The organism is Labrys sp. KB_33_2 (assembly GCF_052114505.1).
GTDB lineage: Bacteria > Pseudomonadota > Alphaproteobacteria > Rhizobiales > Labraceae > Labrys.
In genome coordinates this window covers 1-56,343 of record NZ_JBFREW010000018.1, presented here as the reverse complement: position 1 = coordinate 56,343, position 56,343 = coordinate 1, and the positions used below count along the sequence as shown (strand labels likewise).

Genomic DNA, 56,343 nt, shown 5'->3' with positions numbered 1-56,343 from the left:
TCGCGCATCCTCAAGGGCAAGGAGATCGACGGCGCCCGCTACCAGAACCTGCTGGAGCAGCGGCGTGCCGCACAGATCGAGTTCGCCGGTTATCTGGAGGGCGCGGATGCGCTGCTGACGCCCACGGCGCCGATCCTGCCGCCGCCGCTTGCCGAGATCGACGAAAGCAAGACCCCGCTCGGCACCTTTACGCGCTTCGTCAACCTGATGGACATGGCCGCCCTCAGCGTTCCGGCAGGCCTGGTCGGAACAGGCCTGCCGACCGCCCTGCAGATCGCGGTGCCGCGCTTCGAGGAAGCCCTGGCCTTGCGCATCGGCCGAGCCCTGGAAATTCGCCGGGGCGGGTTGTTCGAGCCGCCGACCGCCTATGAGATGCCTTGAGCCGCGCCGTTTCCTGGTCGTGAGGCAAACATCCCAACCCCACTTGCACGGGCACTGGGGATGGGCACCCGCCCGGAGGGGCGAGCGCCGGTAGGACTAGCTCAGCGCAGCGACCTGAAGGCGGCACGGACTTCCTGCACGAACAGCTCCGGCTGCTCCCAGGCCGCGAAGTGACCGCCATTCCCGGCCTCGCTGAAATAGACGAGGTTGTGATAGCAGCGCTCCGCCCAGCTCCGGGGCGCCCGATAGATCTCGCCCGGGAACACCGTCACCGCGACGGGCAGTTCGGCAATGTCGACGGCATTGAAATTGTTGGAGTGGTCCTCCCAATAGATGCGCGCCGCCGAAGCGCCCGTCTGGGTCAGCCAGTACAGGGAGATGTCGTCGAGCATCTCATCCTTGGTCAGCACCTTCTCCGGATCGCCGCCGCTATAGGTCCAGGTCGCGAATTTCTCATACATCCAGGCGGCCATGCCCACAGGTGAACCCACCAGGGAATAGCCGATGGTCTGCGGCCGTGTGACCATCATGGTCGCATAGCCCGAACTGTCCTTGTAGAAGAGGTCGAGGGCATCGAAGGCCCGGCGCTCGTCCGGCGTGAGACTTGCCGGCGCCGAGCCACCCGCCGTCAGGATCGCGGCGATCTCCTCGGGCACGGTCCCCGGCATGTTGACGTGGATGCCGATCAGGCCGGGCACCTTCTGCAGCGCCATGCGGTGGGAGATCACCGAGCCGCAGTCGCCGCCCTGCGACACATAACGCTCATAGCCGAGACGCCGCATCAGCGCGCCCCAGGCGCGGCCGATATGGTCGGAGCCCCAGCCCTTGGCCGTCGGCTTGCCCGAGAAGCCGAAGCCGGGGATCGAGGGCACCACCAGATGGAAGGCGTCCTCGGCCTTGCCGCCATATCTGGTGGGATCGACCAGCGGATCCATCACCTTCATGAATTCGAGGATCGAGCCCGGCCAGCCATGGGTCATGATCATCGGCATCGCCTTGGCATGTGGCGAGCGGATATGGATGAAGTGGATGTCGAGGCCGTCGATTTCGGTCACGAACATCGGCAGCGCGTTGAGCCTGGCCTCGACCTTGCGCCAATCATAGGATTCCGCCCAATAGGCGACCAGCGGCTTCAGCCTTGCCAGTGTCACCCCTTGCGAGAAGTCGGACACCGTCTCTTCGGGCCAGCGCGTGGCGCTCAAGCGCCGGCGCAGATCGACGATGTCCTCCTCGGCAATGGCAATCTTGAAGGACCTGATATCGTTGCCGGCTTCCGCCGCGTGCAAGGCGGTGGGGATCAGGCCGACGAGCGCCGCTGCGGCGGCCGATTTCAGCAAACCGCGTCGGGACGTGTTGAAATCATGCGAAGGCAAATTGCTCGAAGAAGACGAATTGTTTGAAGACATCTTGTTTGAAGACATGGGGCAACTCCATTCATTTCACGGCAGCCCTCCTGCCGGTGCCCCGTCTTTGGCGATGCCATGTTTGCCCGATATGTCTCCGCCGCCCTCGATCCGCATCCTGCCGTATCCGGCTGGCTTGCCGATACATTGCCATACAGGCAGGCCGGCGGCGGCTGTGGCCGATTGTATCACTCTGTATCGAGGCGGAAGGGGCTTACATAGCCTTTCAAATCCAGCCGATGGCGACATAAGGCCGATACAGTGTTGCGGCTTTTTACGGCCACAACTTCAGCAATCGGGATTCATGTCGATGTCGGAACAAATCGATCAATCGCGCCGCGGCCTGCTCGGCACACTGGTGTTCGGTGCCGTTCTCGCGCCGCTCGGCGCAATCGGTGCCGTCAGCGCACAGACCAAGTCCTCTTCGTCCGCATCCGGCCGCGGCACCCATACCGCCTTCGCCTCGCTCAAGCAGATCAAGGCCGGGGTGCTCGATGTCGGCTATGCCGAGGCCGGGCCAGCCGATGGCACTCCCATGCTGCTGCTGCACGGTTGGCCCTATGACATCCACAGCTATGCCGACGTTGCACCGATCCTGGCGGCAGCCGGCTACCGGGTGATCGTGCCCTATCTGCGCGGCTATGGCAGCACGCGCTTCCTCTCGGCCGAGACGCCCCGCAACGGCCAGCAGGCCGCGCTGGGCAGCGACATCATCGCCTTCATGGATGCGCTGAAGATCGAGAAGGCAGTGATCGGCGGCTATGACTGGGGCGCCCGCACGGCCGACATCGTCGCGGCCCTCTGGCCCGAGCGCTGCAAGGCGCTGGTCTCGGTGAGCGGCTATCTCATCGGCAGCCAGGAGCTGAACAAGGCGCCCCTGCCGCCCAAGGCGGAGCTGCAGTGGTGGTACCAGTATTATTTCGCCACCGACCGGGGCGAGGCCGGCTATGCGAAATACACCCATGATTTTGCCCGGCTGATCTGGGAGCTCGCCTCGCCGCAATGGAAGTTCGACGACGCGACCTTCGCACGTTCGGCACAGGCCTTCGACAATCCCGATCATGTCGCCGTCTCCATCCACAATTACCGCTGGCGGCTCGGCTTGGCGCAAGGCGAAGCCAAGTATGATGAGTTGGAAAAGAAGCTCGCCGCCCTGCCGACGATCACCGTGCCGACGATCACCATGGAAGGCGATGCCAATGGCGCGCCGCACCCGGAGCCATCAGCCTATGCCAAGCGGTTCTCCGGCCGCTACGAGCATCGCCTGATCAAGGGCGGCATTGGCCACAACCTGCCGCAGGAGGCACCGCAAGCCTTCGCCCAGGCGATGCTCGACGTCGCCCGTTTCTGAACCAGGTGAAGGACTTCCACGATGAAGACCTCAGTGACCATGCCTTTGGCCGGTGCCTGCCTCGTGGCTGTGGTCGTCGCTGCGGCCGGAGCGCTCGCCCAGGATACGGAAGCCCCGAAGAGCGCATCCAAGCCGGCCTCGCCGATCTACGGCGTCACCATTCCGAACGGCTACCGGCAATGGGAATTGGTGGCGCCGGCGCTGGAGCACGAGCCCCTCAACGAGCTGCGCACTGTCCTCGGCAACAAGACCGCGATCGACGCCTATCGTGCCGGGACCCTGCCCTTCCCCGACGGGACCATTCTGGTCAAGCTTGCCTGGAAGCATGTGCAGTCGCCGGAATTCGAATCCGCCTTGGTACCAGGGCCGGCAACGACGGTGCAGGTCATGGTCAAGGATTCCAGGAAATATGCCGCCACCGGCGGCTGGGGGTTCGGGCGCTTCATCGACGGCAAGCCTGTGGACCTAGCCCAACACGAGACCTGCTTTGCCTGCCACGAGGCGCGCGTGAAAGCGCGTGACTATGTCTTTACCAAGCTGGCGCCATAAGGCGCCCTGCTCCTGACGATCCGGGAATTCACATGCCGCCCCATCTCATCCTCTTCGCCGTCGCCGCCTTTGCCTGGCGCCTCCTTACGCTCGCGATTTCGGCGCGGCACGAAAAGGCCTTGAAGAGGGATGGCGCGCAGGAATATGGCGCGAAGAACAGCATCCTCCTCGCGGTCTTTCACGTGATCTATTACGTCTGCGCGGTCGTCGAGTCGACGGCCAGATCGCATCAGCCGAACGCCCTTGTGTCCGCGGGCGGCATCGCGATCTACATCGCATCCACTTTCGTCCTCGTTTCGGTGATTCGTTCGCTCGGCGGGCTATGGACGATCAAGATCATCATCAGCCCGCAGCATCGGCGGGTTCAGAGCGGCCTGTTCTCGTTCGTGCGGCACCCCAACTACTTTCTGAATATCCTGCCCGAACTCATTGGTTTCGCACTGGCTCTCAACGCCTATTGGACGCTGGTGATCGGCATTCCCCTCTATTTCATCCCCCTGGTGACCCGCATCCGGCAGGAAGAAGCCGCGATGCGCGAGACCTTCGCTCCCGATCTGTAAACGCCCGATTTCATCTTCCCGCCCGAGATCCGGTGCGGGTGACAACCCGAAGGAAAGTCCGATGAAGAAGTTCGTGAGAGGGCTGGCCGTCGCTGGCGCCCTGTTGCTGAGTGCGCCCGCTCTGGCCGAGACAGCCAAGCCAACCGTGGTTCTCGTGCATGGCGCCTTTGCCGACGCCTCGAGCTGGAACGGCGTGATCCAGCGCCTCGAAAAGGACGGCTACCCCGTCGTCGCCGCCGCCAATCCGCTGCGCAGCGTGCGCGGTGACGCCGACTCCGTGGCCAGCCTGATCGACAGCATCAAGACGCCCGTGGTCCTGGTCGGCCATTCCTATGGCGGCTCGGTCATCAGCGAGGCCGCCGCCGGAAAGGCCAATGTCCAAGCCCTCGTCTATGTCGCGGCCTTTGCGCCGGAAACGGGCGAGACCGCCATCGGGCTCAGCGGCAAGTTCCCCGGCTCGACGCTCGGGCCGACACTCGCCCCGCCGGTGTCGACCTCGGGCGGCGGCAAGGATCTCTATATCCAGCAGGCCAAATTCCCCGACCAGTTCGCCGCGGACGTTCCCAAGGCCGAGGCGAAGCTGATGGCCGCCACGCAGCGGCCGATCACCGAAGCCGCGCTCGGCGAGGCCTCGACCGAGCCGGCCTGGAAGACGATCCCCTCCTGGTTCGTCTATGGCGACAAGGACCGCAACATCCCGCCCCAGGCCCTGGCCTTCATGGCGGACCGCGCCCATTCCAAGCAGACCGTGGTGGTCAAGGGCGCCTCGCATGTGGTGATGGTGTCGAACCCGGCAGTTGTCGCCAAGCTGATCGAAGCCGCTGCCCAGGCTTCGCCGGCAAAATAGGCTGCCTGTGCCTGCCAGGCATATGGGCCTCGCGTGCTATCAATGTCCCGCAGCGTCCGTCGATGCCGAGAATTTCAATGAACGGAAACCGCCCGGGTTTCGGGCCTGGACGGTTTCATCCAAGTTCAGATCGATCAGTTTTCAAAGAAGGCCCAACGCGTACCATTCCACTGGAAATAATAGGAGCGGCCAGCATACATGGCATAGCTATATCTACCACCGCGCGACGATGTAAAATATATCGAAAATTGGCGGCAACCATTTACGACCGTGGAACTGCCTGTCCAGACCGAATAACTCACAGAATTGCTTTCACTGCCATCTGGATAGGCGCAGGTAACGGAGAATGGAAGCAATACGCTGCGCCCGCCACTGTTGATCGCACTGATCCGGACACCGCCGGCTTGGGCAGGTATCACGGCCAAACCCAAATTAATCGCCGCGAACGTGAGTACACAGGCTGCTTTGGCGCAAAGAAAGCGGATCATCGTTCATACCGTTCGGAAAGATACATCTTTGTGGTTGAAGCCTTGGGCCTCCGCTGCAGAAGGCTTGTCTAGTCGCCGGCCACCATGTCCGTAAAACAGGAGGCAATGGCTCTATTGGCACCGAGTTTCATTGCCCATGCGAAAATCGCAGGCGCTTCGCTCTTATCGGCGACGCCTCCCCAGACATCCTTGAATTTAGGGGCACCGGACGAGGTCTCGAAAAAGAAATAGCCCGGATCAGCCACGGGTACGTTCGCATATACCACGGTCCAGCCGGCCGCCTGCATGAATTTCGTAACGTCAACCTTGGATGGTCGAACCTTCGCGTTGAGGTTCCCTGCGATAAGCTTCGCATAGTCGGTTCGCCGCTGTTTTGTCAGATGGGTATCGACTCCGTCGCAGGGGGACGCCGCAAAGGCTGGGGCAGATATCAGATAGAACGCGCCGATAATCGAACCGAATGAAGCGACTTTTCTGAAGGTAGGCACCATAAAAATATTCTCCATACTGAGAGTTTTTATTTAAAAAATAAAGTCTTTATCGAAAAGCTATAAAATAATTACCATTAGTTTTTGTTAAATTACACAAAACATATATTATTTTTGATAATATCATTTAACTAAATTTATTATCTATTTTATCTAGACACCGATGACAATATTATCTACCAGAATGTTCTCGGTTTGTAATAAGCCGATGCGAAATTTGTCGTTGAAAGCGCAGGTAATGATCGGATCGTGATAAATCGCAAGAATGTAGTAGTTTTCTGAAAGGTTGCGTGCAGCGCATGGGGGAAGCCGAATGAAGCGTATCGGGCCGGCCTCTCCAGCATCGAAAAAGCGGCATTATGCTATCCAGGCTGGAACTTGATATTCGAGATCTTATGGGTGCCCTGAAGTCGACGCCGGTCATTCGTGACGGGAGTGTATGGGACCCGCATCAGTCAACGCTCATCGGCGATTCATATATCAAGGTGGATGAAGCCTGCGTCCTGTGCATCCTTAGTGTACATGTATTTCAGCCATTCATCAGCCGCATTATACGTGGCGACTACATAACGATCCAATATCTGCAGGTCAGCGGAAACTATTTCCACCACCATAGCGGGCAGATTCAACAGGTTCACTCAGGATCGGTCTCGCTGACTGCGGCTCCGATGTCTGTCACCGAGATCCGTCAGCTTCGCCCGTCAGCATCCACCATCGCCACGAGAGCCATCTGCATTCATATCGCACGTGACCATCTTGTCGGGTCGTTCGGACTGCGGCCCGACTTCTGGCGCGACGAATATCGCGACGCTTTCTTCAATGTGGGAGCGTCTTCGCTTTCCATCGCGACGCCCCTCACGCCCGAGATGTGGATCATCCTCGACGCCCTGATCGACTGCAAGTTCGACGAGCCGATCCGCAGCATCTACCTGAAAGCCAAGGCCGTCGAATTGCTGGCTCTGACCGTTGTGCAATTCAACAATTTCGATCTCCCAGGCGGCACCGCGCAGCTTGCTTCGGCAGCCAGAGATCAGAGACTGATCGATATCGCCGCTCTCATCTATCGTCGAGAACTCAACAATCCTCCATCGGTCGAAGAATTGAGCCGACGTGTCGGGATCAACCGCAACAAGCTCACGGCCGGTTTCCAATCGGCTTTCGGACTGACCCCCGCTGATTTTTCACGCCGGCTCCGTCTCGAATGGGCCGCGCGGCGGCTTTCCGAGGGGCTCGATATCAGGCAGGCCGCCGCGGAGGTGGGCTATGACAGCGTGCCCGCATTCGGGCGCGCCTTCCGGCAGCATCACGGCAGGGTACCGTCCGAACTTTCTCCCCCGCCGGCCGATTGACTGAAATTACCCGGATAGCTGGCTGCCTGAAGCGGCATCGCACCGCCCGATCCCCACTACCTTTTTCCTTTCGATGTCGTCGAAAGGGCCGCAGCGTCTTACCCAGCCGGGGATCGAGATTCCGCCAGAATTACCAAGAAAAGGCCAGAATGACAAAAAGGTGCAATTTTGTGAAATCCAGTGATATCAAAGGGTTAGTTATAACTTGAACCCTTGCGGGCCGAAAGGATAGCTCTCGGATGGGGGTAATATTATGAGGTCGGCGTTCGCCATGCGTAGCCCGGCTTCGATCTGTGGGGCATGGCTGCGAAGCAGCCAATCATCCGGCATTCCAGCGCGAGGAAGCTCCGTGTCGATTCTGCTTTGGAGGAGTGCTTTCCTCCAATGGCCGGCTTCGATCACCGCGCTGAGGAGACGCCTGGGATACGCATCAGATCGAGGTTCGCCAGAGCTGCGTCGGGTCACGCCGCCTCTTTGCGACAGTCAGATCGTCCTGCTGCCCCCAGGACAAGGTGTTGAACGGGCATGCTCAGAGGCGTTCCGGACGAATGGGGTCCAAAATACGAGTCCGATGGGGGGGCGATGACGCGGTCCCACACTGGTCCGAATGCGATCGGGTATACGGCGCCCGTGCATATGGCCCTGGTGCTGCTGACGCCCCAGCCAGGCAGGGAACTCGCGCTCAACAGCGATCGCAGGACCGTGGGTGTGGCCCCTGCCGGCTCGCTTGAGATCATTCCCGCCTCGGCTGAGGTATTCGCCTGCTGGAAAGTCGAAAAGCAGAGCCTGCTGGTCGCGGTCGATCCCGGCCGCCTGGCGCGGCTGGCCGGTGCGGAGTTCGACAAGGATTGCTTCGAGCTCCACCCACCACAGCTGGGAACGGTCGACCGCCACGCCCATGCCCTCGCGCAATCCATGCGATATGAACTCGAGAACGCGGCTCTGAGCTTCGAGGAAAGTCTTGATGCCCTGATCACGCTGTTCTCCACCCATCTCCTGCGCAATTACTCATCGCTAAGGCCGCACTCGTCTCCTTCCCTCAATGGGGGCCTATCTCCGGCTACCTGGCGCAAGGTAAACGACTTCATTCAGGCGCATCTGAGCGAAACCTTGTCTCTCGAAAAGCTCGCTTCGATCGCACATTTGTCGCCAAGCCATTTCGCCCGGGCCTTCGGGCAGACGGCCGGACAATCGCCCCATGGTTATGTCGTGACGTCCCGATTGGCGCGGGCTCGTGAATTGATCGTCAACACCGACTTGCCGTTGAGCCAGATCGCGTCGAGTGTCGGTTTTGCCAATCACTCCCACATGACGATGCGGATGAAACGCCTATGGGGTGCGACACCTGCCGAATATCGGCGCCAGCAACGCTGAGACAGCGAGCGTGTCGCCTGCAGCGCCACTTTCTACCCATTCACACCCAGAGGAAGCCATCATTCCAGGCAAACCGGCCCGCCATCGGAACGCCCGAAAGCGCAGTGGCCGCCAAGATGGTTACGGGAATTGCCCGTATACCCCTTGCGCCGCCCGTCCTTCAATTCTCCCGCGCAGCCTTGACGACGCGTCCGAGGAATTCGACCAGCCGTGGCTCGAAGCGTTCGCCGAGGAGGCAGAGGCAATCATGGCGGTCGTAGATGATGTGATAACCGAGTTTTTCGAGAAACTCGCCAATCGCCCGTGAGGCTTCGGCCGTAAGCGCCACATGCTCGAACAGGATCGCCGAGGGACGGTGGCGGTCAAAATCAAAGGTGCGCAAGACAATGTCGTCGCAGCCTTCGACATCGATCACCAACAGGTCAGCCGTCTCGAATCCGGTTTCCCGGCAGAGCGAGTCGAGCCTGCGTGTCGTAACCGGCACGGTCTCGATCATTCCGGGCAGATCATCATATTTGAGTTCGTGCATCATGATGGTCGGCAGCGAGAAGCTGCTCAACACGTCCTCGCCGCGGACAATGTGGAAGTCACGCGTCCCCTCCTCCGGCCAGATCGCCTCATCGCGGAAGATCAGTCCGTCACGCGTGCCGTAATGGGTACGCAGCCGCTCCATCGCCGCCGGCACCGGCTCGACCAGCAGGCCGCGCCAGCCACCCTGGATGACGTGCCGGCTGATGGGATCGCCGCGCATGCCGTCATTGGCGCCGACCTGCACGAAGGTGAGCGGCGCCGCATCGGGCTCGATCATCGCAAGCACATAGTCGACGATCTCGGCAAAGACGTACTTCGTGTTGCGCGGCTCCTTCTGGCAGAACACGGAACTCGAAAGGCCGGCAACGCCGGGATAGGCAGGTCGATTCATCGCTGCTCGTCACTTTCCTTCATCGTGGCGAAGCGGCATCCTACGCCGCAGGACATGAGCCCCTCGGGTGCGACTGTTTGCCGGACGCCAGCGGCCGGTGCGAGGCTGGACGAAGATCATGCCTCCACCGCCCATGATCGTCAGGGTGGCCCCGGACCATAGAAAACCGATGCGGAGATTACCAGGATAATGGCCATCTCCGGCCCGGGAACGAACACGGCCTCCCTCAGGACAACGGCCAGCCGACAGGATCAGAACGTCGCCGTCATGCTGACGAAGAAGTTGCGGCCGGGCTCCGGAAAGCCATAGGCAAGCTGATAGTCGGTATCGAAGATGTTGCGGATACCCGCATCGAACTGCAGGTTCTGGGAGGCCTTGTAGCTGACGTTCAAATTCGCCAGCGCAAAGCCCTCGGTCTTGAAGAAGTTGTTCTCCAGGCGGTCCGTCGACCAGCGCGAACTGTAGAGCTCGAGGCTTGGCCGCACCGTGAAATTGTCCCAGGGGAGCCATTCGACATAGAGATAGGCGATGTTGCCCGGGGTTCCGACCGGCTGTAGCCCGGGCCGCTGGGGATCCATCAGCCTGCGCTTGAGATAGGTGTAGCGGGCTCCCAGCGTCAGGTCGGAACGGGGCGCCCATTCGCCATAGAGTTCGACGCCGTAGGTGCGGCCGTCGCCGACATTCTGGTTCTGGATCTTGTTGCCGCCGATGGAGACAGACTGGATGACGTTCTTGAGATCGCTGTAGAACACCGAACCGCCCAGTTGCACGCCTTCCAGAGGCTTGCCGGCCCAGCCGATCTCGTAATTGATCGCCCGTTCTGGCTTCAGGCTCGGATTGGGCAGGGCATCGCCAAAGCGCGTGCTGAAGCGCTCGAACAGGGTCGGAAAACGGGAGCGCGACGAGACGCTGGCGTGGAACTGCGAAGCCTCGCTCTGGCGGTAGATGCTGGCGAGCTGCCAGTTGAAGGCATGGCTGCCGCCTGTCGGATAGTCGAACCGGCCGAGCGTCGTATTATAGTCCTGCGCTCTCTTGATATCGTTGAGATCGTAGCTGACGCCGGCGACGAAATCGAGCTTGTCGGTGGCGTGGAAGGTGTCCTCGACGGCAAAGGACCAGGTATCCTCGGATGTGCGCTGCCATGGCTCCATGACGTCGGAAACGCCGGGCCGGTTGTGTTGGCGCTCCTGGTGGACGTCACGGCGGAAGTGGATCGCCGCCTTCAGCGTGTTCATCGCAATGAGGTCTGTGCCACCTTCGAGGCTGAAGCCATAGGCATGGTCGCGATAATAGCTATCGAAGGAACGTGTCGTCGTCTGGGTCGTATGACTGTAGTCGTCATAGGCCTGCAGCAGGTTGTCGAACGTGTTGTAATAGGCCCGCGTCTTGATGTAGGAGGCCTCGCCGATTGCCGTCTTGGAGTTGAAGGCAAGGCTGGAGATGTTCCAGTAGGGCCATTCCCAGTCGCGCTGATAGGCCGTGCCAGGTGGTAACGGCATTGGCGTGATCCCGCGCACCGGTTCATAGATCGAATAGGGCGCGGCCTTCTCGCCGCCCTGGCGCGTATAGCTCACGACATATTCATCGGTATCGTTGGGCGTAAAGCCGAGCTTGAAATTGGCGCGCCAGTCCTTGACGTTGGTGAAGTTGCGGCGACCGCCCTTTTCGATCGGCCCACCCGCACCGATCGACACCGGATCGAAGCTGCGCGGCAGGAACCAGCCATTGCTGGTGCGGTAGGAGCCGTTGGCCATCAGGTAGAAATGATCCTGCTTGATGCCCACCGATCCGGAGGTGGTGAAGCCCGCTAGGGCACCGGTGTTGCCGGCATCGATCCCCTGCCGCAATTCGCCCTCATAGGCCTTGGTCGGCTTGCGGGTAACCAGATTGATCGCGCCGCCCATGCCGCCGGGACCGCTGAGCACGGAGACATAACCCTTCTGCACCTGGATCTCGGCGAGATCCGGCGTCAGGAAGCGGCCGAAGTCGATACGGTTGTCCGCCGGCAGATAGACGCGGACGCCGTCGATATAGAGGGGAACCTGGAAGCGGTCGAAGCCGCGGATATAGATCAGCCTCTCGTTGCGGCTGCCGCCTGTATTGGAGACTTCGACGCCCGGCGTCGTCGCCAAAGCATCATCGAGCGTATTGCGGTTGCTTTTCTGGATATCCGTAGCGGTAACGGTGCTCCGTGATATCGACTGGCCACCGATGTCGGAATTGCTGGCCTGCGACGGCAGGGTGCCGAGGACGAAGACCGGATCCAGCTCTATGGGCTGTTCGGCCTGGCCCTGGGCCGGTTTCTTTTTCTTGGTATCGGTCGCTTCCTGGGCTCCCGCCCCAGACAGCAGGACAGCATTCGACAGCAGCAATACGGCAACACTCGACAACAGTCGGCGCATCAGGATCCCCCAGCCCTTTAGACGGCTTGCTGCTCCAAAGCCTCCGGGATGGAAGCCGCCCCTTGGAACGCAAACGTTATGCTTGATGGAATACAACGAAGTGCCATGCAATCAAGTCCTCCCCTGCAATTTTGTTTCAGGAAAGGAAAAGTAGCCGTCAAAATCAACCGAAAAGAGATTAAATCACGCCCTCCCTTCATGTTCCCTCGACGATAGGAACGCGAGCCGAGAAGCGTTCCTTCATCGTGCGACGGTCACGATTCCCGGCTGCGATCTGTGGCCGCGGCAGCCAGGCGGGCCTTGACCGGGATATCCATCCAACCATAACGATTGGTGGACTTCCGCGATGGAGACGTTTCGATGCTTCGGCGCTCATTCCTGTCGGCTCTGGCGGCGATGCTGCTTGTCGTTCTGCCACAGTCCGGCATTGCCCAGACGCGGACATTCGTCGACGCGGCCGGTCGCAGCGTCGAGCTGCCGGTCGCCATTCATCGCGCCATGGCGGCAGGACCCCCTGCTTCCGTTCTGCTCTACGCCATCGCGCCCGAGAAGATGGTCGGCTGGGTTCGGGCGCCATCGGCAGAGGAAAAGGCGTTCCTTGCGATTCCCTACCGCGATCTGCCGGCCCATGGACGGCTGACCGACAAGGGCAATACGGCCAATATCGAAGCGGTCCTGGCGCTGAAACCCGATGTGATCATCGATGTGGGAACCGTCGACGGCACCTACGCCTCACTCGCCGACCGGGTGCAGCAGCAGACCGGCATTCCCTATGTCCTGATCGACGGCCGCTTCGCCAAGTCGGCCGATAGCCTGCGCAAGCTCGGCGATATTCTCGGCGAGCCCGGGCGGGCGGACGAATTGGTCCGGTTTGCCGACGAGGCAACACGCCGCCTCGATACAGCAGTGAAAGCCATCCCGGCCGGCGAGCGGCCGCATGTCTATTACGGCCGCGGCCCCGATGGTCTGGAGACCGGGCTTGCCGGCTCGATCAATACGGAGGTCCTGGAAGCGGTCGGCGCAACCAATGTCGCCGATGCCGCCGGTGCCGGCGGCCTTGCCCGAGTGTCCATGGAGCAATTGCTCGCCTGGAATCCCGACATCATCCTGACACTCGACCGGAACTTCCAGGCCAAGGTCGCGACAGATCCGGTCTGGGCCAGCATTACGGCGGTGAAGAACCACCGGGTCTACCAGGCACCGGCTCTGCCGTTCGGTTGGTTCGATGCGCCGCCCGGCATCAATCGCATCATCGGCGTGGCCTGGCTGACATCGGCGCTCTATCCCGGCCGTACGGACATCGACCTTCGGCAGGAAACAAGGACCTTCTACCACCTGTTCTATCATGTCGAACTCACCGAGCCCCAGCTCGACAGCCTGCTCGCTACCGCGACGGGAAAGCCGTAATGGCCGGGCGCAGGAGCCTGCACGAAGCCTTGCCCGGCGGACGGTCTCCGCACGCCTGGGCTTCGTTCCCGATCGCCTTCGCGCTCCTGGTGATCGTGGTACTGATCTCCCTCGGCACCGGAAAATACAGTGTTTCGCCGCCGGATATCGTCAGGGTGATCTGGTCCAGGCTGTCCGGCCTTCCCAGTGGTCTCGATGCGACGATCGACACCGTGGTCTGGCAAGTGAGGCTGCCACGCGTGATCGCCGGATTCCTGATCGGTGCATCCCTTGCGACGGCTGGGGCCGTTTACCAGGGACTGTTTCGCAACCCGCTCGTCTCGCCCGATCTTCTCGGCGTGTCGGCCGGCGCCAGCCTCGGCGCGGTCGCGGCCATCTTCCTTGGCTTATCGGTTGCCGTGATCCAGGCCATGGCCTTTGCCGGCGGGCTTGCCGCTGTCGGGCTCGTCTATATCGTGGGATCCTCGATCCGCCAGGGCGATCCGGTCCTGCTCCTGGTCCTGGCCGGCGTTGCAATCGGCGCGCTGCTCGGCTCCAGCATCTCCCTGCTCAAGGTGCTCGCCGATCCCTACAACCAGTTGCCGGCAATCACCTTCTGGCTGCTCGGAAGCCTTTCCAGCGTAACCCCAGCGGACGTCGCCTCGATCCTGCCGGCTATCATCATCGGCCTCGTCCCGATCATTCTGCTGCGCTGGCGCATGAACCCGATGGCCCTCGACGACGAGGAAGCCCGCGCACTCGGCCTGGCAACGGGCCATCTTCGGCTCATCCTGGTCGCAGCCGCGACCTTGATGACGGCGGCAGCGGTCTCGGTCTGCGGCATCATCGGCTGGATCGGCCTCCTGGTGCCGCATGTGGCACGTATGATGACCGGACCGGAGTTCTCGCGCCTGCTTCCGGCCTCCCTCATTTTGGGAGGCGGCTTTCTCATCGGCGTCGATACGCTGGCGCGCTCGATGGCGCAGATCGAAATACCGCTCGGCATCTTGACCGCCGCGATCGGCGCACCCTTCTTCCTCTTTATGCTGGCGAGGACAAGGCGAGGATGGCAATGATGCTGGAGGCGGTCGATCTGGCCTTCGGATATCGCGGCACGCTTGTGGGGAGCGGTGTAACCCTGGCGGCCCGGCAAGGCGAGGTTCTGTGCCTGCTCGGGCCCAATGGCTGCGGCAAGACCACCTTGTTCAAGACGCTGCTCGGCCTGATTCCGGCCCAGGGCGGGCGGCTGACCCTGGACGGACGCGACATCCGAGCTTTCAGCCGCGCCGAATTTGCCCGCCGCATCGGCTATGTCCCACAGGCGAACGCCGCCTATTTCCCCTTCAGCGTGATCGACGTCGTCCTGATGGGCCGGGCAAGCCGCATTCCCACATTCGCGGCCCCCTCCAGTCACGATCGCGAGATTGCCTGGGATGCGCTCGATATGCTCGGCATCCGCGAACTCGGCACGCGTTCCTACACGCAGATCAGCGGTGGCGAGCGCCAGATGGTGTTGATCGCCCGTGCCTTGGCGCAGCAACCGGCCCTGATCGTCATGGACGAGCCGACCGCCAGCCTCGATTTCGGCAATCAATCCCGCGTGCTCGAACGCATTCGTGCGATGGCAGGGTCAGGCCTTGGCGTGATCCTCTCCACCCACGATCCCGGTCACGCCTTCGCCTGCGGCGATCGCGTTGCCCTGATGCGCCAGGGGCGGCTCGATGCAGTCGGCCCACCCTCCGACGTCATGACGCCCGCCCTCCTGGAAAAGCTCTATGGCGTTGGGGTCGCCATCGAGTTCCTGGCATCGGCCGGCCGGCACATCTGCGTTCCCATCCTTGCCGCTGCGCAGCTTCCCGCCACGGCAAGCCAGACAAGAAGGACCTGAGCATGGTTCGCGAAAGCGAAATTAGACAAAACGAGGTGGCGGTTTCCCCTCCCGAGCCGACCGATGCGGGGCTGGTCTTCATTGGTCGCATCCTGACGCCATGGACGTCGAGGCTGATGGCCCCGCGGCAGGGCCGGCCGGATGGGCCGGTCTGCCGCATCGAGATCTTCAAGCCATGGCAGGCGGCGCTCGACGGGATCGAGCATTTCGAGCGCCTGGAGGTCCTCTACTGGCTGCATCTGTCGCGCCGCGATCTCGTCCTCCAGAGTCCGGCCAATGACGGCACCACCCATGGCACGTTCGCACTTCGCTCGCCGGTCCGCCCGAACCCGATCGGCACCTCGATCGTGACGCTCGTGGCTCGCGAAGGATCGACATTGCTGGTCCGCGGGCTCGATTGCCTCGACGGCACTCCCTTGCTGGATCTCAAGCCCGATCGCACCCTGTTCAAGCCGATCGCACCCGAGCAACCCGGCGATCGGGAGACGCAGGCCTGACGCCCGCCTCTCCCCAAGGCGCGCTGTTTTATGCGAAACGCTGCGAGGGGGCGGGACGCTTCTATCACGGCCACAGCTTTTCGCGCGACCATCCCACCGCTTCCCGCCGGTAGCGCAGACGCCGATGCCGACGTTCCGCATCGCCTTGCCAGAATTCCACCTCCTGCGGCGCCACGATGAAAAGGCTCCAATGCTGCGCAACCAGATCCGGTCTTTCCCACATGCGATCCTGCTGCAGTGCAAGCGCGTCCTCCAGATCCTTGGCGGATGTCAGCGGCTCACTTTGCCTGGCGGCGAACGCAATCGCCCGCGCACCCGCCGGCCGGGCGAGAAAGTCGGCATCACGCTCATGCATATCGGCCCGCTCAACCAAGCCACGAATACGCACCTGGCGTCCGAGCCGTGACCAATAAAAAGTCAGGGCCACCTGGGGGTTGTGCGCGATCTGACGTCCTTTCGGGCCCTGATCGGTGGATGCAAAATGCCAGCCGCGATGATCGAGATTCTTGAGGATGAGAACACGCGCATCGGGCGCCCCTTCCTCATCGACCGTCGAGAGTACCATGGCATGCGGTTCATCCACGCCGGCCTCGACGGCATCGCGGAACCAAGAGGCAAACAAGAGCCGCGGTTCCCCCGGCACCCCATCCATGTCGAAGGCCGGGAGGGGACCGGCGAGCGACTTCAAGGCACGTAATTCGTCCTTCATCATCCCACCTCACGGCCTCGATATGATCAGCCGCAAGGACCCTTCGAAGAAAGGCTGGCTGCGGAGTTCGCCATAGCGCCTGTCCCAGGTTCCATCCTTCAGGTCGCGGCTGAGATCGGCAACGAATCGCTCGCCGACGGCAGGGTCGACGAAACTCCACGCCGAGTTGGCAAGCCGTGCGCCGGGCTCGAGCAGACGTTCCGGCCTGCCGTAATAAGCCTCGCCGAACCCGTCGATGCAGCCCAGCGGGATGGGCACCGGCCTAACCTCGATATCGCCTGCGAGCGCATCGGCAATGGACGCCATGCTTGGATAACGCCGGGCCTCGACGGCGATCATCTCCGGGACGTAGGCCTGCAGCCAGGAACGTTCCAGCGCATCGGGATCGCAGCTGAGAACCAGGACCGGCCCACTCGTGACGCGGCGCATCTCCCTCAGACCTTGCTTGAGATCCGCCCATTGATGGACCGTAAATGTCGCCATGCTGGCATCGAAACTCCGGTCGGGGAAAGGTAGGTGTTCGGCCGTTGCATCGAGTGCCGTCGACAGATGAGCCGGCCGCTGCGCCCGCATCGAGGCAGAGGGCTCGACCGCCGTCACCTTGCGGTCGACCGGTTCGTAGGAGCCCGCGCCGGCGCCGACATTGAGTACGGTTGCCGCGTCGCCCAGGGCCTCCAGGATGAATTGGGCGATGCGGGGATCCGGCTGGCGATAGGTCCGGTAGCCGCTACCGATCACGCCATAATTCGCATCGCCGGCGCTGCCGTCTTGGTATCTGCCATGCATATCCCGTCTCCCGTGTTTGCATGGAACAAGGCGGACGGCCCACTCGCCGGCCTGTCTTCCTCCGTTCCAAAAATGGCTGGTCTCTTCTGTCGAGAGATAGAAAACACCATGATTTACATGGTGAGAATCGATATGATCGAACACCCAATGTTCGGAAAAAGCACATGGCAAGGCATATTCCCTCGCTGAACGCGTTGCGTGCCTTCGAGGCGGCGGGCCGTCATGGCCTGATGACGCGCGCAGCCGACGAACTCAACGTCACCCACAGCGCGGTCAGTCGCCAGATACGGCATCTGGAGCAGGTGCTGGGCGTGCCGCTTTTCGAAGGCCCGAAGAACAGGCTGCGCCTGACTGACGCCGGCACGACATTGCTGTCCGGCCTCGTGAAGGCTTTCGACCAGATCGACATGTCGGTTCGCTCGGTGGCCGACATCGAGCAAGGCCCGCTCGATATATCGTGCCCCGGAACGTTCACCATGCGCTGGCTCATTCCGCGGCTCTATCGCTTCCAGGCCGAATATCCCGAAATCGAGGTGCGTCTGACGGCATCGTCCCGCCCCGTCGATTTCAGCAGGGACGGTTTCGACGTCGCCATACGCGTCGGGGCAGTTCCATGGCCTGAAGGAGCCGAAATCATCGAGCTGTTTCCCGAACAGACCGGTCCCGTGCTCGCGCCGCCGCTGGCGGCGGCATCAGCCAGTGGGCTCGACGCCATCCCACAGCTCCACACCCGCACGCGCCTGCGGGCATGGGGCGACTGGCACTCGCGCTCGGGGCAATCGATCCAGGCCGGGCCGCGCGTCGAATACGAGCATTTCTATTTCATGCTGGAAGCGGCGAGAGCCGGCCTCGGTGTCTGCGTCGCACCCTGGCCCTATGTCAGCGAGGACATCCATTCCGGCCGGCTGCAAGCACCGATGGGCTTCCTCGACAGTGGCCACGACTATGTCGCCCTGCGCCGGGCGAGACGCAATCGCAAGTCCAGCCTGTTTTGTGACTGGCTTCGCGCCGAAGCCGGCGCCTTTCTGAAATCCGACCCGCCACCGTCGAACATCTGAGGGCGCCATTCAACGGCACCCTCGGCGTTGAAGATCTCGATGACAGGGCGCAGAAGCGCCCTATCATCATATCGCTGCTCCCGGCGGCTCGGGCGGCCCCGTCAGAGCCTGGCCGCCACCGCCTTGGTCTCGGTGTAGTGCTCCATGACTTCCTTGCCCATCTCGCGGCCCCAGCCGGATTGCTTGTAGCCGCCGAACGGCCAGGCCGGGTCGCCGTAATTATGGGTGTTGATGCAGATGGTGCCCGCCTTGATCTTGCGGGCCATCATATGGGCGACCTTGAGATTGCGGGTCCAGACGCTGGCCTGCAGGCCATATTCGGTGTCGTTGGCAAAGCGCGCGACCGCATCGAGATCGTCGTCGTCATAGGATTGGACGCAGACCACCGGCCCGAAGATCTCCTCGCGCACCACGCGCATGCTCCGATTGGTCTGGGCCAGCACCGTCGGCTCGACGAAGTAGCCCTGATTGCCGATGATGCTGCCACCGGTCACGACCTCCGCCCCTTCTTCCCGGCCTGATTGCAGGAAGCCGGTAACTCTCTGGTGCTGCTCCTTGGAAACCAGCGGGCCGAGATTGACGCTCGGATCCAGGCCGTGGCCGACCTTCAGCTTGCCTGCCGCTTCCGAGATGCCCGCGACCACCCGGTCATAGATCGACTTGTGGGCGAACAGACGGGACCCGGCGGTGCAGCACTGCCCCTGATTGTAGAAAATCGCATCGGCCGTGCCGGCGATAGCGAGATCGAGATCGGCGTCGGGAAAGACGATGGCGGGCGACTTGCCGCCGAGCTCGAGCGATACGCGCTTGAGGTTGCCCGCCGCCGCCCGCACGATGATCTTGCCGACCTCGGTCGAGCCCGTGAAAGCGATCTTGTCGACATCGGGATGCTCTGCAAGCGCTGCGCCGGCGGTCTCACCGAACCCGGTCACGATGTTGACGACACCGGCCGGGAATCCGGCCTCCTGGATGAGCTCGCCGAAGCGCAAGGCGGACAACGGGGTCTGCTCCGCCGGCTTGAGGACGATGGCGCAGCCCGAGGCAAGAGCCGGCGCCAGCTTCCACGCCGCCATCATCAAGGGAAAGTTCCAGGGAATGATCTGGCCGACCACGCCGACCGGCTCGCGCAGCGTGTAGGCGTGCCAGTTGCCTGCGCTCGACACCGGTATGGTCTCGCCGTTGAGCCGTGTCGCCCAACCGGCCATGTAGCGGAACATGTCGATCGAACCCTGGACGTCGCCCCGGCGCGCATTGGTCACCGGCTTGCCATTGTCGAGTGCTTCGAGCTCGGCGAACTCGTCTGCATGCTGTTCCAGCAGGTCGCCGAGCCGCCAGACGAGTCGGGACGCTCGGCGGGCGAAATCCGCGACCAGGGTCCCGTCTCGAAGGCCCGGCGCGCCGCGGCAACTGCAAGATCGATATCGGCCTTGTCTCCGGCCGGCACCTCGGCGATCTTCTCCTCGGTCGCGGGATCTTCGACGGCGAAGGTCTTGCCGCTCCGGGCATCGACCCATTCTCCATCGATCAGGAGCTTGTGCCGCTTGGCGAGAAACGCCGCCGCGGCGGAACCGAGCGACGGCTTGCGGATTGCAATATTCATAAAGTCCTCCCTTGTTCAAAGATTTATCGGCATTGATTGTATTCAATTGGATACAACGCTGGTGCCGAGCCTGTGTGACGGCACGCCAATTTCGCTAACGCTGAGCGAGCGAGGGATTGGACTCCAGCGGCGATCCACGAACACCGTAATAGTCAGACATATATAGCGATAGGCAAAATACCGCCGGATGGCAACCGCTCTTCTCCGGCGGCATCGGGCGGGCGTCGACAAGGAAAGCCTGGTTTGGTGTCTTGGCGGACGCTGTCATCGATGGCGCCTGGCCCGGCAACCCGAGGACGACCTACGCCCCTGCCAGGGCGGCCAGGAAATCGGCGTGCTTCATCGGCTTTGAAAACATCGGATAGTTCTTCTCGACAGCCAGCCTCTGCTCCTCTTCGCTGAGGGTGGCCGTACAATCCGTCAGCGTGATGACGTCGTACCCCTTCTCGTAGCCTGTCCTCATGGTCGACTCGACACAGCAATTGGTCAGGAAGCCGCCAAGCGCGATGGTCGAGATGCCACGGCTGCGCAGGATGAAATCGAGGTTGGTGGTGGCAAAGCCGCACAGCCCTCGTTTGCCCTCGACGACGATGTCTTGCGCTGCCGGCTTCAGGATCTCGACGATCTCGGCGCCCCAACTTCCCTTCCTGAACGACTTGCTGTCGACGACGCCCTTGAGGATGCCATAGGGGCTGGGGCTGAGTTCATGATAATCCTCGGTGAAGGTGATCGGCGCATAGACGATCGTCGCGCCAGCCGCTCGAGCCTGCTTCACGGTCTCCACCGTGTTGGCCAGCATGTTCGTCTGCTCCATCACGGGCTTGACCGCCGCGTGCAGGGTGCCACCCTCGGTGGTGAAATCATTCTGGTATTCGATGAGAACGACGGCAGTCGATTTCGGATCCATTGTTTCTCTCCGGATGGCAGGGATCGAGTCCGCCTGGCGACGGCAGAGCGCTAGCCGGCAGCGCTATATATCACTCAATATTGCGCTTCGCGCGAAATTCCGCCGCCCCTTGCCATTGGCATGGTCGTTTGAAGCCGGCACGCCGGTAAGCGCCTACTACCGGGGAAACCGTTCCGATCCAGTTTCAATCGATGGCGATCATCACATCCGAGGCCTTGATGGCCGCATAGGCGTCTTGGCCTTTCTGGAGTTTCAGCGCATCCACAGCCTCATTGGTGATCGAAGCGGTCACGATGGTGCCGCCGACGTCGAGCCGCACATGCGCGGTCGTCGCCCCTTTTACGATATCCACGATCTTGCCCTTGAGCGTGTTCCGTGCGCCGATCTTCATCGAACATCTCCAATGCAGAGGAAGGGCGGAAATTTGCCGGCACCGACAATCGCGCTGACAGCTTTCTACGATGCCACTATATCTTGTAACGAACCAGATAGGCGAAACACGAACGCTGGCGAAACACCGTGCCGTCCCTGAGCCTGCGCATAGATCTTGACCCTGAAGGCCGCATTGGCCCCGGAAAAATCGAGCTTCTCGAGAACATCGCTTCGCTCGGTTCGATCTCGGCGGCCGGCCGTGCCATGGGCATGTCCTATCGCCGTGCCTGGGATCTGGTAGAGGAAATCAACCAGATCTTCGGCAAGCCCGTCGCCACGCGTCAGATCGGTGGCAAGAATGGTGGCGGGGCCGTACTCACGCCTCTGGGCCTCGCCCTCATCGCTCGCTTTCGCGCCATCGAGCGGGCCGTCAGCGATGTTGCACGTGATCACATCACGGCCTTGCAGAACGAGATCGCACACCAACCAGCCCATGAGGCTCGGGCAGCGCCATCGGCGAGGATAAAGACGAAGAACTAGGCTCTTGGGTTCAGTTCAACCTGACCCGCTTCATTGAACAGAACTCGACCCGGCATTCCGCCTGCTCGATGGATGTCAACGCCTGTCGACATATCAGGGTCATGCGCTACGCGCACAGGGGCATACTCGTTGCGGCAGCATCCTACTTCGCCGCAATGCTTGTTCCTTCTTTCCCTCAACTCAATTCGGGATCTGAGTGTGAATTGATCCAGGGTTTCAGTCACCTCGCCTTCATCGCGTGCAATTGGTCATGACTGATCAAGACGTCATCCGTAATACGGGATGCATGATTGAAAAAATACACGCAATGCGTGTGCATGATCGGTGATAGACTTCGCCGTCGGTGTGCGGCTCACCACGGCCACCGGCACGGCCCTGTCGGCGCCATTCACCTAGTCCGACAGGGCCACCCTCTCTCGACCTTGCAGGAATCGAGATGAAGCACTTTGAAGATCTGCACGAATGCTCGGTCAGCCGCCGTGACGCTGGCGTGAATGACGCATCGAGGGCCATGCGCCGCCGGAGCGCCCCGCACGATGACGGCCAGCGACCACGGCTTAACTCGCTTATCCCAGGTCCGGCTTCGGAGACGCTGCAATGGCCGCCATCGATCCCCTCACCGCCGGCGCCGTCCTGCTGGCAACCGCCGCCACGGATGCGGTCTATGTCATGTTCACCGCTGCGGTGGTGGCCCGCAAGCGCGTGCCGGCCGCGACCTGGAGCAGTGTCTGGTATCTGCTGTCGTCCTATGCGGTCATCAGCTACACCGAGAACTGGGCCTATGTCGCTTTTGCAGCGCTAGGCTCGTGGCTCGGCGCCTATGCCTCGATTACCTTCCTACACCGCCCGCCTGGCGGCCCGCCCGTTGGTGCGGCACCAGACTAGACAATCGACAAGGGAGGGCCGTCATTGCCGGCCGTATCGCCTCACGAAATCCCGAGGTCCTCGGACCCTGGCACGCAAGCTCGAAGTCAACGCAGTAGATCTCGGTGTCGCGTTGCGTGTTGAGCCATCCTCCAATTCGATCCTGCGCGCCGGTCCATCATTCACTGACGGGCCAGCTCGCAATTCCCCAGAACAGGATTGTAATAAATTACTTCCGTGATCTAAGCTGATGACCGAAAGTGACCCACGCAGTCATGGAGGCAACGCTATGAAAGCGGCTCTTTCGCGCAGGGATTTCCTGAAGGCAGGCGTGGCTGCCGGCGTGGCGATCAAGATATCATTCCTGGGCCCCACCGCCGATGCGCGATTGATCGAGACGCCGCCGCGGCCAGGGCCGGATTGGCTGAACGGCCGGGGCAAGCCAAGATACCGCCTCGATGCGATCGCCAAGGTTACCGGTGAAAAGACCTTCTCGCGCGACTATCGCGCCCGCGATCTCGAAGGGTGGCCCAAGGAGCAATCGCATGCCTTCCTGCTGCATGCGACCAGAACGGACCTGGCGTTTGACGGCATCGACCTCAAGGTGCTGGGCGAGGATCTCAAGCCGGACCGGCTGGTGCTGTACCAGGATCTTGTCGCCGACGGCATCGAGATTCCGGTGCCGGGCTTCTATGGCGACGTTTTCCTTGTGCCGAAAGGGCAGACGGCACGCCTGCTCGGCCAGCCCGTGGCCCTGCTCGTCTATCACGATTTTGCCCGCTACGACGCCGCCAAGCGCTTGACGCGCTTCGATGACACTGTCGTGCGCTATGGTGGCAAGGCAGCCTCGACCACACCAGGTCCCTATGCCTCCGCGCGCTATGTGCGTATCGACGGCGGCGATCCTTTTGCGGAGGATCGCTATTCATCGCTGAAGGACACCGTGATCCGGGCAGGTTTCAAGGACGACGAGCCGCAATGGCCACCGGCCGGCAACGCTGACGCCATGGCGCGCGGCATGGCCGCAGCAGCCGAAATCGAGCGCGAGATCGCGGCCGCGGGTGATGATTCCCTGGTGCTGAAGCGTAGCTACTTCTCCCAGTCGACCGACGCCTCGGCCATGGAGGCCGACAATGGCAATGTCTGGTACGATCCGGCAAGCGGGATCCTGCATGCCATGATCGCGACGCAGTCGCCTTATGAGGTCGCAGAAGTCGCGGCCCAGATGGTGTCGAAGTCGAAACATCCTTTGAAGGAGGTCGATCTTCGGGTCGGCTACACCGTGGGCTATGGCACCAAGGATCACACAATCTTCCCCTTCTATTGCGTGCTCGCCGGGCTCTACGGCAATGGCCGCCCGGTGCGGCTGGCAAACGACCGCTACGAGCAGTTCCAGATGGGGCTGAAGCGCCACGCCTTCTGGATGGACAATGTGCTGCTGGTGGACCGAAAGACCGGGCAGTTCTGCGCCATGACCGGCCGCTACAAGAATGACGGCGGCGGGCGCGAGAATTTCTCGGCCTCGGTCGGTGCTGTCGGGGCAACCGCCGGACAATCGATCTATTACCTGCCGAAAAGTGATTTCTCGGCGGCGGCGGTTGCATCGCGTGCCGTCGACGCAGGCTCGACCCGAGGCTACGGCACGCTGCAATCGATGTCGGCGACCGAGATGATGGTCGACGAGGCGGCCGAATTGATCGGCATGGACGTCATGGATCTGCGGCTGAAGAACGTTCTGCGTTCCGGCATGAAGAACACGCAAGGCGCCATTCCCGCCGGGGCCATGCGTCATGAGGAGATCATTCTCAAGGCACGCGAACATCCCTTATGGAGCGAGCGGCAGAAGAAGAAGGCAGCGTTCGAAACCGCCAATCCGGGCAAGAAATATGGCGTTGGCTACGGCCACGTACACAAGGATTACGGCACCGGCGCCGAGGCTGCCTTCGCTGCCATCGAGTTCGATGCCAAGGGACGCCTGAGGCTCGTCCATGTCGCGCATGAGATCGGCACCGGCGTGACCACCTCCCAGGCCATCATGGTGGCCGATATGCTCGGCGTGGCACCGGACGACACCGAATATGGCAAGGTCCGCTGGCCGCAAATGCCGCTCGAGACCACCGACCAGCCCTATACCATGTCGCAGGCCGAGGAAGACCAGCGCAGGCAGAATCCGCGCTGGACCCCCTCCTTCACCTCGCCCATGAGCGCTTCCAACAGCGTCTATTATCTCGGCCATGCCACGCGCGAGGCGGCACGGGCCATTATCGACCTCGCCATCTGGCCAGCGGCGCGGGCGCTGTGGTCACGCGGCATCGGCGGCGGCCAGATGGCTCCGGAGGCGGTGCGCCGTGACGACCTCAGGCTTGCCGGCGGGAAGGTCAATGCCGCGGGCCTGCAGCCACTTTCCTTTGCCGAGGTTGCGGCCGAAGCGCATCATCAGGGGCTCGTCACCGGGGTGACGGTCCACACCTTCAATCGCTGGCAATGGGCGGAGGCGGAGTTCGACCTCGGCGTGATCGGCCAGCACCGTTTTGCCATCGACGCGCTGGCCGTGCGATATGGCGATGGTGCGCCAGCCGAACGCAAAGCGCTGATGACCTTGGATGGCTGGCAGTTCGTAGATCGCAAGGCGGTGTCCTATCCGCCTGTCCAGCGCAACAATGCGGGCGTGACCTATTATACGCCCATGGCTACCCTCGCCGAGATCGTCGTCGACACCGCCACCGGTGAGATCTCCCTGCTGTCGCATCATTCCATCATGGATTGCGGCCGGCATATCGTGCCGGAACTGGTCTCCGGCCAGATCCAGGGCGGCCTTGCCATGGGTATCGGCCACGCCCTCAAGGAATATCTGCCGCTTTACGAAGACGGCCCGGGCGACGGCACCTGGAACTGGAACCGCTACGAGCTCCCGATGGCGAGGGATGTTGCCGTGTGGTCGCAGACCGTCGAGATCCTGCCGGCGCTTTCCGAGACCGACCCGCCCAGGGGCATGGCGGAGGTGGTGATGATCGCGGTCGTCCCCGCCATTGCCAATGCCGTCGCACACGCTATCGGCAAGCGTTTCTACAACCTGCCTATCACGTCGGAAAAGATCCTGGAGGCGCTGGCATGACACTCGCGTCCAAGCAACTTTCGCTCACCATCAACGACAAGGCCGTCGGCCCCATCGACGTGCCCGAAACCATGATGATGCAGGATTTCCTCTACGAGTATCTCAACCTGACTGGCTCGCGCATGGGCTGCGGCCAGGGCATATGCCATGCCTGCACCGTGATCGTGGAAAAAGATGATGGCGTGCTCGAGGAAATGCGCACCTGCATCGTCGGCGCCCAGTGGTTCGCCGGCCGGAAGGTAAGGACCGTGGAGGGGCACGCCAAGCGCGACGCCAACGGCGCGATTACCCAGCTTTCACCTGTCCAGCTGGCCTTCATCGAACATTTTTCGTTCCAGTGCGGCTATTGCACGCCAGGCTTCGTGACGGCAGCGACCGTTCTCCTGGACCAGCTCGAACGCAAGCCGATCCCGCGTGCCGAGCTCGAGCAGACGATCACGGACACACTCGGCAGGCATATTTGTCGCTGTACGGGCTATGTACGCTATTTCGAGGCGGTGCGCGATCTTGCTCTCAATACCCCTGGCTTGGTGAAGGCGTAGCGCAGCCATGATGAGAAAACTGCTCTGGACGATCGCCGGCGGAATCGTGCTGGGGGCGGCCGTCGCAAGTGCGATCTTGCTGAGCCTGTTCGAAAAAAGCGTGGTTGCCAAGGATATTGAGCAGCCGCTTACGGCCGATGAGATGAAGACGTTCGCCAAGCGGGGCGCCTATGTCGCCGTTGCGGCCGACTGCTATGCCTGCCACACGGCCAAGGGCGGCGCGCCCTGGGCCGGCGGCCTGCCTTTCCAGACCCCGTTCGGCACGATCTATGCAACCAACATCTCGCCTGACAAGGACAATGGCATCGGTAATTGGACGCGTGCGGAATTCCATCGGGCCGTGCGCGACGGGGTAGGCAAGCAAGGCCACCTTTATCCGGCGATGCCCTATGCGTCCTACCGCAAGATGACAGCCGAGGATGTCGATGCGGTCTATGCCTTTCTGATGACGCGCGAACCGATGAAGGTCGAGAACAAGAAGAACGAGCTGAACTTCCCATTCAACATCCGCCAGACCTTGACGGTCTGGAATCTCGTCAACCTGTCCTCCGATGTCTCGACGGCAGATCCGGCACGTTCTCCCGTCTGGAATCGCGGGCGTTATCTGACCGATGCGCTTGCCCATTGCGGGGAATGCCACACGCCGCGCAATGTGCTGCAGGGCATGAGGAAGGATGCTTATCTCCAGGGTTCGGTCATCGAGGGCGCGCACGCGCCAGACATCACCAGGAATGGCCTCGAGCGCATGGGCTTTACCTCGCTAGTGCTCGCTACTTTCATGAAATCGGGCCTCTCGGCACAGGGCGCGATGACCGGCCAGATGTTCGAGGTCGTACATTTCTCCACGCAATATATGACGCCTGACGACCTCAACGCCTTGTCGGCCTATCTTTTCGATCTCGACGACGCCTCGAAAGGACAGACGCCGACACCATCGCCCGCGATCTCGGTGGCGCCCGAGGTCACGGCTTCGGCCAAGCCGACCTATCTCGCGCTCTGCTCGGGCTGCCATGGCGCCGAGGGCCAGGGTATCCCGCATGTCGTGGTGCCACTCGCCACCAATGCGACCCTGCGATTGACCAGCGCGCGCAATCTCGTGCGTGCTGTGGTCGACGGCATTCCGGCGCAGCGCTTTCCCGGGCTGGAGCGCATGCAGCCGATGCCGGGCTTCGGCCATCAGCTCGACGATCGCAGCCTGGCTGATCTGGTGAACTGGATGCGCCAGACCTGGGGCAATCAGGAGTCCAAGCTGACAGCGGAAGACGTCAAAAAGCTGCGCGAGAACCATTGAAGCGTTTCTGGCGCAGACGAACGCTCAGCGGGCAAGATCGAAATTACCGTATGGCTTGCCTTAACCATACAGATCGGCGGAATTGTCTGAAACTGTTCCTGTCCCCCTCGAATTCGCAGCTGTATGTGGTTGTCCTCAAGCCGCATGGACGCTTTGGTCGGAGATTGCGGAACGGCACCCCATCACGTCAGGAGAGGTCAAGGCATGAACACGTCGCCATCTCCGCCTGGCGTGGGGCCAGTTGACGGCTCGACCGTGCAGATCGGTGCCCTGGTTCCGCTAAGCCGGCCTGGCTGGGTCGAGGCAGGCCGGCATTTGCTTGCCGGACTCGAATTGGCCGTTGGCGAGGTCAATGCGGCCGGCGGGATCGCCGGAAGGCCGCTCGAACTGCTGGTCCGAGATACAGCGGCTGACCCGCAACGAAGCGTGGCGGCGGTCGATGAATTGGACCGCTTGGGCGTGGCTGCCCTGGTGGGGGAGTATCACAGCGTGGCCGCTCGCGCCGCGGCGGGCAGGGCCGATGCCCTCGGCCTGCCGTTTCTCTGCTCGTCTGCGGTTCTCGACGCACTCACCGAACAGCCGATACACGGGGTCGCGCGCCTCGCCCCGGCACAGTCCCACGGCTGGCAGGTCTATGCAGACTTTCTCCTCGGCGCAGGCCACAGTCGGATCGCCGTAGCAGCCCAGCCAAGTGTCTATTGGGCCTCCGGAGCCCGCATTCTGCGGGACTATCTGTCTCCACGCGGCGTCACCGCCATCGAACTCGACATGCACTCGCTTATCCCCGCTGCGATGTGCGACAAACTCGCCGACATGCGCACGACAGCCCTGCTTTTGCTGGTCGGGTATCCGGAGCCGGCCGTGTCGATCGTCAAGGCCGTTCGCCGCGATCAACGTCTCGCCACGATGATGATCGGTGCTCCGGCCGGGCAACCGGAGTTCGCCGAATGGGCGAGGTTGCTGGGTGACGAGGGCACCGCCATCCCGTTCTTGCGCTATCTGCCCGAGCGCCTCGGCCCGCTCGGCACCCGCATCGAGACGGCCCTGCGCGAACGGCTGGCCGAAGCTCCCTCCTTCGTCGCCTTCGAGGGCTACGACACGATCGCCGTTCTCGCCGCGGCGTTGCGCGGTCACGGCGTGGACCGGGCGCGCATTGCCGGATCCTGGCCGAGCGTAGCCGTTGAAGGCACCCGCGGGCGGATCCAATTCTCCCGCGCGCCGGGCATCGGCGTTTGGCAATGGACTTGGCCGCCAGTCCACGTGGTTGACCGAGATCCGGCGGCGCCAGATCGTTTTCGGATCCTTTACACCCCGTAGGAAGGCGCTGAGGTCCTGACGACGCATTTCGCGATAAACGATGGAGCGGTCGAGACCAAGCTGTTTTGCGTCCTCTGTCTATTGGGGCGTTCCCCCCGAGAGTTTTACCGCCATCGCCCTTTCTCGTATCGAGGGCGTGCGGCCCGGCCGCTTGCCCTTGGCTCGAATGGTGACAATGTCATTCTCTATGCGCTCCGAGATCCGTCACCCCGCCTGCTGCTGCTGATTCCCCGATCGACGGAAGCTTCGTCGCCAATTAAGCAATAATGATGCCTGGTACCTCCAAGCCCCTTCGCTTCGATCAGCACCGAGTCCACGCCAATGTCGTGATCTGGACCGGGATTTGTCGCTCACCGGTTCTGTTCGCCAACCCGATCACGAGCCGTCGGGCGTGAAAGGGCGGTTCGACAAGACACTTTCCCCGAGAAGCGCGCGCGAGAATTCGTCGATGAGCGCCAATTCCCGATGATGGCGAAAACCGTCGCTGTCAGCCACCGCCAGGCAAACCTCGATCACCCTCTTCCTCGTAGCCAGTGCGGCCGCTTCAAGCTCGTGTAAACTCGTTCTTGCGGCATCGGCCGATGGCCGCATGCGCCGAATCCATTGGCGAGCCCGCTCGATCTCGTCCGGATTCAAGTCGATGCCCTGGGCGGCACAGCAAGCTGTGACATAGTCGAGCATGATCATCACTTCCTCGCCCGACATTTGCAGGTCGGCCCTCGCCACCGAGACGGCGAGCAGGAGGCCGTTCTCCCGCGCGACCCTGCGGATCACGGCCCAGCGTTCCCCTCCCCGTTCATCGCCAGAGGCGGCTGGCGGCGGCTGCTGCCAAGACAGTCCGAGCACCTCCCGATAGAACGCATCCAGGGGTTCCTGGAGCACGCCATCCGCGTCGGCGATCGACACGATCCTGTCGAGGCGGAAAGAGCGCAGATCATCTCGGTCATGGCTGTAGCCGAGAAGCCGGGGAATGCCGTCCCGCCCCGGCTTGACCGACCAGAGCGTAACAGGCCGAAACTGCCGGCGACCGGCGGCATCCTGATATTCGATGACCAGGAGAAGGCCACCGACACCGGATCCCCCCGAGGACCGGTCAGCCCTTTCGGATGAAGGCGCGTTCGGCCGAGGCGGTTGCGTTCTGCGGGGCATCGATGACCTCTCGACCCGCATTGGCAGGCGATACACGATCAAACTGGCGGCCAATCCTGGATCGGAAAGGCCGGCAACGACAAGCATGACCGAGGATCATCGGAACGATTACCGTCGGTCGATGGTTGATGATGAGATGCGCACGCGTCAACCGGACGTGGCAGTAAAGGGAACAGGGATGGTTTTTCCGGTTTCCCGCCCTGACCAACGCAATGGTAGCCGAGCCCTTGTCCTGCCCGTGCGTGTCACCTGTCGCCGGAGAGGGACAGAGGTGGGACGTTGTCGCCAATGGACAGGCGCATTGTCTCGCGGGCGGCAGCGAGATGGGCGCGGCAAGTGCGCTCGATGGCATCGACATCCCGGCTGAGCAGAGCATCGATATAGTCGAGATGCTGATGGATCGCTGCAATGTTGCGGGCCTTCTCGTCCACCTTGTTCCACTGATAATGATAGTGGAAGATGATCGAGATGATCTGGTAGAACTCGACGACGAAGCGGTTCTCGGAAGCATCGTAGATCAGGCGATGCAGCGTCTCGTCTAGGGCCGAGAAGTCGTGGAACCGGGTCTCCGCCACGGCCAACAGGGCCACATGATCCTCTCGGATTGCCCTGAGTTCGGCCCAGATCGGCGCCTCGGGGGGGAGCGTCGCGACCTTGCGGGCCGAGCGCAGCTCGAACAACTCGCGGATTTCCGAAAGTTCGGCGGCAAAGTCGGTGGTGATACCGCGAAAGATCCAGGTGCTGTTGGGCCGCTGCGCGAGCAGGCCGTAATGGCGCATCTGTTGAAGATATTGGCGGATCACCGTCGTCGAGACGCCAAACTCGCGCGAGAGCTGGGCAACGTTGATCGGATTGCCCGGACGGATGTCGGCGCGCAGTATCCATTCCATGAAGGCGCGCTCGACCTGGGCGGAACGCTGCTCGGTTTCTTCTTCCGGGAAGTAGTCGACCGGTCGCGGGCGGCGCAAAACCTCGCGCTCCCCCAGGATCCTGGCATGCTGCAGGTCCCGCAGCACGGCTCGCAGCGTCGTGCGGCTGATCTGCAAATCCTGGGCGAGCCGTGCCTCGGGGCCATCCAGGCACCTGATCGCAGGATCCGACAAGCGCTGGAGCAGGTGATTATAGGCTTTCTTGTAGACGCTCTTCGACCGCAAAGCATGCACCTTGGTTTATTAGACATTTAAAACCAATTGACGCCAACCTACTGCGCGACCATCGTCGCGGTCAAGGGCATCACGCCCCTTCAAGAATGATGGGATCAGGGCACCGCGCCTTTGGGCGCTGCCAGCAGATCCATCCGGGCAGGCAACGTCAGATCAGAGGGCGCCACGCGCGCACTGCATGAGCTATCAGTTCGATTTCACAGCACTGCTGCCCTATTGGCGGGACTTCGCACAAGGGGTGTGGCTTACGCTCCAGCTTTCCGCCTGGTCGACATTGTTCGGCTTCGTGGGCGGCACGCTCTGCGCCATCGCCCGGGCTGATGGCGCACCCTGGCTGCAGCGTATCGTCGGCGGTTATGTCGAGGCGATCCGCAACACCCCGTTGCTGGTACAGATCTTCCTGATCTATTTCGGGATTGCAGTCCTCGGCATCCACCTTTCCGCCAATCTCGCCGCCGTCATCGCCCTGGTGGTGAACATCACGGCCTACACCTGCGAGATCATGCGCGCCGGCATCGAATCCGTGCACAAGGCACAGATCGAGGCCGCCGATTGCCTGGGCCTATCCCGTCGCCAGACCTATTGGCACGTCATCCTGCGTCCCGCGGTCGAACGGGTCTATCCGGCTCTGACCAGCCAATATGTGCTGCTGATGCTGGCCTCCTCCATCACCTCACAGATCTCGGCCGAAGAGCTGACTGCCGTCACCGGCCGTATCCAGTCCGACACCTTCCGCAGCTTCGAAACCTATATCGTCACCGCCCTGCTCTATTTGTTGCTTTCCTTCGTCGTGCGCGGCGCCTTCTGGGCGTTCGGCATGCTGATCTTCCCGCGCAAGCGCCGATTGGGGACATCGCTGTAACATGCCAAGTTTCGGGCTCTATCATCTCGTCTTCCTGCTGCAGGCCGCTTGGTGGACGCTGGCGCTTTCGGCGCTCGCCTTCGTCGGCGGAGGCATTCTCGGCTTCGCCGTTGCGCTGGCGCGCATTTCCGACAGCCGGATCCTGCGCGCGCTCGCCGGCCTGTATGTGCAGATCGTGCAGGGCACGCCTCTGCTGATCCTTCTCTTCCTGATCTATTTCGGACTGGCGATCTTCGGGCTGGATCAACTGCCGGCCCTCGCCGCCGCGGGTGCCGGCCTGACCATCTATGCCTCCGGCTTTCTGGGCGAGATCTGGCGCGGCTGCATCCAGTCCGTGCCGAAGACGCAGTGGGAGGCAGCCGAGTGTCTCGCACTGACGCGCTGGCAGCGCATGAGCCGTGTGATCCTGCCACAGGCGATGCGCATTGCCACGGCTCCCACCGTCGGCTTCCTGGTCCAGATCGTCAAGAACACCTCGCTCGCTTCGGTCGTCGGCCTGGTCGAGCTCAGCCAGGCGGGCAAGCTGATCAACAATTCGACCTTCCAGCCCTTCGCCGTCTTCATCTGCGTCGCGCTGTTCTATTTCATCATCTGCTATCCGCTCTCGGTCTGGAGCCGAGGACTGGAGAGGAGGCTCAATGTCGGCCGTCGTTAAGCTCGCCAACGTTCACAAGAGCTTCGGCGCCGTCGAGGTGCTGAAGGGCATTTCCTTCGAAGTCGGCCGTGGCGAAGTCGTCGCCATCATCGGGCAGTCCGGCTCGGGCAAGTCGACGGCGCTGCGCTGCATCGATGCCCTGGAGGTCATTCAATCCGGCACGATCGATGTCTGCGGCCATCAGGTCCACAGCCCGGCGCTCGACAAGCGTGCATTGCGCCGCGACGTCGGCATCGTCTTCCAAAGCTATAATCTGTTCCCCCACCTGACCGCCGAACAGAACATCATGCTCGCACCGGTCTGCGTGAAGTCCCTGTCGAAATCCGCGGCGCGCGAACTGGCACGCGACTGCCTGCGCAAGGTGGGACTGGAGGCCAAGGCCGATCACTATCCCGAGCAGCTCTCGGGCGGCCAGCAACAGCGTGTTGCCATCGCCCGCTCGCTGGCGATGCAGCCCAAGGTCATGCTGTTCGACGAGGTCACCTCGGCCCTCGATCCCCAACTCACCGGCGAAGTCCTGAAGGTGATGGAAGATCTCGCGCGCGGCGGCATGACCATGATCCTCGTCACCCATGAAATGGGCTTTGCCCGCCGCGTGGCAACCAACGTCATCTACATGCATCGAGGCCAGGTCTGGGAGCAACTGTCCGGCAGCCAGTTGGCCAATCCTGTCACGCCGGAGTTGCGCGACTTCATCGCCGGCGAGCTTTGAAAACAAGAAAGGCAAGGGAACCGACATGAAACGTAGGCAATTTTTGCTGGCGGGCGCCGCCATGCTGTTTGCACCGGCCGTGGTGCGTGCCGATACGCTCGACACCATCCGCAGTCGCAAGAAGCTGATGATCGCACTCGATCTGGGCTCCCCGCCCTATGGTACGATCGATGCAGCCATGAAGCCGTCGGGTTCCGATGTGGAGACGGCCCAATTGCTGGCCAGCGACATGGGCTTCGACCTCGACATCGTGCAGGTCACCAGCCCCAACCGCATTCCCTTCCTGCTGACGGGCAAGGCCGATATGGTCATCGCCAGCTTCAGTGTCACGGAGGAGCGCAAGAAGGTCATCGACTTCTCCGATCCCTATGGCGTGATCCAGTCGGTGATTGCGGCCAAGAAGGAGATAGCGATCAAGGACGACGCCTCGCTCTCAGGCCTGCGTGTCGGCACCACGCGAGGTAGCTCCAACGACAAGGAACTCACCTCGCGGAGCACCGGCGCCGAGATTGTGCGCTTTGAGGACGATGCCACCCTCGTCACCGCATTGGTATCGGGCCAGATCGACATCATGGCGACCTCGCCGGGCATCATGCAGACCGCCAATACCCGCGCACCCGACGCGCCTTACGAAATCAAATATGTCCTGCGCGTCTTCCCCTATGCCATCGGCCTGCGAAAGAACGACGAGGCGTTGCGCACCGCGGTGAACGAGTGGGTTCATACCAATCTGCGCAACGGCAAGCTCAACGCCATCTACAAGAAATATATCGGTGCCGATCTGCCGGCAGAAATGCTCAACTGACATGAAAGCGCTGATGATCGAAAGCGAAGGGCGCACGCGTTTCCATGACGTGGCTGCCCCGGTGGAAGGCAATGGCGAGGTGCGCATTGCCGTGCGCCATGTCGGCCTGTGCGGCAGCGACCTCAACACCTATCGCGGGCTCAATCCGCTGGTGCAGCTACCCCGGATACCCGGCCATGAAATCGGCGGCGAAATCATCGCAACGGGCGCAGGCGTGCCACCGGACTTCGCGGCCGGCAAGCGCGTTATCGTCATGCCCTACACCCATTGCGGCTACTGTGCCTCCTGCCGTAAAGGCCGCACCAATGCCTGCCGCTACAACCGCACCCTCGGAGTACAGCAGGATGGCGGGCTGGCCGAGGAGATCGTGCTACCCGCCGGCAAGCTGATCATCAACGACACGCTGGCACCGCGGCATCTGGCCCTGGTCGAGCCGCTTTCGGTGGGCTTTCACGCCGTGAGGCGGGGCCGGGTGAACGCGGGTGAACGCGTCGTCGTGCTCGGCTGCGGCATGATCGGCATGGGCGCCCTGATCGCCGCCGTCGCCCGTGGCGCCGAGGTCATCGCGGTCGACATGAGTGCGGAAAAGCTCGCCCTCGCCCGGCGTTTCGGCGCGACCCATGTCATCGATGCCAGCGCGCGGGATGTGGTTGCCGAGGTCTCGGCCCTGACCGGGGATGACGGCGCGGACATCGCCATCGAGGCTGTCGGCCTGCCCGCGACCTTCACCCAATGCATCGCCCTTGCCGGCTATTCCGGGCGCGTCGTCTATGTCGGCTATTCCAAGGCGCCGGTGACCTACGACACTCAGCTCTTCAACCTGAAGGAGCTGGACATCATGGGATCGCGCAACGCGACGATCGACGACTTCCGCGCCGTGATCGCCTGGCTCGAAGGCATCGGCGATGAAGCCGATGCGCTGATCTCGCGCATCATTCCTTTCGAGGAGGCGGAAGACGCCCTGCCCTTCTGGGACGGCAACCGGGACAGTCTGAAGGTGGTGGTGGCGCGATGAATCTGCAACAAGCTTTCGGATTGGCGGGCAAGACCGCGCTCATCACCGGCGGTGGCTCGGGCCTCGGCCTCGCCATCGCCCAGGCGATGGGTGCGGCGGGCGCCAAGGTCATCCTGGCAGGCCGGCGCGCTGATGTGCTCTCGGAGGCCGCCGCCACCGTTGACGGCGCGGCCTGCGAAGCGGTGGATCTGGCCCAGGTCGACACCCTGGCCGCTTTCGCCACCGGCGTGGAGGCGCGGCATGGGAAAATTGACATATTGGTCAACAATGCTGGCAACACCATCAAGAAGCCCTTCGAGGAGACATCCCTGGCCGAGATCGACCAAGTGCTCGACGTGCATTTGCGCGGTGCGTTGGAGCTCACCCGCACCGTGATCGCCGGCCAGGCCCGGCGCGGCACCGGCAACGTCATCTTCACCGCTTCCATGACGTCCTTCATCGGCCAGCCCTTCGTGATGGGCTACACCGTGGCCAAGTCTGCCCTGCTTGGCGCCGTGCGCGGGCTTTCGGCGGAATTTGCAGCCCGCGGGGTGCGCGTCAACGGCGTGGCGCCCGGCTGGATCGATACGCCACTCTATCGCAAGGCCACCGATAACGATCCGCAGCGCCGGGCCAAGATCCTCGGCCGCATCCAGATGAACCGGGTCGGCACGCCGGAAGAAATCGGCTGGGCCTGCGTTTTCCTGGCCTCGCCTGCCGCCAGCTACGTCACCGGGCAGACGCTCGTGGTGGACGGCGGCGCCCTGGTTGGTTTTTGATAAGGAGAAAGTCTATGCCGATCGCGACCAAGCGCAGCGACGAGGAAACCTTCGCGCTGCTCAAGGAACGGTTGTTCACGGCGGTGGTCGGCGACGTCCTCGACGTCATGGGACTGCGCAAGCAGTTCCTGCCGGCGACCATCGGCCCGCTGCAGCAGCCGATGCGCATCGCCGGGCGCGCCATGCCGGTGCTGGAGGCCGACATCTTCGCCGAGGGAACCGAGCTTTCGGCCGGCCCGCTCGCCAGCAAGCCGTTCGGCATCATGCTCGAGGCGCTCGACGATCTGAAGCCGGGCGAGGTCTACGTCGCCTCCGGCTCGTCCCTGCGCTATGCCCTCTGGGGTGGGCTGATGTCGACGCGCGCCACCCATCTCAAGGCCGCGGGAGCCGTGCTGAACGGCTATGTGCGCGATGCGGCCGACATCGAGGCGTTGGGATTTCCCACCTTCTGCCGCGGCGTCTACGCACAGGATCAGGGCGTTCGCGGCAAGGTCATCGATTTTCGCACCGCGATCGAGATCGAAGGCATCCGCGTGGCTCCCGGCGATCTCGTCTTCGGCGATCGCGAAGGCGTCCTGATCATTCCGCGCGAAGCGGAGGATGAAGCTATCGCCCGCGCGCTCGAAAAGGCCTCGACGGAGAACCAGGTGGCCGTGGCGATCCGCAAAGGCATGAGCGCCTGCGAGGCGATGGCGACCTTTGGCGTGATGTGAGGCCACAACCATGCAGTTGGACCCTCGCCTGCTCCACCTCTCGCCGCTCGACAATGTCGTCGTGGCGCGTGAAGGCCTTGAAGCCAAGGCCGTGCTGATACTGGACGGGCAGGCGTTTACGCTGGCCGAGGCGGTGCAGCGCGGCCACAAGATCGCCTGTCGCGTCATCGCGCCAGGCGAGAAGATCATGAAATACGGTGCGCCGATCGGCTCGGCCATCCGGCCCATTGCGCCGGGCGAACATGTGCATCTCCACAATATAAAGAGCGACTATACGGCGACCCACGTCATCGGCTCGCCAGCGACAGAGGCAGAGTGATGAAAGGCTATCTTCGCAGTGACGGGCGCAAAGGCATCCGCAATGTCGTCGCGGTCGCCTATCTAGTGGAATGCGCTCATCATGTGGCACGGGAAATCGTGCAGCGCTTTCCCGACCAGCCCGTTCACCTGATCGGCTTTCCGGGCTGCTTTCCCAACGCCTATGCCCAGCGCATGATGGAGCAGCTTTGCACCCATCCCAATGTCGGCGCCGTGCTGCTGCTGTCGCTGGGCTGCGAGAGCTTCAACAAATATGCGCTTGCCGAGACAATCGCGTCGAGCGGCAGGCCGGTGGAGACGCTGACCATCCAGACCAGCGGCGGCACGCGCAGCACGCTCGAGGCCGGGCGTGCCTGGGTCGCACGGCAGGTGGACATATTGGCAGGCCAACCCACCGTTCCCATGGCTCTCGACGAGTTGGTCATCGGCACGGTTTGCGGCGGCTCGGACGGCACCAGCGGCCTGACCGGCAATCCCGCGGCCGGACGCGCCTTCGATCGGCTGGTCAAGGCCGGTGCCACCTGCATCTTCGAGGAGACGGGCGAACTCATCGGCTGCGAGGAGATCATGGCCGCGCGCGCCGTGACGCCGGCCCTCGGCGATGCCTTGCGCGGGGCCGTGGCGAAGGCGGCGCAGTATTACGCCACGCTCGGCTATGGCAGTTTCGCACCGGGCAACGCGGATGGGGGCCTGTCCACCATCGAGGAAAAATCGATGGGGGCCTACGCCAAGTCGGGCTCCTCGCCCATCTCGGGCCTGATCAAGCCGGGCGATGTCCCTCCTCGTGGCGGGCTCTATCTGATGGACGTCGTGCCTGACGGACCGGTGCGGTTCGGCTTTCCCAATATTTCCGACAATGCGGAGATCGTCGAGCTGATCGCCTCGGGGTCTCACCTCGTGCTCTTCATCACAGGACGCGGCTCCGTCTCCGGCTCGGCGCTGTCACCAGTCATCAAGATTTGCGCCAATCCCGATACCTATCGACGCCTCGCCGAAGACATGGATGTCGATGCCGGCCGTATCCTGGAAGGGCGCGCCTCGCTGGACGAGGTCGGCGACGAAATCCTCGCACTGATCCAGGACGTGGCGGCGGGCGCGATGACGAAATCGGAAGCGCTCGGCCATCAGGAATTCATTCTCACCTACAAGGCCTTCGAGCCGATCGGTCCGGCTTGCCTGCCTATCCGATGAAACCTTCGACCGGTCCCGCACGGGCGGACACAGCTTACGAGCATTCCATACGACAACACCCGACCCAGGAGGTGAGCTTCCAAAGGCAGCAATTCGCCTAATCGTTAGGCATGCATAAAATTTCGCCCCATCACCGATGGGCGCCAGCCCCACCTGCCAGCCCCGAAAACCCGATCGCCACGCCCGGTGCCTTCCGAGAACGGTCTTTCGCCCGATTGGCACGCCGCTTGCAGGAGCCCCACGGGATCCAACAAGAAGCAAGGGGAAGGCGTCATGTCGAAGCTTGGAAGACTTGGTCATAGCCTGTCGGGCGGCATTGCCGCGATGTTGATCATCTGCGGTGCTGCCAGGGCCGAAGAAGGCACCATCAAGATCGGCATCCTGCATTCGCTGTCCGGCACCATGGCGATTTCCGAGACCACGCTCAAGGACGCCATGCTGATGCTGATCGAAGAGCAGAACAAGAAAGGCGGCGTGCTCGGGCACAAATTGGAAGCCGTGGTGGTCGATCCCGCCTCGAACTGGCCGCTTTTCGCCGAGAAGGCCCGGGATCTTCTCGGCAAGGACAAGGTGGCGGCGGTATTCGGCTGCTGGACCTCGGTCAGCCGCAAATCCGTCCTGCCCGTGTTCAAGGAGCTCGACGGCCTGCTGTTCTACCCAGTGCAATATGAGGGCCAGGAGAGCGAGCGCAACGTCTTCTACACCGGCGCGGCGCCGAACCAGCAGGCCATCCCGGCCGTCGACTATCTGATGCAGCAGGAAGGCGTGAAGCGCTGGGTGCTGGCGGGGACGGATTACGTCTACCCCCAGACCACCAACAAGATCCTGCAGGCCTATCTGCAGTCCAAGGGCGTGGCCAAGGACGACATCATGGTCAACTACACGCCGTTCGGCCAGTCGGACTGGCAGACCATCGTTTCCGACATCAAGAAATTCGGTTCGACCGGCAAGAAGACCGCCGTCATCTCCACCATCAACGGCGATGCCAACGTGCCCTTCTACAAGGAACTCGCCAATCAGGGCATCAAGGCCGAGGACATTCCGGTCGTGGCCTTTTCGGTGGGCGAGGAGGAACTGGCCGGCCTCGACACTGGGCCGCTGGTCGGCCACCTCACGGCCTGGAACTATTTCCAGTCGGTCGATACCCCGGCCAATGCCCAGTTCATCAAGACCTGGCGCGCCTTCACCAAGAATGACAAGCGCGTCACCAACGATCCGATGGAAGCGCATTATATCGGCTTCAACATGTGGGTGAAGGCGGTGGAGAAAGCCGGCACCACCGATCCCGACGCGGTGATCGACGCCATCGTCGGCGTATCGGTGCCCAACCTTTCGGGCAGCTATTCGACTATGATGCCCAATCATCACATCACCAAGCCGGTGCTGATCGGCGAGATCCAGGCCGACGGCCAGATGCAGACCGTCTGGCAGAGTTCGGGGCTGCTGGTGGGCGATGAATGGTCCGATTACCTGCCTGATTCCAAGGACCTGATCGCCGATTGGCGCAAGCCGCTTTCCTGCGGCAATTTCAACGTCGCCACCGGCAAGTGCGGCGGCCAGGGCACGAACTAGGCTCCGGCATGCTGTCCCGCAAACCCTCCCGTCTCCGGTTGCGCTCCGCCATGCGTGGGTGTCGTTTCCTCATCCTGGCCCTGTGGGCCTGCCTCCTCATGCCCGGCCTCGTCCATGCCGATGAAGCCGGCATACGGGCCAGCCTTGCCAAGCTGGCCGGCGCAGGAAATTTCCAGCAGGTCGAGGCGGTGGTGCGTGACCTGGCCGGGAGCGGCGATGCCCTGGCGGCCCGCCCGCTCGCGGCGCTGGCGGACGGCAATCTCTACTGGCGTCAGTCCGACAAGGCGATCCTGATCGCCTCGGGTACCGGCGATCCGCTTGCGGTCGCCGATCCGGTCACCGGTACGGGGCAGGGGACCGCAGGCAAGGGCGAACTCGTCAGGATCAAGGTCAACAACGCCATCAGGCGGGCGATAAGGGAAGCGAGCGGCTCGCTCACGCTCGCCTCCAGCGACAAGGCGGCGCGCCTCACGGCCGCCGCTACCCTGATCCAGACCCCTGATCCCAGCGCGCTCACGGCCCTCGACAACGCCATCGGCAAGGAGACCGATGCCACCGTCAAGACCCGGTTGGAGACCGCGCGCGCTGCCGCGACCTTGTTCTCCGACAGGCCCCAGGCCGACAAGAGCGCGGCCATCGGGCTCGTCGCCTCGCTCGGCACGCGTGAAGCTGCCACGCTGCTCGGCCGCTTCGAGGCCGGTGCCGACGGAACCTTGAAGGACGAGGCCACCGCCGGTATCCGCGCCATCGATGCGCGCTTGAAAATGTGGGATCTGGCGGAGAACGTCTGGTACGGCGTCTCGCTGGCCTCGGTGCTCCTGCTGGCCGCCATCGGCCTTGCCATCACCTTCGGCGTGCTCGGCGTCATCAACATGGCGCATGGCGAGATGGTGATGATCGGCGCCTACACCACCTTCGTCGTGCAGGAGGCGGTGCGCGCCTATGCGCCTGGTCTCATCGACATATCCCTGCTGATCGCCCTGCCCCTGGCTTTTCTGGTCGCCGGCGCCGTCGGCGTCGTCATCGAGCGCGGCATCATCCGCTTTCTCTACGACCGGCCGCTCGAAACCCTGCTGGCGACCTGGGGCGTTTCGCTGATCCTACAGCAGGGCGTGCGCGTGATCTTCGGGCCGACAAATCGCGAGGTCTCCAATCCCGGCTGGATGTCCGGCAGCTTCAGCGTGGGCGAACTGAACATCACCGCCAACCGGCTGTGGATCTTCGCCTTCTCGATCGCCGTGTTCATCGCCCTGCGCCTCATCCTCAATCGCACCCGCTGGGGCTTGCAGATGCGTGCCGTCACCCAGAACCGGCGCATGGCCTCCTCGATGGGCATCCGCACGCCGAAGATCGACGCACTGACCTTCGGCCTCGGCTCCGGTATCGCCGGCATCGCCGGCGTCGCCCTCAGCCAGATCGGCAATGTCTCTCCCAATCTGGGCCAAGGCTACATCATCGATTCCTTCATGGTCGTGGTGTTCGGCGGCGTCGGCAATCTGTGGGGCACGCTCGTGGGCGCACTGACGCTCGGCATCGCCAACAAATTCCTCGAACCCTATGCCGGCGCGGTCCTGGGCAAGATCATCGTGCTCGTCTTCATCATCCTCTTCATCCAGAAGCGCCCGCGTGGCCTGTTCGCGCAGAGGGGACGGGCGGTGGAAGCATGATCCTCGCAACCCTGCTCAAGAACGGGCTCGACCGTCGCCTCTCCATCCTCGTTGCCCTTCTCGTGGCGGCGGCCGTGCTGGTGCCGGTCCTTCACCTGGCGGTACCGGCAGACAGCGCCTTCCACGTTCCCGCCTATCTCGTGGCGTTGCTCGGCAAATATCTCAACTACGCCCTGCTCGCCCTCTCCCTCGACCTCGTCTGGGGCTATTGCGGCCTTCTATCGCTCGGCCACGGCGCCTTCTTCGCGCTGGGCGGGTATGCCATGGGCATGTATCTGATGCGCGGGATCGGCGATCGCGGCGTCTATGGCAATCCCGTCCTGCCCGACTTCATGGTGTTCCTGAACTGGCAGGAACTGCCCTGGTTCTGGTACGGCTTCGACCGGTTCTGGTTCGCCGCACTGATGGCGATGGCCGTACCCGGCCTGCTCGCCTTCGCTTTCGGCTGGTTCGCCTTCCGCAGCCGCGTCAACGGCGTCTATCTATCGATCATCACCCAGGCGATGACCTATGCCCTCATGCTTGCCTTCTTCCGCAACGACATGGGCTTCGGCGGCAATAACGGGCTGACGGATTTCAAGGATCTGCTCGGCTTTTCCCTGCAGGCGCCGGGCACGCGCGCGGCCCTGTTCGCCGCCAGCGCCCTGATGCTGGCCTTGTTCGTCGCGCTCACCGCTATGATCACCGCCTCCAAGCTCGGCAAGCTCATGGTCGCCGTGCGCGATGCCGAATATCGCTCCCGCTTTCTCGGCTGGCGGCCGGAGAACATCAAGCTGTTCGCCTTCACCTTCTCGGCGGTCATGGCCGGCATCGCCGGCGCGCTCTATGTCCCGCAGGTTGGCATCATCAACCCCGGCGAGTTCTCGCCGGCCAATTCGATCGAAGTGGTGATCTGGACCGCCATCGGCGGCCGCGGCACCCTGATCGGGCCGGTAATCGGCGCAGTGAGCGTTAACTGGGCCAAGAGCTGGTTCACCGCCGCCCTGCCCGATTTGTGGCTGTTCGCCCTCGGCGCCCTGTTCGTCGCCATGCCTCTCCTGCTGCCGAAGGGCCTGGTCGGCGCCTTCGCACATTGGCGTCGATCCTGGTCCGCTCGCAAGGTCCCCGCGAGCAAGGCGCTTGCGCCCGCCCAAAGCGAAGCCGCGGAGGAAGCGGCCTCATGAGCCAGCAACCGCAAAGCATTCTCTATCTCGACGGCGTCAGCGTCAGCTTTGACGGCTTCAAGGCCATCAACAATCTCTCGCTCATCCTGGAACCTGGCGAGATGCGCGCCATCATTGGTCCGAACGGGGCCGGCAAGACCACGATGATGGACATCATCACCGGCAAGACCCGTCCCGATACCGGCGAGGTCTTCTTCGACGGCGAACATGATTTGACCAAGCTCGATGAAACGGACATCGCCAATCTCGGCATCGGCCGCAAGTTTCAGAAGCCGACCGTGTTCGAGACCCATACGGTCGAGGACAATATCGCCCTCTCGCTCAAGGGCAGGCGCGGCATCTTCGCTGCCCTGTTCGACCAGCGCTCGCGATCCGAGGCGGAGCGCATCGACGAGATCCTCGCCACCGTCCGTCTCGAACAGCGGCGGGGCGACAAGGCGGCCGGGCTGTCGCACGGCCAGAAGCAATGGCTGGAGATCGGCATGCTGCTGGCCCAGAACCCCAAGCTCCTGCTCATCGACGAGCCCGTAGCCGGCATGACCGACGCCGAAACGGCGCAGACCGGTGACCTCCTCAGGCAGATCGCCCGCTCGCATTCGGTGGTCGTTGTCGAGCACGACATGCATTTCATACGCGAACTCGGGGTGAAGGTGACCTGCCTGCACGAGGGCAGCGTGTTGTCGGAGGGGCGGTTCGACCATGTCTCGGCGGATCCGCGGGTCGTCGAAGTCTATCTGGGGAGATAGAGGGTCATGATGCTGTCCGTCAGGGATCTGACCCTGCATTACGGCGCGGCCCAGGCGCTGCGCGGCGTCTCGCTGCAGGCCGAGGCCGGCAAGGTCACCTGTATTCTCGGCCGCAATGGGGTCGGCAAGACCAGCCTGATGCGCACCATCGCCGGGCAGCATCGGTCGAGCGCCGGTTCCATCAGCTTCGAGGGCAAAGTACTCGGCCGCAGCCCAGCCCATGACAGGGCCAGGCTCGGCATCGCCCTCGTGCCCCAGGGCCGCGAAATCTTTCCCCTGCTGACGGTGAAGGAGAATCTGCAGACCGGCTTTGCTCCGCTTAAACGAGCCGATCGCAGCATTCCAACCCATATATTCGACCTGTTCCCGGTGCTCGCGCAGATGCTGCAGCGCCGGGGCGGCGACCTTTCGGGTGGCCAGCAGCAGCAGCTTGCCATCGGCAGGGCGCTGGTGACCCGGCCCAAGCTTTTGCTGCTCGACGAGCCGACGGAAGGGATCCAACCCTCCGTGATCAAGGATATCGGCCGGGCCATCGCATTCCTGCGCGATAAGATGGGCATGACCATCCTTCTGGTCGAGCAATATCTCGATTTCGCCCGCGAACTCGCCGATCGTGTCGTCATCATGGATCGCGGCGAGATCGTCTTTTCCGGCGACGCCGCCGACCTGGACAAGCCCGATGTACGCCGACATCTCCTGCTCTGACCTCAGGAAGGCTCCGCTCCGTCTCGAACGGGCCGAGGGAGTCGCGCGCCTGGCCTTTCGCCGACGCGCCGGGGCCACCAGGCTCGAGACCCTCTATCAGGAAGGATGCGCCAAGGCGCGGTTGCCGCGACCGCTGCCCGGCGCGGAGCCAGAGGCGATCCTCATCAACACGGCTGGCGGCCTGACCGGCGGCGACAACCTCTCCTTCGAAATCGTGGCACGGCGGGCATGCTCGGCCACCATCACCACCCAGGCCTGCGAACGCATCTACCGCTCGACGGGCGAGGATGCGGTGGTGGTCAACCGGCTGGTCGTCGAGGCCGGCGCTCGCCTCGCCTGGCTGCCGCAGGAAACCATTCTGTTCGACGGCGGCCGTCTTGTCCGCTGCCTCGAGGCCGATCTGGCCGATGGCGCCGAACTTCTCGCCGTCGAGGCGGTGCTGTTCGGGCGCGCCGCCATGGGCGAAGTCGTCCGCAGCGGTGTCCTGCGCGATCGCTGGCGCATCCGTCGCAACGGCAGGCTGATCTTCGCGGAGGATTTCCGCATCGAGGGCGATATCGCCGGGCGCCTTGCCACTGCCGCGGCGTTGGGCGGGCAGCAGGCCATGGCCACGGTTCTCGCCGTTTGCCCGGAGCCGGAGGAACGGATCGAACAGGTGCGCGAGATCATCGGCGGCCATGGCGGTGCCAGCGCCTGGGACGGCAAGCTCGTCGTGCGCCTCCTGGCTCAGGACAGCCTGGCGCTCCGACATCGCCTCGAGCCTGTCCTTTCTTATCTGCTCGCCGACCGCCCGCTGCCGAAAGTGTGGCACCTCTAACCTCCGGAACTCGCATGAACCTCACGCCCCGCGAAAAAGACAAGCTCCTCATTGCCATGGCGGCGATAGTTGCCCGCCGGCGCCTCGAACGCGGCGTCAAGCTCAATCACCCCGAGGCGATCGCCCTCATCACCGACTTCGTGGTCGAGGGCGCGCGGGATGGCCGCTCGGTCGCCGAACTCATGGAAGCGGGCGCGCATGTGCTGACGCGCGAGCAGGTCATGCCGGGTATCGCCGAGATGATCCACGACGTGCAGGTGGAAGCGACCTTTCCGGACGGAACCAAGCTGGTCACCGTGCACGAACCCATCCGATAAGCGCTTTGCTCTAGAGGCTGCCAAGGAACGACCATGAAGAAATATCTCGTCGCATTCGCCGCCGTGCCTGGCGCCATGCTCGGCGCCACCCCGGCCCTGGCCCATCTCAACCCGGCCGAACATGCCTCCTTCTCCACCGGCTTCCTGCATCCGCTTTCAGGCGCGGACCACGTGCTGGCGATGGTCGGCGTGGGCCTTTGGGCTGCCCTGCTCGGCGGGCGCGCGTTGTGGGCCGTCCCGACAACCTTCGTCATCGTCATGATGGCCGGCTTTGCCGCAGCCCTTGGCGGCATGCCCTTGCCCTTCATCGAGCCGGCGATATCAGCCTCGGTCGTGGTGCTCGGCCTGCTGGCCATGATGGCGTTCAAGGTGCCGACGCCCATCGGCATGGTCGTGGTGGGGTTCTTTGCCCTGTTCCATGGCTTCGCCCATGGCGGCGAGTTGGGCAATGCCAGCGCCACGTCCTTCCTGGTCGGCTTTGCCCTGGCGACGGCCTTGCTGCATGCGGCCGGCATCCTGCTCGGACCGGGGATCGCCCGTATCGCGGGTGACCGGGCCGGCAAGCTTGCCACGCAATTTGCCGGGGGAGTGACTGCCCTCGCCGGTCTCGCTTTGATCGTGGGAGGCTAGACCATGATCCCGGGCGAAGTCATGCCGATGGCTGGCGATATCGTGTTGAACGCCGGCGCGGAGGCGACCGTTCTCGTCGTCGCCAATTCAGGCGACCGGCCGATCCAGGTCGGCTCCCACTATCATTTCTTCGAAGTCAATGCGGCGCTCCTGTTCGACCGCGACGCGGCGCGCGGCATGCGGCTCGACATTCCCGCCGGCACGGCTGTTCGCTTCGAGCCCGGGCAGCAGCGGCAGGTGCGGCTGATCGCGATCGGCGGCAGGCGTCAGATCTTCGGCTTTCAGGGCAAGATCATGGGAGCGCTGTGATGGCCACTTCTCTTTCACGCGCCGCCTATGCGCAGATGTATGGGCCGACCGTCGGTGATCGCGTCAGGCTTGCCGATACCGAGCTTTTCATCGAGGTCGAGAAGGACTTCACCATTCCCGGCGAGGAGGTGAAATTCGGCGGCGGCAAGGTGATCCGGGACGGCATGGGCCAGAGCCAGGCGAGCCGCGCCGCGGGCGCGGTCGATACCGTCATCACCAATGCGCTGATCATCGATCATTGGGGCATCGTCAAGGCCGATGTCGGCCTGAGGGACGGCCTGATTACCGCGATCGGCAAGGCCGGCAATCCCGACATCCAGCCCGGCATCACCATCGTCATCGGCCCCGGCACGGAGATCATTGCCGGCGAGGGCAAGATCCTCACCGCGGGCGGCGTCGACGCCCATATCCATTTCATCTGCCCGCAGCAGATCGAGGAAGCCCTGATGTCGGGCGTCACCACCATGCTGGGCGGAGGCACGGGCCCCGCCCACGGCACGCTCGCCACCACCTGCACGCCCGGGCCGTGGCACCTGGCCCGCATGATACGCTCCTTCGACGCCTTCCCGATCAATCTGGGGCTATCCGGCAAGGGCAATACCTCCCAGCCGGACGCCCTGGTCGAGATGATCGAAGGCGGTGCCTGCTCGCTCAAACTGCACGAGGACTGGGGTACGACACCGGCCGCCATCGACAACTGCCTCAGCGTGGCCGACGAATACGACGTTCAGGTGATGATCCACACCGACACGCTCAACGAGAGCGGCTTCGTGGAGGACACGGTCGCCGCCTTCAAGGGGCGTACCATCCACGCCTTTCACACCGAAGGCGCCGGCGGCGGCCATGCGCCGGACATCATCAAGGTGTGCGGCCTGCCCAATGTGCTGCCGTCCTCGACCAACCCGACCCGGCCCTATACGAAGAATACCATCGCCGAGCATCTGGACATGCTGATGGTCTGCCATCATCTTTCGCCCGCGATCGCCGAGGACATCGCCTTCGCCGAAAGCCGCATCCGCAAGGAAACCATCGCGGCTGAGGACATCCTTCACGACATTGGCGCCTTCTCCATCATTTCTTCCGACAGCCAGGCGATGGGCCGCGTCGGCGAGGTCCTGATCCGCACCTGGCAGACGGCGCATAAGATGAAGCTGCAGCGCGGCCGCCTGCCCGGCGAGAGCGGCGACAACGACAATCTCAGGGTGCGCCGCTATATCGCCAAATACACCATCAACCCCGCCATCGCGCAGGGATTGTCGGCCTATGTCGGCTCCATCGAGATCGGCAAGCGCGCGGATCTCGTCTTGTGGAATCCGGCCTTCTTCGCGGTCAAGCCGGACATGGTACTGGTCGGCGGCACGATCGCCGCGGCCCCGATGGGCGATCCCAATGCCTCGATTCCGACGCCGCAGCCGATGCATTACCGCCCGATGTTCGGCAGTTTCGGTGGTGGGCCGGCGGCCTCTTCCTTGACATTCGTCAGCAAAGCCGCGCTCGCCAGCGGCCTGAGGGAGCGGCTCGGCGTCGCCAAGCCGATGGCGGCGGTGGAGAACACGCGCAGCGGCATTTCCAAGCGCTCCATGGTCCTGAACGATGCGCTGCCGCACATGGAAGTCGATCCCGAAACCTACGAAGTCCGCGCCGATGGCGAACTCCTGACCTGTCCGCCGGCGGCAGAATTGCCAATGGCCCAACGTTATTTCCTGTTTTGACCATGCTGCACGCCACTTCCCACTGCCATCACGACAGCCGGCTCCCCGTCGGCACCATCACGCTCGATCACAGGGGCCGTCATCTGCGCCGCAAGCGCCTCGTCACCGATCAGGGCGATATCGTCATGATCGACCTGCCCGAAGCGGTGCTGCTCGCCAGCGGCGATGCCCTGGTGCTGGAAGACGGACGCACCATCACCATCCTCGCCTCCCCGGAAGCGCTCTACGAGGTCAGGCCCGGCCGGCAATGCCCGCTCGCCCATCTCGCCTGGCATCTCGGCAACCGCCATCTCGCTGCCGAAATCGGCGCCGATGTCATCCTGATCGAACGCGATCGCGTGATCCGGGCCATGTTGGAGGGCCTCGGGGCCGAAGTCCGGGAGGTGGTCGCAGCCTTCCAGCCCGTGCACGGCGCCTACCATGCGCATGGGCACGGCCACCATCACAGCCATGGGCACGGTCATGAATGATAGGACGGCGCATCTCGTCCGGCTTTTGAGCTGGCTGTCGCCGGCCTTTCCCGTCGGCGCCTTCGCCTACAGCCACGGCCTGGAACGGGCTGTCCATGACGGGCTGATCGAGGATCGCTCCACGCTGGTCGATTGGCTGACAACAATCATCCAGGCCGGTTCCGGCTGGAACGATGCCGTCCTCTTGGCGCAGGCTTGGCGCTTGACCTCCCGCGGAGAGAGTTGCGCCGATATCGCGGAGCTCGCCGAGGCTATGGCCGGCACGCGCGAGCGCCATCGCGAAACCACGCTGCAGGGCGAGGCTTTCGCGCAAGCCGTCGCGCACTGGACCGGGGAGCCCCCCGAACCGATGCCCTATGCCGTCGCCATCGGCCGGGTCGCCGCGCGCCATGGCATCGGGCTCGAAAACGCGCTGGCCGGCTTCCTTCACGCCTTTACCGCCAATCTGATCCAGGCTGCCATCCGGCTGGTCCCGCTCGGTCAGCGCGACGGGGTGCTGGCGCTCGCGGCCTTCGAGCCGGTCATCCTGGCCACCGCAAGGCGCGCCTCGCTTGCGATGCTCGATGACCTCGGTGCCTGCACCCTGATGTCCGACATCGTCTCGATGCGGCACGAAACCCAATATTCGAGGATCTTCCGCTCATGACTTCCAGCCCAGGCTCTCATGTCAGTCCAGGTCCCCATTCAAACCACGGCCCTTTGCGCGTGGGCATCGGCGGCCCGGTCGGCGCCGGCAAGACCACCCTGACCGAAATGCTGTGCAAGGCGATGCGCGAAAGCTATTCGGTCGCCGTAGTCACCAACGACATCTTCACCAAGGAAGACGAGCTCATCCTCAACCGGGTGCAGGCGCTTCCCCAGGACCGCATCATCGGGGTCGAGACTGGTGGTTGTCCCCACACCGCCATCCGCGAGGACGCTTCGATCAACCTGTCGGCGATCGCCGAAATGCGCCGGCGTTTTCCCGATCTCGACGTGGTCTTCATCGAATCCGGAGGCGACAATCTGGCGGCAACCTTTTCGCCGGACCTCGCCGATCTCACGCTCTACGTCATCGACGTCGCGGCGGGCGAGAAGATCCCGCGCAAAGGCGGCCCCGGCATCACCCGCTCCGATCTCCTGATCATCAACAAGATGGACCTCGCCCCCCATGTCGGCGCCGATCTCGACATCATGCGCGCCGATACCGAGAAGCAGCGCGGCAAGCGGCCCTTCGTGTTCACCGATATGCGCCGGCGCGTTGGGCTCGCCGACATCGTCGCCTTCATCGAACAGCAAGGCGGCCTGACGGCATAGGTCGCTCGACGTGACAGATGCCGGTTGCAAGGCCGTGCCAGGCATCCGGCCGTTTCCTACCGCGTCCTTCAGCGCTCCAATCGGGTTGCCGGCCTTTTGCCAGCTGGCGACCCTTTCCAATCTCGGACGATATCGATCAAGGGCGCAACGGCCGGATTGCGGGATTCACCCGGAACCGAGAGAACGACCCTCAATGTCGGCGCAGCCGCGAGCGATCTCGGTATGACATCCACAGCCGCCTCGTCGCATATCGACGCCGGCACCAGAGCCACGCCCAATCGTGCCGCCACGAGCCGGACGATGGTGTGCTGCAACTGGGGTTCGTAGCGAAATCGCGGGACGATGCCAGCCTTCTCGAAATAACCCGCGATGGCCTCGCGCAGCGTGGGCGCCACGGTTGCGGGCGCAGCGATCAAGTCCTCCGTTTCCAGATCGTGAGGAGTGATGCGGTCCCGCCCGGCCAAGGGATGCTCCCTCGGAACGATCAGGCACAGATGGTCCGTGATAACAGGCACGCTCCGCAACTGCGGAAATGGCCGGCCGGCAAAGGTAATGGCCGCGTCGAGTTCGCCGCCGAGAAGCCTGTGCTCGATATCGGCAGGCGTCGTCTCCAGGAGGACGATCCGAATGTCCGGTCTCAGCCCGGCGTAGCAACTGACGATCTGTGGCACGATGCGATGGGCGGCATGCATCATGAAGCCCAGGCGCAGCTCGCCCTTCTGGCCTTCCGCAACCAGCCTTGCATCGCGGCAGGCATCCTCGAACTGGGCCAGCACCATACGGGAATCCGCCAGAAATCTTTCCCCCGCCTGGGTCAGAGTGACGTGGCGCGAGTTTCGGTCGACCAACTGCACGCCGAGTTCGCGCTCCAGATTGGCGATCTGCCGGCTGAAAGGCGGCTGGGTCATATGCATTCGCGCAGCTGCCCGGCCGAAGTGAAGGGTCTCGGCGAGAGCCACGAAATACCGCATCTGCCGGGAATCCATCAATACCTCCAATGCATGGATAATAGCTTCGCATTGGATTGGATTATATCGATCGTCTCTTTTATGAAAGGCGACACCACAATCGGCGTGCCATGCTTTCCGATCTCCTCATCGTCCTGCCTGTCTTCGCGCTGATCCTCGCCGGCTGGCTTGCGCGGCGGTGCAATGCGCTTGGCCCGCATGCCACGCGCGAGGTGAACCGGCTCGTTGTCTATCTCGCGCTGCCTGCCCTGTTGTTCGACATCATGGCCAACGCAGACCCGGTCCAGATCTGGCAGCCCGGCTTCATTCTGGCTTTTGCCCTGGGCTGCGTGCTCATCTTCTCCGTTGCATTGTGGATCCGCCTGAGACAGGGCAGCCATCTGGCGGATGCGGCGATAGACGGCCTCAATGCCGGTTATGCCAATACCGGCTTCATGGGGTTCCCACTGGTCCTTGCCGTCATCGGCCAATCCGGTATGGCTCCAACCCTGGTCGCGACGATCGTGACTGTCTGCGCGCTGTTTGCCGTTGCCATCGTCCTGATCGAGGCCAGCCTTCAGGCCCAGGCGCGCCGAAGGGATATCGCGTGGAAGACGCTGCTCGCGCTGATCAAGAATCCATTGCTGGTCGCGCCGGCCCTGGGGGCGGTGGTGATGGTTGCGGGTTGGCCACTTCCTCAGACACTCGATCAATTTCTCAAATTGCTCGGCGGTGCCGCCTCGCCATGCGCACTCATTGCGCTCGGCCTTTTCCTGGCGGACAATGCCGGAAAAGGCGCCGAGGCCGGACGCAAGGTAGAGGCCTTGCTGATCGGGCTGAAGCTGGTGGCTCACCCCGTCGCAACCTGGGTGATTGCCGGGCCCATCCTCGGCCTGGAACCGGATGCGGTCCGCATCGCCGTCCTTATCGCAGCCCTTCCGACCGGCACGGGCCCCTTCATGCTGGCCGAATTCTATGGCCGCCAAGCCCTGGTCACCAGCCGTGTGGTGCTGGCAACGACGGCCTTGTCCATCGTGACGCTTTCTTTGTACCTTGCGGTATCAGGGTAAACTAAGGCCGTATCGACACCGTCACTCGGCGAACCCGCGCGCCTGTCCACCGACAGCGCCCACTCTCCCTTGACCGGAGCTCGCCAATCAGCGCTTGGCCTCTGGCAGGCTTCCCATGGACGACAATAGCGCCTGCCAGCGGCGCAGGCAGGAAACACGGTCAAATCCGCTCTCGATCAAGGCACGCGCATTGCGCCCCTTCTGCACCAAAAGCTCAGGCCGATGGCGCCATTCGCGGACGACTTTCGCAAAACCCGCGCTGTCGCCGGGCGTGATGACGGCACCACAATCGAACCGGTGGATCAGGTCGGAAATTTCGCCGTCCGGCGCCATGACTGCAATCATGGGCTTTCCGGCTGCAGCGATGCCGTAGAACTTGCTCGGCACGATCAGACCTTCCAGGCGTGGATTGAGCGATAGCCAGTGAATATCCGGCACCGTCAGGGASTGTGGCAATGTGCCGGCGTCCTGATAGGGCAGAAATCGAAACATCCGCTCCAGCCCTTGGTCGGCAACGGCCCGCTTGAGATAAGAGGTGAGATAGCCATCCCCGATGAACAGGAACGCGATCCCGGGCTCGTCTCGAAGCAGGCGCGCGGCGCCTATGAGGGTATCGACCTCATGCGCCCGGCCGAGATTGCCCGAATAGCCGATCACGAACTTGTCCTGTAGGCCCCAGTCACGGCGTAAGCGGTTGGGCTCAGGGCCAGCCGGCACGATGTGCTGGTCATCGCACCAGTTGCAAATCGCCGTGACCCTGGCGGTCGGTACGCCGAATCCGGCGATCATCGCCTTCATCCTTTCGCCAACCGCTACATTCACGGCCGCACGGCGAAGACTGACGTTGCGCAGCCAGCGCAGGATGCCCCCCAAGACCCCCTGGCCGGCCTTCACGCCAAGCTCTGCTGCGACTTCCGGATACACGTCTTGCAGCCAGTTGATCTGCCGGAGGCGCTTCACCGCAATGATGGGCAGCAGCGAAACGCTCAGCAGCGGCGGATCGGTCTTGACCACAACGATATCGCCAGCCCGTGCGCGTCGCAAAAGCTCCCAGGCCAGAGTCGCGTGAACAGCGATGGCAAGGGCAGCCCGTCTGAGGAGCGATGAGCCCGCTTCCACCACCGGACCGACACGATGGATCGAAACACCGGGCAATGCCGCATCCGGATCCAGCCTGCGGGCGGGTTCGTCATAGCGGCCAGCACCGGTAAGGGCGGTCACGTCCCAACCCTGCTCGGCAAGGAAGGCCGCCAGATCGGAGGCGATTTGGCTGGTCGCGGACGTATCGGGATGGAAATAGCGATTGACCAGGAAAACGCGGCGCTGTTTCAAAGCCATGCTGGATCGCTGCCGTCCCGGTCAGCGTCGATAGTTCGGAGGAGAGTGCTGCTCCGCCAGGCCCCGAGCCGGGGCCTTTCTGCCCCTGCGTGCGGCCATGGCGCGACTGAGCGCGGCAATTCCCCTCCTTTCGCCGCCGAACACGAACATCATGGTCATGACGGCGATTTTCAGATCCAGCCCGAGGGATGCGTTGTCGATGTAATATTCATCGAGTGCGTCCTTCTCCTCGCTGGTCACGAGATTGCCGCCATTGACTTGCGCCCAGCCACTGATGCCTGGCCGTACGGCCAGGCGGAGCCCGGGATTGGCAGGTTGGTCTGCCGGCAGAAGGGGGCGCGGGCCGATCAAGGACATCTCGCCGGCGAGGACGTTCAACAATTGCGGGATCTCGTCGAGGCGCATCTTGCGGATGAGCCGACCGATCGGCGAGAGACGCTCGGCCCCGGGAACCACGTGCCCCTTGGCATCATAGGGGGCGTGATAGGTGCGGAACTTGTAGATGAAGAAATGCCTGCCGCTACGCCCTACCCGCTGCTGCCAGAAATGCAGGGGACGCCCGACGTCGAAAAGCACGAGAGCTGCGACCAGCAGCCAGACAGGGGCCAGCAGTACCATGAGTATAACCGAAGCCACGATATCGATGACGCGCTTCGCACCGAAATAGCGTGGCAATCCGGCCGCAGGGTCCGCCGCCGCCTCGCGAGCCACGACCGTCGGCAATGCCTGTGCCCGCCGCGCGGAAGCCTTGGGCATGAGTTCGAGCGCCTGTGCGACGCTCTTGAGCGCAATGCCTCGACGATCACATTCATCCGTGATGAAGCGAAGGCTGGCCGTGTCCAGTTGCTCGGGTTCCATGGACAGCCACACCGCCTCGATGGTCACGCCATGCAGCGCATATTCGTCGACGATCCGCCCGAGATCACCGACCCGCCCGGCCACGTGCACGCCATTGAGCGACCTTCCCGTCGCCGACGGCCCCTCGTCGAGAACCGACATGATTTGCGTGGTGGCAGGCGATTGGCTCTCGATGAGCTTGATCACGAGCCACGCGAACTGGTCCGTGCCGACAAGGATGACCTTGCGAAGATCGGTGATATTGCGCTTGGCGCTGACCCTGGCCCGCTCGTGAGAGACAAGCCTCGAGAAGGCCCGCCCCCCTGCCAGGCCTGCGCCGAGAACGAGCGAGTAGATGATAGGGGTCGACCGCGGTATGCCATCGAGCCGCGTGAGCATGAAAAGAAGCAAGGCACTGGCGCTGATCGTCAACGCGATCACCGCGCAGATCGCATAGAGATCGGGGACCGAAAAGGTATTCTGGATTGCATCCCCGGCGCGAAAGATGAGCAGGGCCGGGATTGCGAATGCGATCGTAACGAAAACGAAAAGATAGGGCCCCGGTAGGTCGAACGGCATATTCGGCCAGGCGAGAAGGTCGACATCTCGCAATGCCAGAGTCAATAACGGCGCTGCAATCACCCACAATACGTCGAAAAGCGATAGACGTATTTTACGCGGACTATATGACGTCGGGATTCGGGACCGCATTCAACGCTCCTTACAGGTCCAGAATAGATATGGCCACAACAACGTCAAGCGGCCAACCCAGAAACACAACCGACAGTTGCGGGGTGATCGCGAAGAAACGTCGCGGTTCCCAGGCTACGGCCCTCAGCCATGATCCTGGACAATCGGCCCCGCTGCTCCTCATGGCGTGGCACTCAGGAAGCGTCGCCCGGCTTCTTCCAACACGACTGCGGTGAGGCGGGAAGTAGCAAAGGCGCCGGTATCGACATTGATCCGATTGGCGTGCGTTTCCGGCTGGGAGACGGGTGAATGGCCGTGCACCACGATCTTGCCGAAGCTGCCCTCGAACTTCAAAAACTCGTCCCGGATCCATAGGAGGTCTCCGCCTGCCTGGCGATCAAGGGCAACATGTGGCTTCACGCCGGCATGGCAGAAGAAATAATCCCCGCATGCATGGCTTAGAACGGTGTCTTGCAGGAATCGCCGATGGGCGGGGGGCAGTTTTCGTTCGAATTGTTCGCGTGCCTGGCGGTAGCCGCGTCCGCGCAAGGCCTCACTGACGTCGACCCCATAGGAGTGCAGCGTTTCCAAGCCACCGAGGCCACGCCAGCTATCGAGAACCGAGGGATCATCGAGAAAGGACAACAGCAGATCCTCGTGATTGCCACGCAAGGCCTTGATGGGGACGCCGAACCGGCACGAGGACAAGTGCTCGATCACACCGGCAGATTCAGGGCCTCTGTCGACATAATCTCCCAGAAAAATCACGAGAGGTTCGGTGATACCGCCCTCGAGGTCAGCCAAAATCCGTTGGTCCATCCGCAACAGCAGATCCCGGCGGCCGTGAATGTCGCCAACGGCGTAAATTCTCGTTCCAGGCGGGATAGTCGACACACCTTCCCCCTCTGGCAACGCCATCATCAACATTACGAGTTATAACCAAACAGCGTTAAGATTACCCTTGATGCTTGAGCTATCAACACCCTTCTTCATCAGCCAGATGAATTTGTTCATTAACGAAACGAAATAATGCACGAGGAAAACCGGAGAAATTATTGGACAAAAAAACACACTTACGCCTATCGTTACGGCGTCTACGTATCCGATCTCAGGCGCGAGGGGTTGTGGGTGTCGCGTATGGGTATTCAATCGAGGCAGTGTTCGGCGCTCGTCCTGGTTTTCTGCCTACTGCTTGCATCATGCGCGAACGACACCGTTGGCGTCGCCTCGAAAGCCGACCAGGAAGCTCTTATCCAGAAAACGGCGGTCGCAGCCCCGAATATCCAGGCCGGCGACAAGATCAGGGTCACGGTCTTCGGCGAGGACCGTCTTACGGGGGAATACCAGGTCGATCCAGCCGGCTTTGTGTCCCTGCCACTCGCCGGTACCGTGAAGGCAGCGGGCCTGAGCAAGCAGCAGATGGAAAAGACGCTCGCCACCAAATTCAGCGGCGAGTATCTGCGCGACCCGAAGGTCACCGTGGACCTGGCCAGCTTCAGGCCCTTTTACATTCTGGGGGAAGTCAACAAACCCGGGGAGTACGATTACAAGAGCGGCCTGAATATCATGAGCGCCCTGGCTGTAGCCGGCGGAACCACCTACAGGGCAAGTACGTCCACCATCGACATTCAGCATGTGGGTGAAAGCGGATTCAAGAAATACCCGATTTCGTCGAACATTCCCGTTCTGCCGGGCGATCTCATCCGCGTTCCCATGCGCTACTTCTAGAG

Annotated in this window: 57 protein-coding genes and 1 pseudogene (1 of these 58 only partly in view); 42 read left to right on the top strand and 16 right to left on the bottom strand. The window is 62.8% G+C overall.

The genetic code is table 11. The features are described from left to right. Positions 1-381, top strand: partial view of an amidase gene (locus AB4037_RS27625; protein WP_441773659.1) — the 3' end only. It extends 1,032 nt beyond the left edge of the window; only the last 381 of its 1,413 coding nucleotides appear in the window; its start codon lies off the left edge, out of view; it ends in the stop codon at positions 379-381. Positions 382-482: 101 nt separating this feature from the next. Here the strand turns inward: AB4037_RS27625 and AB4037_RS27620 are convergent, their stop codons facing one another. After that, positions 483-1,787 (bottom strand): epoxide hydrolase family protein, encoded by a 1,305-nt coding sequence (locus tag AB4037_RS27620; RefSeq protein WP_441773722.1) that lies wholly within the window; start codon positions 1,785-1,787, stop codon positions 483-485. Between the two features lie 307 nt (positions 1,788-2,094). On the opposite strand from AB4037_RS27620, the gene AB4037_RS27615 reads away from it, so the two are divergent. From AB4037_RS27615 to AB4037_RS27600, 4 genes are all read left to right on the top strand, one after another. Continuing rightward, positions 2,095-3,135 (top strand): alpha/beta fold hydrolase, encoded by a 1,041-nt coding sequence (locus tag AB4037_RS27615; RefSeq protein ID WP_434960987.1) that lies wholly within the window; start codon positions 2,095-2,097, stop codon positions 3,133-3,135. Positions 3,136-3,156: 21 nt separating this feature from the next. Then, positions 3,157-3,684, top strand: a complete 528-nt coding sequence (locus AB4037_RS27610; protein WP_441773658.1) for a cytochrome P460 family protein — start codon at positions 3,157-3,159, stop codon at positions 3,682-3,684. Positions 3,685-3,716: 32 nt separating this feature from the next. Next, on the top strand, positions 3,717-4,244 hold the full coding sequence (locus tag AB4037_RS27605; protein WP_441773657.1) for an isoprenylcysteine carboxyl methyltransferase family protein: 528 nt from the start codon (positions 3,717-3,719) through the stop codon (positions 4,242-4,244). Positions 4,245-4,305: 61 nt separating this feature from the next. Next, positions 4,306-5,091, top strand: coding sequence for an alpha/beta fold hydrolase (locus AB4037_RS27600; RefSeq protein ID WP_441773656.1), 786 nt, complete (start codon positions 4,306-4,308; stop codon positions 5,089-5,091). A 134-nt stretch (positions 5,092-5,225) separates the two neighbouring features. Here AB4037_RS27600 and AB4037_RS27595 read toward each other — a convergent pair whose 3' ends face one another. Next, positions 5,226-5,579: a hypothetical protein gene (locus AB4037_RS27595; protein WP_434960991.1), complete on the bottom strand. Its 354-nt coding sequence runs from the start codon at positions 5,577-5,579 to the stop codon at positions 5,226-5,228. Positions 5,580-5,647: 68 nt separating this feature from the next. Then, positions 5,648-6,070, bottom strand: coding sequence for a hypothetical protein (locus tag AB4037_RS27590; RefSeq protein WP_441773655.1), 423 nt, complete (start codon positions 6,068-6,070; stop codon positions 5,648-5,650). A gap of 392 nt (positions 6,071-6,462) precedes the next feature. Between AB4037_RS27590 and AB4037_RS27585 the strand changes: the two genes are divergently transcribed. Together AB4037_RS27585 and AB4037_RS27580 are read left to right on the top strand one after the other, a co-directional pair. After that, on the top strand, positions 6,463-7,416 hold the full coding sequence (locus AB4037_RS27585; protein WP_441773654.1) for a helix-turn-helix domain-containing protein: 954 nt from the start codon (positions 6,463-6,465) through the stop codon (positions 7,414-7,416). A gap of 582 nt (positions 7,417-7,998) precedes the next feature. Then, on the top strand, positions 7,999-8,790 hold the full coding sequence (locus AB4037_RS27580) for a helix-turn-helix domain-containing protein (RefSeq protein WP_441773653.1): 792 nt from the start codon (positions 7,999-8,001) through the stop codon (positions 8,788-8,790). A gap of 160 nt (positions 8,791-8,950) precedes the next feature. Here AB4037_RS27580 and AB4037_RS27575 read toward each other — a convergent pair whose 3' ends face one another. Next, entirely contained in the window at positions 8,951-9,712 is a 762-nt protein-coding gene (locus tag AB4037_RS27575) for an FkbM family methyltransferase (protein ID WP_434960995.1), read from the bottom strand. 251 nt (positions 9,713-9,963) lie between these two features. After that, a complete protein-coding gene (locus AB4037_RS27570) occupies positions 9,964-12,114 on the bottom strand; it encodes a TonB-dependent receptor plug domain-containing protein (RefSeq protein WP_441773652.1) in 2,151 nt (716 codons plus the stop codon). Between the two features lie 360 nt (positions 12,115-12,474). On the opposite strand from AB4037_RS27570, the gene AB4037_RS27565 reads away from it, so the two are divergent. Genes AB4037_RS27565 through tsaA form a run of 4 tightly spaced genes read left to right on the top strand, consistent with a single transcriptional unit; the run spans position 12,475 to position 15,885 of the window. Beyond that, entirely contained in the window at positions 12,475-13,521 is a 1,047-nt protein-coding gene (locus AB4037_RS27565) for an iron ABC transporter substrate-binding protein (RefSeq protein WP_441773651.1), read from the top strand. Further along, positions 13,521-14,576, top strand: a complete 1,056-nt coding sequence (locus tag AB4037_RS27560) for a FecCD family ABC transporter permease (RefSeq protein WP_441773650.1) — start codon at positions 13,521-13,523, stop codon at positions 14,574-14,576. Before AB4037_RS27565 ends, AB4037_RS27560 begins: the two co-directional genes overlap by 1 nt. Further along, positions 14,573-15,388 (top strand): ABC transporter ATP-binding protein, encoded by an 816-nt coding sequence (locus tag AB4037_RS27555; protein WP_434961365.1) that lies wholly within the window; start codon positions 14,573-14,575, stop codon positions 15,386-15,388. The genes AB4037_RS27560 and AB4037_RS27555 overlap by 4 nt, the downstream gene beginning before the upstream one ends. Before the next feature lie 2 nt (positions 15,389-15,390). Next, the gene (gene tsaA / locus AB4037_RS27550; protein ID WP_441773649.1) at positions 15,391-15,885 is read left to right on the top strand and encodes a tRNA (N6-threonylcarbamoyladenosine(37)-N6)-methyltransferase TrmO; all 495 of its coding nucleotides are present in this window, start codon (positions 15,391-15,393) and stop codon (positions 15,883-15,885) included. Positions 15,886-15,949: 64 nt separating this feature from the next. Here tsaA and AB4037_RS27545 read toward each other — a convergent pair whose 3' ends face one another. Together AB4037_RS27545 and AB4037_RS27540 are read right to left on the bottom strand one after the other, a co-directional pair. Then, positions 15,950-16,597, bottom strand: coding sequence for a pyridoxine/pyridoxamine 5'-phosphate oxidase (locus tag AB4037_RS27545; protein ID WP_441773648.1), 648 nt, complete (start codon positions 16,595-16,597; stop codon positions 15,950-15,952). A gap of 6 nt (positions 16,598-16,603) precedes the next feature. Continuing rightward, positions 16,604-17,380, bottom strand: a complete 777-nt coding sequence (locus AB4037_RS27540; RefSeq protein ID WP_441773647.1) for a class I SAM-dependent methyltransferase — start codon at positions 17,378-17,380, stop codon at positions 16,604-16,606. 164 nt (positions 17,381-17,544) lie between these two features. On the opposite strand from AB4037_RS27540, the gene AB4037_RS27535 reads away from it, so the two are divergent. Further along, on the top strand, positions 17,545-18,438 hold the full coding sequence (locus tag AB4037_RS27535) for a LysR family transcriptional regulator (protein WP_441773646.1): 894 nt from the start codon (positions 17,545-17,547) through the stop codon (positions 18,436-18,438). 101 nt (positions 18,439-18,539) lie between these two features. Here AB4037_RS27535 and AB4037_RS27530 read toward each other — a convergent pair. The 3 genes and pseudogenes from AB4037_RS27530 to AB4037_RS27520 all read right to left on the bottom strand — a co-directional run bounded on the left by AB4037_RS27530 (position 18,540) and on the right by AB4037_RS27520 (position 21,336). Then, positions 18,540-20,038, bottom strand: a pseudogene (locus AB4037_RS27530) (aldehyde dehydrogenase family protein). A gap of 301 nt (positions 20,039-20,339) precedes the next feature. Beyond that, positions 20,340-20,945 (bottom strand): cysteine hydrolase, encoded by a 606-nt coding sequence (locus tag AB4037_RS27525; protein WP_441773645.1) that lies wholly within the window; start codon positions 20,943-20,945, stop codon positions 20,340-20,342. Between the two features lie 184 nt (positions 20,946-21,129). Beyond that, the gene (locus AB4037_RS27520; RefSeq protein WP_441773644.1) at positions 21,130-21,336 is read right to left on the bottom strand and encodes a TOBE domain-containing protein; all 207 of its coding nucleotides are present in this window, start codon (positions 21,334-21,336) and stop codon (positions 21,130-21,132) included. 128 nt (positions 21,337-21,464) lie between these two features. Here AB4037_RS27520 and AB4037_RS27515 point away from each other — a divergent pair, with 128 nt between their 5' ends. The 6 genes from AB4037_RS27515 to AB4037_RS27490 all read left to right on the top strand — a co-directional run bounded on the left by AB4037_RS27515 (position 21,465) and on the right by AB4037_RS27490 (position 28,986). Beyond that, the gene (locus AB4037_RS27515; protein WP_441773643.1) at positions 21,465-21,857 is read left to right on the top strand and encodes a winged helix-turn-helix domain-containing protein; all 393 of its coding nucleotides are present in this window, start codon (positions 21,465-21,467) and stop codon (positions 21,855-21,857) included. A gap of 597 nt (positions 21,858-22,454) precedes the next feature. Further along, positions 22,455-22,742 (top strand): hypothetical protein, encoded by a 288-nt coding sequence (locus AB4037_RS27510; protein ID WP_434961007.1) that lies wholly within the window; start codon positions 22,455-22,457, stop codon positions 22,740-22,742. A gap of 268 nt (positions 22,743-23,010) precedes the next feature. After that, complete coding sequence (locus tag AB4037_RS27505; protein WP_441773642.1) at positions 23,011-25,836, top strand: xanthine dehydrogenase family protein molybdopterin-binding subunit; 2,826 nt, start codon at positions 23,011-23,013, stop codon at positions 25,834-25,836. Beyond that, entirely contained in the window at positions 25,833-26,378 is a 546-nt protein-coding gene (locus tag AB4037_RS27500; RefSeq protein WP_441773641.1) for a (2Fe-2S)-binding protein, read from the top strand. The genes AB4037_RS27505 and AB4037_RS27500 overlap by 4 nt, the downstream gene beginning before the upstream one ends. 7 nt (positions 26,379-26,385) lie before the next feature. Further along, positions 26,386-27,669, top strand: a complete 1,284-nt coding sequence (locus tag AB4037_RS27495; RefSeq protein ID WP_441773640.1) for a cytochrome c — start codon at positions 26,386-26,388, stop codon at positions 27,667-27,669. Positions 27,670-27,873: 204 nt separating this feature from the next. Further along, positions 27,874-28,986 carry an ABC transporter substrate-binding protein gene (locus tag AB4037_RS27490; RefSeq protein WP_441773639.1) on the top strand — a complete coding sequence of 371 codons (1,113 nt, stop codon included), beginning with the start codon at positions 27,874-27,876 and terminating at the stop codon, positions 28,984-28,986. Between the two features lie 375 nt (positions 28,987-29,361). On the opposite strand, the gene AB4037_RS27485 is transcribed toward AB4037_RS27490, so the two are convergent. Together AB4037_RS27485 and AB4037_RS27480 are read right to left on the bottom strand one after the other, a co-directional pair. After that, positions 29,362-30,135: a TerB family tellurite resistance protein gene (locus AB4037_RS27485; RefSeq protein WP_441773638.1), complete on the bottom strand. Its 774-nt coding sequence runs from the start codon at positions 30,133-30,135 to the stop codon at positions 29,362-29,364. 245 nt (positions 30,136-30,380) lie between these two features. Continuing rightward, positions 30,381-31,289, bottom strand: a complete 909-nt coding sequence (locus tag AB4037_RS27480; RefSeq protein WP_441773637.1) for a GntR family transcriptional regulator — start codon at positions 31,287-31,289, stop codon at positions 30,381-30,383. A gap of 187 nt (positions 31,290-31,476) precedes the next feature. On the opposite strand from AB4037_RS27480, the gene AB4037_RS27475 reads away from it, so the two are divergent. The 22 genes from AB4037_RS27475 (at position 31,477) to ureG (ending at position 49,731) form a co-directional block, all read left to right on the top strand. Further along, positions 31,477-32,160: an amino acid ABC transporter permease gene (locus AB4037_RS27475; RefSeq protein ID WP_434961014.1), complete on the top strand. Its 684-nt coding sequence runs from the start codon at positions 31,477-31,479 to the stop codon at positions 32,158-32,160. Between the two features lies 1 nt (position 32,161). Then, positions 32,162-32,815 (top strand): amino acid ABC transporter permease, encoded by a 654-nt coding sequence (locus AB4037_RS27470; protein WP_441773636.1) that lies wholly within the window; start codon positions 32,162-32,164, stop codon positions 32,813-32,815. Continuing rightward, positions 32,799-33,527 carry an amino acid ABC transporter ATP-binding protein gene (locus AB4037_RS27465; RefSeq protein WP_434961016.1) on the top strand — a complete coding sequence of 243 codons (729 nt, stop codon included), beginning with the start codon at positions 32,799-32,801 and terminating at the stop codon, positions 33,525-33,527. The genes AB4037_RS27470 and AB4037_RS27465 overlap by 17 nt, the downstream gene beginning before the upstream one ends. Before the next feature lie 25 nt (positions 33,528-33,552). Further along, entirely contained in the window at positions 33,553-34,332 is a 780-nt protein-coding gene (locus AB4037_RS27460) for a transporter substrate-binding domain-containing protein (protein ID WP_441773635.1), read from the top strand. A 13-nt stretch (positions 34,333-34,345) separates the two neighbouring features. After that, a complete protein-coding gene (locus tag AB4037_RS27455; protein ID WP_441773634.1) occupies positions 34,346-35,347 on the top strand; it encodes a zinc-binding alcohol dehydrogenase family protein in 1,002 nt (333 codons plus the stop codon). Continuing rightward, positions 35,344-36,105 carry an SDR family NAD(P)-dependent oxidoreductase gene (locus AB4037_RS27450; RefSeq protein ID WP_441773633.1) on the top strand — a complete coding sequence of 254 codons (762 nt, stop codon included), beginning with the start codon at positions 35,344-35,346 and terminating at the stop codon, positions 36,103-36,105. The genes AB4037_RS27455 and AB4037_RS27450 overlap by 4 nt, the downstream gene beginning before the upstream one ends. 14 nt (positions 36,106-36,119) lie before the next feature. Continuing rightward, the gene (locus tag AB4037_RS27445; RefSeq protein ID WP_441773632.1) at positions 36,120-36,818 is read left to right on the top strand and encodes an RraA family protein; all 699 of its coding nucleotides are present in this window, start codon (positions 36,120-36,122) and stop codon (positions 36,816-36,818) included. Between the two features lie 10 nt (positions 36,819-36,828). Next, positions 36,829-37,137: a UxaA family hydrolase gene (locus tag AB4037_RS27440; protein WP_441773631.1), complete on the top strand. Its 309-nt coding sequence runs from the start codon at positions 36,829-36,831 to the stop codon at positions 37,135-37,137. Beyond that, positions 37,137-38,327 (top strand): UxaA family hydrolase, encoded by a 1,191-nt coding sequence (locus AB4037_RS27435; protein ID WP_441773630.1) that lies wholly within the window; start codon positions 37,137-37,139, stop codon positions 38,325-38,327. The genes AB4037_RS27440 and AB4037_RS27435 overlap by 1 nt, the downstream gene beginning before the upstream one ends. A 324-nt stretch (positions 38,328-38,651) precedes the next feature. Beyond that, positions 38,652-39,899 carry an urea ABC transporter substrate-binding protein gene (gene urtA, locus AB4037_RS27430; RefSeq protein WP_441773721.1) on the top strand — a complete coding sequence of 416 codons (1,248 nt, stop codon included), beginning with the start codon at positions 38,652-38,654 and terminating at the stop codon, positions 39,897-39,899. A gap of 50 nt (positions 39,900-39,949) precedes the next feature. Then, positions 39,950-41,566, top strand: coding sequence for an urea ABC transporter permease subunit UrtB (gene urtB, locus AB4037_RS27425; RefSeq protein WP_441773629.1), 1,617 nt, complete (start codon positions 39,950-39,952; stop codon positions 41,564-41,566). Next, the gene (urtC, locus tag AB4037_RS27420) at positions 41,566-42,729 is read left to right on the top strand and encodes an urea ABC transporter permease subunit UrtC (RefSeq protein WP_441773720.1); all 1,164 of its coding nucleotides are present in this window, start codon (positions 41,566-41,568) and stop codon (positions 42,727-42,729) included. Before urtB ends, urtC begins: the two co-directional genes overlap by 1 nt. Then, entirely contained in the window at positions 42,726-43,475 is a 750-nt protein-coding gene (gene urtD / locus AB4037_RS27415) for an urea ABC transporter ATP-binding protein UrtD (protein ID WP_434961024.1), read from the top strand. Before urtC ends, urtD begins: the two co-directional genes overlap by 4 nt. Before the next feature lie 9 nt (positions 43,476-43,484). After that, entirely contained in the window at positions 43,485-44,180 is a 696-nt protein-coding gene (gene urtE / locus AB4037_RS27410) for an urea ABC transporter ATP-binding subunit UrtE (RefSeq protein ID WP_441773719.1), read from the top strand. After that, a complete protein-coding gene (locus AB4037_RS27405; RefSeq protein ID WP_441773628.1) occupies positions 44,155-44,997 on the top strand; it encodes an urease accessory protein UreD in 843 nt (280 codons plus the stop codon). Before urtE ends, AB4037_RS27405 begins: the two co-directional genes overlap by 26 nt. A gap of 14 nt (positions 44,998-45,011) precedes the next feature. After that, positions 45,012-45,314, top strand: coding sequence for an urease subunit gamma (locus tag AB4037_RS27400; RefSeq protein ID WP_434961026.1), 303 nt, complete (start codon positions 45,012-45,014; stop codon positions 45,312-45,314). Positions 45,315-45,347: 33 nt separating this feature from the next. After that, a complete protein-coding gene (locus AB4037_RS27395) occupies positions 45,348-45,944 on the top strand; it encodes a HupE/UreJ family protein (RefSeq protein WP_441773627.1) in 597 nt (198 codons plus the stop codon). 3 nt (positions 45,945-45,947) lie between these two features. After that, entirely contained in the window at positions 45,948-46,253 is a 306-nt protein-coding gene (locus AB4037_RS27390) for an urease subunit beta (RefSeq protein WP_441773626.1), read from the top strand. After that, a complete protein-coding gene (ureC, locus tag AB4037_RS27385; protein ID WP_441773625.1) occupies positions 46,253-47,965 on the top strand; it encodes an urease subunit alpha in 1,713 nt (570 codons plus the stop codon). The genes AB4037_RS27390 and ureC overlap by 1 nt, the downstream gene beginning before the upstream one ends. Before the next feature lie 2 nt (positions 47,966-47,967). Further along, positions 47,968-48,435, top strand: coding sequence for an urease accessory protein UreE (locus AB4037_RS27380; protein WP_441773624.1), 468 nt, complete (start codon positions 47,968-47,970; stop codon positions 48,433-48,435). Then, positions 48,392-49,081 carry an urease accessory protein UreF gene (locus AB4037_RS27375; RefSeq protein WP_441773718.1) on the top strand — a complete coding sequence of 230 codons (690 nt, stop codon included), beginning with the start codon at positions 48,392-48,394 and terminating at the stop codon, positions 49,079-49,081. Before AB4037_RS27380 ends, AB4037_RS27375 begins: the two co-directional genes overlap by 44 nt. Continuing rightward, positions 49,078-49,731 carry an urease accessory protein UreG gene (gene ureG / locus AB4037_RS27370; protein ID WP_434961031.1) on the top strand — a complete coding sequence of 218 codons (654 nt, stop codon included), beginning with the start codon at positions 49,078-49,080 and terminating at the stop codon, positions 49,729-49,731. The genes AB4037_RS27375 and ureG overlap by 4 nt, the downstream gene beginning before the upstream one ends. A gap of 68 nt (positions 49,732-49,799) precedes the next feature. Here ureG and AB4037_RS27365 read toward each other — a convergent pair whose 3' ends face one another. Beyond that, a complete protein-coding gene (locus tag AB4037_RS27365) occupies positions 49,800-50,717 on the bottom strand; it encodes a LysR family transcriptional regulator (RefSeq protein ID WP_441773623.1) in 918 nt (305 codons plus the stop codon). A 92-nt stretch (positions 50,718-50,809) separates the two neighbouring features. Between AB4037_RS27365 and AB4037_RS27360 the strand changes: the two genes are divergently transcribed. After that, the gene (locus AB4037_RS27360; RefSeq protein ID WP_441773622.1) at positions 50,810-51,748 is read left to right on the top strand and encodes an AEC family transporter; all 939 of its coding nucleotides are present in this window, start codon (positions 50,810-50,812) and stop codon (positions 51,746-51,748) included. Positions 51,749-51,835: 87 nt separating this feature from the next. On the opposite strand, the gene AB4037_RS27355 is transcribed toward AB4037_RS27360, so the two are convergent. The 3 genes from AB4037_RS27355 to AB4037_RS27345 form a co-directional block, all read right to left on the bottom strand. Further along, entirely contained in the window at positions 51,836-53,086 is a 1,251-nt protein-coding gene (locus AB4037_RS27355) for a glycosyltransferase family 4 protein (protein ID WP_441773621.1), read from the bottom strand. 21 nt (positions 53,087-53,107) lie between these two features. Beyond that, on the bottom strand, positions 53,108-54,547 hold the full coding sequence (locus AB4037_RS27350) for a sugar transferase (RefSeq protein ID WP_441773620.1): 1,440 nt from the start codon (positions 54,545-54,547) through the stop codon (positions 53,108-53,110). A 246-nt stretch (positions 54,548-54,793) separates the two neighbouring features. Next, complete coding sequence (locus AB4037_RS27345) at positions 54,794-55,534, bottom strand: metallophosphoesterase family protein (protein ID WP_441773619.1); 741 nt, start codon at positions 55,532-55,534, stop codon at positions 54,794-54,796. 108 nt (positions 55,535-55,642) lie between these two features. On the opposite strand from AB4037_RS27345, the gene AB4037_RS27340 reads away from it, so the two are divergent. Then, entirely contained in the window at positions 55,643-56,341 is a 699-nt protein-coding gene (locus AB4037_RS27340) for a polysaccharide biosynthesis/export family protein (RefSeq protein ID WP_441773618.1), read from the top strand. Positions 56,342-56,343: the final 2 nt, after the last annotated feature.

Coding starts and splice junctions, on each gene's coding strand:
- AB4037_RS27620 (WP_441773722.1), bottom strand. CDS start 1,787: ATGTCTTCAAACAATTCGTCTTCTTCGAGCAATTTGCCTTCGCATGAT.
- AB4037_RS27615 (WP_434960987.1), top strand. CDS start 2,095: ATGTCGGAACAAATCGATCAATCGCGCCGCGGCCTGCTCGGCACACTG.
- AB4037_RS27610 (WP_441773658.1), top strand. CDS start 3,157: ATGAAGACCTCAGTGACCATGCCTTTGGCCGGTGCCTGCCTCGTGGCT.
- AB4037_RS27605 (WP_441773657.1), top strand. CDS start 3,717: ATGCCGCCCCATCTCATCCTCTTCGCCGTCGCCGCCTTTGCCTGGCGC.
- AB4037_RS27600 (WP_441773656.1), top strand. CDS start 4,306: ATGAAGAAGTTCGTGAGAGGGCTGGCCGTCGCTGGCGCCCTGTTGCTG.
- AB4037_RS27595 (WP_434960991.1), bottom strand. CDS start 5,579: ATGATCCGCTTTCTTTGCGCCAAAGCAGCCTGTGTACTCACGTTCGCG.
- AB4037_RS27590 (WP_441773655.1), bottom strand. CDS start 6,070: ATGGTGCCTACCTTCAGAAAAGTCGCTTCATTCGGTTCGATTATCGGC.
- AB4037_RS27585 (WP_441773654.1), top strand. CDS start 6,463: ATGGGTGCCCTGAAGTCGACGCCGGTCATTCGTGACGGGAGTGTATGG.
- AB4037_RS27580 (WP_441773653.1), top strand. CDS start 7,999: ATGACGCGGTCCCACACTGGTCCGAATGCGATCGGGTATACGGCGCCC.
- AB4037_RS27575 (WP_434960995.1), bottom strand. CDS start 9,712: ATGAATCGACCTGCCTATCCCGGCGTTGCCGGCCTTTCGAGTTCCGTG.
- AB4037_RS27570 (WP_441773652.1), bottom strand. CDS start 12,114: ATGCGCCGACTGTTGTCGAGTGTTGCCGTATTGCTGCTGTCGAATGCT.
- AB4037_RS27565 (WP_441773651.1), top strand. CDS start 12,475: ATGCTTCGGCGCTCATTCCTGTCGGCTCTGGCGGCGATGCTGCTTGTC.
- AB4037_RS27560 (WP_441773650.1), top strand. CDS start 13,521: ATGGCCGGGCGCAGGAGCCTGCACGAAGCCTTGCCCGGCGGACGGTCT.
- AB4037_RS27555 (WP_434961365.1), top strand. CDS start 14,573: ATGATGCTGGAGGCGGTCGATCTGGCCTTCGGATATCGCGGCACGCTT.
- tsaA (WP_441773649.1), top strand. CDS start 15,391: ATGGTTCGCGAAAGCGAAATTAGACAAAACGAGGTGGCGGTTTCCCCT.
- AB4037_RS27545 (WP_441773648.1), bottom strand. CDS start 16,597: ATGATGAAGGACGAATTACGTGCCTTGAAGTCGCTCGCCGGTCCCCTC.
- AB4037_RS27540 (WP_441773647.1), bottom strand. CDS start 17,380: ATGCATGGCAGATACCAAGACGGCAGCGCCGGCGATGCGAATTATGGC.
- AB4037_RS27535 (WP_441773646.1), top strand. CDS start 17,545: ATGGCAAGGCATATTCCCTCGCTGAACGCGTTGCGTGCCTTCGAGGCG.
- AB4037_RS27525 (WP_441773645.1), bottom strand. CDS start 20,945: ATGGATCCGAAATCGACTGCCGTCGTTCTCATCGAATACCAGAATGAT.
- AB4037_RS27520 (WP_441773644.1), bottom strand. CDS start 21,336: ATGAAGATCGGCGCACGGAACACGCTCAAGGGCAAGATCGTGGATATC.
- AB4037_RS27510 (WP_434961007.1), top strand. CDS start 22,455: ATGGCCGCCATCGATCCCCTCACCGCCGGCGCCGTCCTGCTGGCAACC.
- AB4037_RS27505 (WP_441773642.1), top strand. CDS start 23,011: ATGAAAGCGGCTCTTTCGCGCAGGGATTTCCTGAAGGCAGGCGTGGCT.
- AB4037_RS27500 (WP_441773641.1), top strand. CDS start 25,833: ATGACACTCGCGTCCAAGCAACTTTCGCTCACCATCAACGACAAGGCC.
- AB4037_RS27495 (WP_441773640.1), top strand. CDS start 26,386: ATGATGAGAAAACTGCTCTGGACGATCGCCGGCGGAATCGTGCTGGGG.
- AB4037_RS27490 (WP_441773639.1), top strand. CDS start 27,874: ATGAACACGTCGCCATCTCCGCCTGGCGTGGGGCCAGTTGACGGCTCG.
- AB4037_RS27485 (WP_441773638.1), bottom strand. CDS start 30,135: ATGCCCCGCAGAACGCAACCGCCTCGGCCGAACGCGCCTTCATCCGAA.
- AB4037_RS27475 (WP_434961014.1), top strand. CDS start 31,477: ATGAGCTATCAGTTCGATTTCACAGCACTGCTGCCCTATTGGCGGGAC.
- AB4037_RS27470 (WP_441773636.1), top strand. CDS start 32,162: ATGCCAAGTTTCGGGCTCTATCATCTCGTCTTCCTGCTGCAGGCCGCT.
- AB4037_RS27465 (WP_434961016.1), top strand. CDS start 32,799: ATGTCGGCCGTCGTTAAGCTCGCCAACGTTCACAAGAGCTTCGGCGCC.
- AB4037_RS27460 (WP_441773635.1), top strand. CDS start 33,553: ATGAAACGTAGGCAATTTTTGCTGGCGGGCGCCGCCATGCTGTTTGCA.
- AB4037_RS27455 (WP_441773634.1), top strand. CDS start 34,346: ATGATCGAAAGCGAAGGGCGCACGCGTTTCCATGACGTGGCTGCCCCG.
- AB4037_RS27450 (WP_441773633.1), top strand. CDS start 35,344: ATGAATCTGCAACAAGCTTTCGGATTGGCGGGCAAGACCGCGCTCATC.
- AB4037_RS27445 (WP_441773632.1), top strand. CDS start 36,120: ATGCCGATCGCGACCAAGCGCAGCGACGAGGAAACCTTCGCGCTGCTC.
- AB4037_RS27440 (WP_441773631.1), top strand. CDS start 36,829: ATGCAGTTGGACCCTCGCCTGCTCCACCTCTCGCCGCTCGACAATGTC.
- AB4037_RS27435 (WP_441773630.1), top strand. CDS start 37,137: ATGAAAGGCTATCTTCGCAGTGACGGGCGCAAAGGCATCCGCAATGTC.
- urtA (WP_441773721.1), top strand. CDS start 38,652: ATGTTGATCATCTGCGGTGCTGCCAGGGCCGAAGAAGGCACCATCAAG.
- urtB (WP_441773629.1), top strand. CDS start 39,950: ATGCGTGGGTGTCGTTTCCTCATCCTGGCCCTGTGGGCCTGCCTCCTC.
- urtD (WP_434961024.1), top strand. CDS start 42,726: ATGAGCCAGCAACCGCAAAGCATTCTCTATCTCGACGGCGTCAGCGTC.
- urtE (WP_441773719.1), top strand. CDS start 43,485: ATGCTGTCCGTCAGGGATCTGACCCTGCATTACGGCGCGGCCCAGGCG.
- AB4037_RS27405 (WP_441773628.1), top strand. CDS start 44,155: ATGTACGCCGACATCTCCTGCTCTGACCTCAGGAAGGCTCCGCTCCGT.
- AB4037_RS27400 (WP_434961026.1), top strand. CDS start 45,012: ATGAACCTCACGCCCCGCGAAAAAGACAAGCTCCTCATTGCCATGGCG.
- AB4037_RS27395 (WP_441773627.1), top strand. CDS start 45,348: ATGAAGAAATATCTCGTCGCATTCGCCGCCGTGCCTGGCGCCATGCTC.
- AB4037_RS27390 (WP_441773626.1), top strand. CDS start 45,948: ATGATCCCGGGCGAAGTCATGCCGATGGCTGGCGATATCGTGTTGAAC.
- ureC (WP_441773625.1), top strand. CDS start 46,253: ATGGCCACTTCTCTTTCACGCGCCGCCTATGCGCAGATGTATGGGCCG.
- AB4037_RS27380 (WP_441773624.1), top strand. CDS start 47,968: ATGCTGCACGCCACTTCCCACTGCCATCACGACAGCCGGCTCCCCGTC.
- AB4037_RS27375 (WP_441773718.1), top strand. CDS start 48,392: ATGGGCACGGCCACCATCACAGCCATGGGCACGGTCATGAATGATAGG.
- ureG (WP_434961031.1), top strand. CDS start 49,078: ATGACTTCCAGCCCAGGCTCTCATGTCAGTCCAGGTCCCCATTCAAAC.
- AB4037_RS27365 (WP_441773623.1), bottom strand. CDS start 50,717: ATGGATTCCCGGCAGATGCGGTATTTCGTGGCTCTCGCCGAGACCCTT.
- AB4037_RS27360 (WP_441773622.1), top strand. CDS start 50,810: ATGCTTTCCGATCTCCTCATCGTCCTGCCTGTCTTCGCGCTGATCCTC.
- AB4037_RS27345 (WP_441773619.1), bottom strand. CDS start 55,534: ATGATGGCGTTGCCAGAGGGGGAAGGTGTGTCGACTATCCCGCCTGGA.
- AB4037_RS27340 (WP_441773618.1), top strand. CDS start 55,643: ATGCACGAGGAAAACCGGAGAAATTATTGGACAAAAAAACACACTTAC.